At 41.9% G+C, this 57671-nt stretch carries 54 protein-coding genes and 1 pseudogene (1 of these 55 running past the window's edge); 36 read left to right on the top strand and 19 right to left on the bottom strand.

Annotated features, from left to right (window positions below):
• The 3 genes from V7K62_RS11075 to brxC all read left to right on the top strand — a co-directional run.
• On the top strand, nucleotides 1–176 hold the final stretch of the coding sequence (locus V7K62_RS11075; protein WP_334863970.1) for a hypothetical protein. 679 nt of this gene lie to the left of the window's left edge; only the last 176 of its 855 coding nucleotides appear in the window; its start codon lies beyond the left edge, outside the window; its stop codon occupies nucleotides 174–176.
• Nucleotides 173–805 carry a BREX protein BrxB domain-containing protein gene (locus V7K62_RS11070; protein ID WP_334863969.1) on the top strand — a complete coding sequence of 211 codons (633 nt, stop codon included), beginning with the start codon at nucleotides 173–175 and terminating at the stop codon, nucleotides 803–805. The genes V7K62_RS11075 and V7K62_RS11070 overlap by 4 nt, the downstream gene beginning before the upstream one ends.
• 124 nt (nucleotides 806–929) lie before the next feature.
• A complete protein-coding gene (brxC, locus tag V7K62_RS11065; protein ID WP_334863968.1) occupies nucleotides 930–4550 on the top strand; it encodes a BREX system P-loop protein BrxC in 3621 nt (1206 codons plus the stop codon).
• A gap of 165 nt (nucleotides 4551–4715) precedes the next feature.
• On the opposite strand, the gene V7K62_RS11060 is transcribed toward brxC, so the two are convergent.
• The gene (locus tag V7K62_RS11060; protein WP_334863967.1) at nucleotides 4716–4895 is read right to left on the bottom strand and encodes a hypothetical protein; all 180 of its coding nucleotides are present in this window, start codon (nucleotides 4893–4895) and stop codon (nucleotides 4716–4718) included.
• A gap of 13 nt (nucleotides 4896–4908) precedes the next feature.
• On the opposite strand from V7K62_RS11060, the gene pglX reads away from it, so the two are divergent.
• From pglX to V7K62_RS11010, 10 genes are all read left to right on the top strand, one after another.
• Nucleotides 4909–8880: a BREX-6 system adenine-specific DNA-methyltransferase PglX gene (gene pglX, locus V7K62_RS11055; protein WP_334863966.1), complete on the top strand. Its 3972-nt coding sequence runs from the start codon at nucleotides 4909–4911 to the stop codon at nucleotides 8878–8880.
• Nucleotides 8877–11732 (top strand): BREX-6 system phosphatase PglZ, encoded by a 2856-nt coding sequence (pglZ, locus tag V7K62_RS11050; protein ID WP_334863965.1) that lies wholly within the window; start codon nucleotides 8877–8879, stop codon nucleotides 11730–11732. Before pglX ends, pglZ begins: the two co-directional genes overlap by 4 nt.
• A gap of 107 nt (nucleotides 11733–11839) precedes the next feature.
• A complete protein-coding gene (locus V7K62_RS11045; protein ID WP_334863964.1) occupies nucleotides 11840–12199 on the top strand; it encodes a four helix bundle protein in 360 nt (119 codons plus the stop codon).
• Nucleotides 12200–12320: 121 nt separating this feature from the next.
• The gene (gene brxD, locus V7K62_RS11040) at nucleotides 12321–13640 is read left to right on the top strand and encodes a BREX system ATP-binding protein BrxD (RefSeq protein ID WP_334863963.1); all 1320 of its coding nucleotides are present in this window, start codon (nucleotides 12321–12323) and stop codon (nucleotides 13638–13640) included.
• Between the two features lie 2 nt (nucleotides 13641–13642).
• Entirely contained in the window at nucleotides 13643–15760 is a 2118-nt protein-coding gene (locus V7K62_RS11035; RefSeq protein WP_334863962.1) for a DEAD/DEAH box helicase, read from the top strand.
• A gap of 411 nt (nucleotides 15761–16171) precedes the next feature.
• Nucleotides 16172–16432, top strand: coding sequence for a hypothetical protein (locus V7K62_RS11030; protein WP_094352000.1), 261 nt, complete (start codon nucleotides 16172–16174; stop codon nucleotides 16430–16432).
• 160 nt (nucleotides 16433–16592) lie between these two features.
• Nucleotides 16593–17072 (top strand): GNAT family N-acetyltransferase, encoded by a 480-nt coding sequence (locus tag V7K62_RS11025; protein WP_109013305.1) that lies wholly within the window; start codon nucleotides 16593–16595, stop codon nucleotides 17070–17072.
• A 98-nt stretch (nucleotides 17073–17170) separates the two neighbouring features.
• Nucleotides 17171–17569: a cupin domain-containing protein gene (locus tag V7K62_RS11020; protein ID WP_334863961.1), complete on the top strand. Its 399-nt coding sequence runs from the start codon at nucleotides 17171–17173 to the stop codon at nucleotides 17567–17569.
• A 9-nt stretch (nucleotides 17570–17578) separates the two neighbouring features.
• Nucleotides 17579–18145 carry a GNAT family N-acetyltransferase gene (locus tag V7K62_RS11015; RefSeq protein ID WP_334863960.1) on the top strand — a complete coding sequence of 189 codons (567 nt, stop codon included), beginning with the start codon at nucleotides 17579–17581 and terminating at the stop codon, nucleotides 18143–18145.
• 42 nt (nucleotides 18146–18187) lie between these two features.
• Nucleotides 18188–18379, top strand: a complete 192-nt coding sequence (locus tag V7K62_RS11010; RefSeq protein ID WP_334863959.1) for a serine hydrolase domain-containing protein — start codon at nucleotides 18188–18190, stop codon at nucleotides 18377–18379.
• A 369-nt stretch (nucleotides 18380–18748) separates the two neighbouring features.
• Here V7K62_RS11010 and V7K62_RS11005 read toward each other — a convergent pair whose 3' ends face one another.
• Nucleotides 18749–19381 (bottom strand): glutathione S-transferase family protein, encoded by a 633-nt coding sequence (locus tag V7K62_RS11005; RefSeq protein ID WP_334863958.1) that lies wholly within the window; start codon nucleotides 19379–19381, stop codon nucleotides 18749–18751.
• A 194-nt stretch (nucleotides 19382–19575) separates the two neighbouring features.
• Between V7K62_RS11005 and V7K62_RS11000 the strand changes: the two genes are divergently transcribed.
• Nucleotides 19576–20763: an RNA-guided endonuclease InsQ/TnpB family protein gene (locus tag V7K62_RS11000; protein ID WP_334863957.1), complete on the top strand. Its 1188-nt coding sequence runs from the start codon at nucleotides 19576–19578 to the stop codon at nucleotides 20761–20763.
• Between the two features lie 160 nt (nucleotides 20764–20923).
• Here the strand turns inward: V7K62_RS11000 and V7K62_RS10995 are convergent, their stop codons facing one another.
• The 5 genes from V7K62_RS10995 to V7K62_RS10975 all read right to left on the bottom strand — a co-directional run bounded on the left by V7K62_RS10995 (nucleotide 20924) and on the right by V7K62_RS10975 (nucleotide 23863).
• Nucleotides 20924–21358: a VOC family protein gene (locus V7K62_RS10995; RefSeq protein WP_334863956.1), complete on the bottom strand. Its 435-nt coding sequence runs from the start codon at nucleotides 21356–21358 to the stop codon at nucleotides 20924–20926.
• Nucleotides 21359–21604: 246 nt separating this feature from the next.
• Nucleotides 21605–22015 carry a VOC family protein gene (locus tag V7K62_RS10990; protein ID WP_094352008.1) on the bottom strand — a complete coding sequence of 137 codons (411 nt, stop codon included), beginning with the start codon at nucleotides 22013–22015 and terminating at the stop codon, nucleotides 21605–21607.
• Between the two features lie 298 nt (nucleotides 22016–22313).
• On the bottom strand, nucleotides 22314–22745 hold the full coding sequence (locus V7K62_RS10985; RefSeq protein WP_334863955.1) for a YciI family protein: 432 nt from the start codon (nucleotides 22743–22745) through the stop codon (nucleotides 22314–22316).
• Nucleotides 22746–22970: 225 nt separating this feature from the next.
• Nucleotides 22971–23468, bottom strand: a complete 498-nt coding sequence (locus V7K62_RS10980; protein WP_334863954.1) for a VOC family protein — start codon at nucleotides 23466–23468, stop codon at nucleotides 22971–22973.
• A 35-nt stretch (nucleotides 23469–23503) separates the two neighbouring features.
• A complete protein-coding gene (locus V7K62_RS10975; RefSeq protein WP_334863953.1) occupies nucleotides 23504–23863 on the bottom strand; it encodes a YciI family protein in 360 nt (119 codons plus the stop codon).
• A 169-nt stretch (nucleotides 23864–24032) separates the two neighbouring features.
• Here V7K62_RS10975 and V7K62_RS10970 point away from each other — a divergent pair, with 169 nt between their 5' ends.
• The 6 genes from V7K62_RS10970 (at nucleotide 24033) to V7K62_RS10945 (ending at nucleotide 28159) form a co-directional block, all read left to right on the top strand.
• Nucleotides 24033–25292 carry an RNA polymerase sigma factor gene (locus V7K62_RS10970; RefSeq protein ID WP_334863952.1) on the top strand — a complete coding sequence of 420 codons (1260 nt, stop codon included), beginning with the start codon at nucleotides 24033–24035 and terminating at the stop codon, nucleotides 25290–25292.
• A 161-nt stretch (nucleotides 25293–25453) separates the two neighbouring features.
• Nucleotides 25454–25879 (top strand): VOC family protein, encoded by a 426-nt coding sequence (locus V7K62_RS10965; RefSeq protein WP_334863951.1) that lies wholly within the window; start codon nucleotides 25454–25456, stop codon nucleotides 25877–25879.
• 37 nt (nucleotides 25880–25916) lie between these two features.
• Nucleotides 25917–26048 carry a VOC family protein gene (locus V7K62_RS10960; protein ID WP_334863950.1) on the top strand — a complete coding sequence of 44 codons (132 nt, stop codon included), beginning with the start codon at nucleotides 25917–25919 and terminating at the stop codon, nucleotides 26046–26048.
• A gap of 47 nt (nucleotides 26049–26095) precedes the next feature.
• Nucleotides 26096–26581 (top strand): hypothetical protein, encoded by a 486-nt coding sequence (locus V7K62_RS10955; protein WP_334863949.1) that lies wholly within the window; start codon nucleotides 26096–26098, stop codon nucleotides 26579–26581.
• A 263-nt stretch (nucleotides 26582–26844) separates the two neighbouring features.
• Nucleotides 26845–27048, top strand: a complete 204-nt coding sequence (locus V7K62_RS10950; RefSeq protein ID WP_334863948.1) for a hypothetical protein — start codon at nucleotides 26845–26847, stop codon at nucleotides 27046–27048.
• Between the two features lie 178 nt (nucleotides 27049–27226).
• A complete protein-coding gene (locus tag V7K62_RS10945) occupies nucleotides 27227–28159 on the top strand; it encodes a GIY-YIG nuclease family protein (RefSeq protein ID WP_334863999.1) in 933 nt (310 codons plus the stop codon).
• Nucleotides 28160–28353: 194 nt separating this feature from the next.
• Here the strand turns inward: V7K62_RS10945 and V7K62_RS10940 are convergent, their stop codons facing one another.
• From V7K62_RS10940 to V7K62_RS10930, 3 genes are all read right to left on the bottom strand, one after another.
• Nucleotides 28354–28689 carry a hypothetical protein gene (locus V7K62_RS10940; RefSeq protein ID WP_104906680.1) on the bottom strand — a complete coding sequence of 112 codons (336 nt, stop codon included), beginning with the start codon at nucleotides 28687–28689 and terminating at the stop codon, nucleotides 28354–28356.
• Nucleotides 28689–29024 carry a DUF5674 family protein gene (locus V7K62_RS10935; RefSeq protein ID WP_334863947.1) on the bottom strand — a complete coding sequence of 112 codons (336 nt, stop codon included), beginning with the start codon at nucleotides 29022–29024 and terminating at the stop codon, nucleotides 28689–28691. Before V7K62_RS10935 ends, V7K62_RS10940 begins: the two co-directional genes overlap by 1 nt.
• Nucleotides 29025–29161: 137 nt before the next feature.
• The gene (locus V7K62_RS10930; protein WP_334863946.1) at nucleotides 29162–29962 is read right to left on the bottom strand and encodes a peroxiredoxin-like family protein; all 801 of its coding nucleotides are present in this window, start codon (nucleotides 29960–29962) and stop codon (nucleotides 29162–29164) included.
• Between the two features lie 85 nt (nucleotides 29963–30047).
• On the opposite strand from V7K62_RS10930, the gene V7K62_RS10925 reads away from it, so the two are divergent.
• The 13 genes from V7K62_RS10925 (at nucleotide 30048) to V7K62_RS10865 (ending at nucleotide 39184) form a co-directional block, all read left to right on the top strand.
• The gene (locus V7K62_RS10925; protein WP_334863945.1) at nucleotides 30048–31292 is read left to right on the top strand and encodes an AAA family ATPase; all 1245 of its coding nucleotides are present in this window, start codon (nucleotides 30048–30050) and stop codon (nucleotides 31290–31292) included.
• Between the two features lie 5 nt (nucleotides 31293–31297).
• Entirely contained in the window at nucleotides 31298–31885 is a 588-nt protein-coding gene (locus V7K62_RS10920) for a hypothetical protein (protein WP_334863944.1), read from the top strand.
• A 765-nt stretch (nucleotides 31886–32650) separates the two neighbouring features.
• The gene (locus tag V7K62_RS10915; RefSeq protein WP_012408893.1) at nucleotides 32651–33049 is read left to right on the top strand and encodes a hypothetical protein; all 399 of its coding nucleotides are present in this window, start codon (nucleotides 32651–32653) and stop codon (nucleotides 33047–33049) included.
• A gap of 22 nt (nucleotides 33050–33071) precedes the next feature.
• Complete coding sequence (locus V7K62_RS10910; protein ID WP_334863998.1) at nucleotides 33072–33623, top strand: hypothetical protein; 552 nt, start codon at nucleotides 33072–33074, stop codon at nucleotides 33621–33623.
• Between the two features lie 8 nt (nucleotides 33624–33631).
• Nucleotides 33632–33892, top strand: coding sequence for a hypothetical protein (locus V7K62_RS10905; protein WP_334863943.1), 261 nt, complete (start codon nucleotides 33632–33634; stop codon nucleotides 33890–33892).
• A 60-nt stretch (nucleotides 33893–33952) separates the two neighbouring features.
• Nucleotides 33953–34171, top strand: coding sequence for a hypothetical protein (locus V7K62_RS10900; protein ID WP_011316696.1), 219 nt, complete (start codon nucleotides 33953–33955; stop codon nucleotides 34169–34171).
• 10 nt (nucleotides 34172–34181) lie between these two features.
• Nucleotides 34182–35024 (top strand): phage terminase large subunit family protein, encoded by an 843-nt coding sequence (locus V7K62_RS10895; protein ID WP_334863997.1) that lies wholly within the window; start codon nucleotides 34182–34184, stop codon nucleotides 35022–35024.
• A gap of 4 nt (nucleotides 35025–35028) precedes the next feature.
• Nucleotides 35029–35598, top strand: a complete 570-nt coding sequence (locus tag V7K62_RS10890; protein WP_334863942.1) for a hypothetical protein — start codon at nucleotides 35029–35031, stop codon at nucleotides 35596–35598.
• 22 nt (nucleotides 35599–35620) lie between these two features.
• Nucleotides 35621–36112 carry a hypothetical protein gene (locus V7K62_RS10885; protein ID WP_334863941.1) on the top strand — a complete coding sequence of 164 codons (492 nt, stop codon included), beginning with the start codon at nucleotides 35621–35623 and terminating at the stop codon, nucleotides 36110–36112.
• Nucleotides 36112–36453 carry a hypothetical protein gene (locus V7K62_RS10880; protein WP_334863940.1) on the top strand — a complete coding sequence of 114 codons (342 nt, stop codon included), beginning with the start codon at nucleotides 36112–36114 and terminating at the stop codon, nucleotides 36451–36453. Before V7K62_RS10885 ends, V7K62_RS10880 begins: the two co-directional genes overlap by 1 nt.
• A gap of 4 nt (nucleotides 36454–36457) precedes the next feature.
• Entirely contained in the window at nucleotides 36458–37108 is a 651-nt protein-coding gene (locus V7K62_RS10875; RefSeq protein ID WP_334863939.1) for a M23 family metallopeptidase, read from the top strand.
• 108 nt (nucleotides 37109–37216) lie between these two features.
• Nucleotides 37217–38443, top strand: a complete 1227-nt coding sequence (locus V7K62_RS10870; RefSeq protein ID WP_334863938.1) for an RNA-guided endonuclease InsQ/TnpB family protein — start codon at nucleotides 37217–37219, stop codon at nucleotides 38441–38443.
• Nucleotides 38444–38497: 54 nt separating this feature from the next.
• Complete coding sequence (locus V7K62_RS10865) at nucleotides 38498–39184, top strand: glycoside hydrolase family 24 protein (RefSeq protein WP_334863937.1); 687 nt, start codon at nucleotides 38498–38500, stop codon at nucleotides 39182–39184.
• Here the strand turns inward: V7K62_RS10865 and V7K62_RS10860 are convergent.
• Nucleotides 39177–40304: a hypothetical protein gene (locus V7K62_RS10860; protein ID WP_334863936.1), complete on the bottom strand. Its 1128-nt coding sequence runs from the start codon at nucleotides 40302–40304 to the stop codon at nucleotides 39177–39179. The genes V7K62_RS10865 and V7K62_RS10860 overlap by 8 nt on opposite strands.
• A 54-nt stretch (nucleotides 40305–40358) precedes the next feature.
• On the opposite strand from V7K62_RS10860, the gene V7K62_RS10855 reads away from it, so the two are divergent.
• Complete coding sequence (locus tag V7K62_RS10855; RefSeq protein WP_334863934.1) at nucleotides 40359–42347, top strand: DNA translocase FtsK; 1989 nt, start codon at nucleotides 40359–40361, stop codon at nucleotides 42345–42347.
• Here V7K62_RS10855 and V7K62_RS10850 read toward each other — a convergent pair.
• A pseudogene (locus tag V7K62_RS10850) lies at nucleotides 42297–42503 on the bottom strand (RNA-guided endonuclease TnpB family protein); the annotation flags it as partial. The gene V7K62_RS10855 and the pseudogene V7K62_RS10850 sit on opposite strands and share 51 nt — an antisense overlap.
• A gap of 39 nt (nucleotides 42504–42542) precedes the next feature.
• On the opposite strand from V7K62_RS10850, the gene V7K62_RS10845 reads away from it, so the two are divergent.
• The gene (locus V7K62_RS10845; RefSeq protein WP_334863933.1) at nucleotides 42543–42734 is read left to right on the top strand and encodes a ribbon-helix-helix protein, CopG family; all 192 of its coding nucleotides are present in this window, start codon (nucleotides 42543–42545) and stop codon (nucleotides 42732–42734) included.
• Nucleotides 42735–42767: 33 nt separating this feature from the next.
• On the opposite strand, the gene V7K62_RS10840 is transcribed toward V7K62_RS10845, so the two are convergent.
• The gene (locus tag V7K62_RS10840) at nucleotides 42768–43169 is read right to left on the bottom strand and encodes a helix-turn-helix domain-containing protein (RefSeq protein ID WP_334863996.1); all 402 of its coding nucleotides are present in this window, start codon (nucleotides 43167–43169) and stop codon (nucleotides 42768–42770) included.
• 158 nt (nucleotides 43170–43327) lie between these two features.
• On the opposite strand from V7K62_RS10840, the gene V7K62_RS10835 reads away from it, so the two are divergent.
• Complete coding sequence (locus V7K62_RS10835; protein WP_334863932.1) at nucleotides 43328–43537, top strand: hypothetical protein; 210 nt, start codon at nucleotides 43328–43330, stop codon at nucleotides 43535–43537.
• 312 nt (nucleotides 43538–43849) lie between these two features.
• Here V7K62_RS10835 and V7K62_RS10830 read toward each other — a convergent pair whose 3' ends face one another.
• The 6 genes from V7K62_RS10830 to V7K62_RS10805 form a co-directional block, all read right to left on the bottom strand.
• Nucleotides 43850–46786, bottom strand: a complete 2937-nt coding sequence (locus tag V7K62_RS10830; RefSeq protein ID WP_334863931.1) for a CHAT domain-containing protein — start codon at nucleotides 46784–46786, stop codon at nucleotides 43850–43852.
• 140 nt (nucleotides 46787–46926) lie between these two features.
• Complete coding sequence (locus V7K62_RS10825; RefSeq protein ID WP_334863930.1) at nucleotides 46927–50454, bottom strand: hypothetical protein; 3528 nt, start codon at nucleotides 50452–50454, stop codon at nucleotides 46927–46929.
• 19 nt (nucleotides 50455–50473) lie between these two features.
• Nucleotides 50474–52378: a tetratricopeptide repeat protein gene (locus V7K62_RS10820; protein WP_334863929.1), complete on the bottom strand. Its 1905-nt coding sequence runs from the start codon at nucleotides 52376–52378 to the stop codon at nucleotides 50474–50476.
• Between the two features lie 254 nt (nucleotides 52379–52632).
• A complete protein-coding gene (locus V7K62_RS10815) occupies nucleotides 52633–54969 on the bottom strand; it encodes a caspase family protein (RefSeq protein WP_334863928.1) in 2337 nt (778 codons plus the stop codon).
• Between the two features lie 104 nt (nucleotides 54970–55073).
• Complete coding sequence (locus tag V7K62_RS10810) at nucleotides 55074–56060, bottom strand: DUF1822 family protein (protein WP_334863927.1); 987 nt, start codon at nucleotides 56058–56060, stop codon at nucleotides 55074–55076.
• A 48-nt stretch (nucleotides 56061–56108) separates the two neighbouring features.
• Nucleotides 56109–56888 (bottom strand): hypothetical protein, encoded by a 780-nt coding sequence (locus V7K62_RS10805; RefSeq protein WP_334863926.1) that lies wholly within the window; start codon nucleotides 56886–56888, stop codon nucleotides 56109–56111.
• Nucleotides 56889–57671: the final 783 nt, after the last annotated feature.

The following is a 57671-nucleotide window of genomic DNA, read 5'->3' as shown; positions in this document are numbered from 1 at the left end:
GCCTATTTGACAGCTTTTTAGAACAGAGGTTGAGCCGTCTACCAGGGTTATCATTTACCCGCATGGGTGATCTTTATGATTTTGGCTGGCATTATGTTGACCTGAAATCTTGGGCGATGCAAATCCTCTCTGCGAGAGACTACGCCAATGAAGCGAAGTGGGAGGAACAAGCATGATTGGATCTTTGCTTGACCTTCAAATGTCTGCGGTGCAGGCACTACGCAGCGACTTGCTCGATGAAGGTGGCCCCAAAATTAGCACAATGCGGAACTACCGATTTGCCATTCTACTTTACGATCCCCGTGAAGAATTTAAACTTCGCGCTCAAATTCGGGTACTAACAGATGACCTGAAGGGACAAGGTTGGAATGTTCTAGCAATCTCTCTTCAGTGCTTGTTTTTAGACAGACTCAAGCGAGAAGAACCAAGGGTTTTAGAAAGTATTATTCGCACAGAGCATCGTCTCTATGCCAAAGACCCAAACCGGGCGCTGAATCATTTAAAAGACAAAATTGCACTTTACATTGAAGGGGCTGAGGGGATTGCCAAAGATGTTATTGCCTTAATCGATGATTTTTCAGATAAACACCCAGGTGAAACCAACCGCACGTTGATTTTTTTGGGACGTGCTGGAGGGCTGTATCCATTTTTTCGCTCATCAGCACTTCTTAAGCATATCGATGGTAAGACAAGCAACTTGCCTGTTGTTCTCCTTTATCCAGGGGAGCGAAGGGATTTGAACGCTCTGTCTTTTATGGACGAACTGCCCTCTGACCGGGACTATCGACCTCGAATTTATTCATAGCCCTTTCGGGGTGGGAATGGGGAATGGGGAATGGGGAATGGGGAATGGGGAATTGGGAATGGGGAATTGGGAATTGAGAATTGGGAATGGGGAATATTACTGGAAGTATTAGAGAGGTGATGGGATGTTAATTAAGGAAATTTTTGCTGCTGATGTCACCCGTAATATTGCTCCAGTCATTTATTTTCATGAGCAAAAGCCTGCCAAGGTCTTAGAAGAAGTCTCTGAATACATCATTACAGGCGGTTATCCCGAAACTGACCCCCGCCACAAGCGTGTACAGTCGGGAATTCACGAGCAGTTTGTGAAGCTGCTCAATTCTATGGCAGAAGAATTACAAAAACCGGGTGGGGCTGAACTTCCAGCATCCTGGATATCAGGTTTTTATGGATCTGGGAAGTCGAGTTTTGCCAAGCTTTTAGGGCTGGCTCTCAATGATATGGTTTTACCCGATAATCGGACGGTGGCAAGTGCCTTGCTAGCGCGGGATGATTCTCCCAAAACCCAAGAGTTTCAAGATGCTTGGAATCGAGTTCGTAGTCAGATTGATCCCTTAGCCGTGGTCTTTGATATTGGTGCAGTAGCACGAGATGACGAGCATATCCATTCAGCAGTCAAGCGGGAAGTACAAGCACATTTGGGCTACTGCACTATTAGTAATTATGTTGCCGAGCTAGAACTGAAGCTAGAACTGGATGGGAAATGGCAAGAGTTTTTAATCTGTGTAGAGCAGACTTTGGGACAACCTTGGTCAAAAGCGAAGAGCGATCAGTTGGCTGAGGAAGCTTTCTCTGAAGTTATGCACGCTATGTATCCTAGCCGTTATACTGACCCAATGAGTTGGTTTGATAGTCGTGCTGGTGCCCAAACGGGAATGGGAACCTCGCCCTCGGAAACGACTAAAGCCATCATTAATATGCTCAATCACCGCGCCTCTGGTAAAACCTTGTTCGTTGTAGTAGATGAGGTAAGCCAGTATATACACCAGAATACGGAGCGGATGCTCAAGCTTCAGTCGTTTGTTTCTGATTTGGGGCAGAAACTCAAAGGACAAGTATGGTTATTGGCCACAGGGCAGCAAAAGCTGGAAGACAGTGAGGATGAAAGCAACATTGGTAAGCTCAAGGATCGTTTTCCACCCAAGCTGAGGGTTCACCTTGCACCTACCAACATTCGAGATGTTGTGCATAAGCGGCTTTTGAAAAAAGCTTCCTCGAAAGAAGCGCAGTTGCGATCGCTTTTTGCCCAGCACCGTAGCGACCTCAAACTCTACGGCTATAAGTGCGATTCCATCACTGAAGAGGATTTTATTGAAGTTTATCCTATGCTGCCCGGTTACGTAGATTTACTGATGCAAATCACATCAAATCTGCGTACCCGTTCCAGCCGCGCTAAGGGAGATGACCATGCCATTCGAGGGCTACTACAACTGTTGGGGGAATTGTTCCGTGAACAGAAACTAGGAGAACAGGAACTAGGCGCGTTAGTTACTATCGATAGCATTTATGAAGTGCAACAGTCGGCTTTAGACGCTGATGTGCAAACTACGCTAGCACGTTTGTTCAGCCATGAAGAAGTGATTAAAGACGAGATGGCGATAAAAGTTGCAAAAGCCGTGGCACTTTTGGAGTTGATTCAAGAACAAGAACCAACAACTGTTACTTTGGTTAGCCAATGTCTTTATTCTCAGTTGGGAATGGGCAACAATGAGCCATCAAGTACAGCAGCCTTAGAGAAGTTGCGGGGATTAGGGCTACTTTCTTATTCTGATAAACTTGGCTATAAAATTCAAAGTTCTGCTGGGCAAGAATGGCAGCGAGAGCGAGATAATCACAGCGTGATTACTGATGCTATTAGTTTGATTGTGTCAGACAAGTTGAAGTCATTGTTAGGCACTGTAGAACGCCCTCGCTACAAAAACAAGTCGTTTCCTTGGTTAGCTATTTATAGTGATGGTCGTCAACGACAGGATGAGCGTATTCAAGGTTCAAACGACCCAGCTGTGCTGACTATTGATTTTCGCTATCTCACTAATAAAGAAGAGCGAAACCCTACAACTTGGATACAAACTAGCGATCGCTCAAATTTCCGCGATCGCCTAATTTGGGTAGTAGGTACTTGCGATAATGTTGCAGCCCAAGTACGAGAACTTGCTAAATCCCAGCACATCATCAGTAAGTATGAAAGTCGCAAGCAATCTCTTACCAAAGATAAGAGAAACTTACTTGGAGAAGAAGAAAGTCGCCGTGACGTGTTAGAGAAAGAAGTGCAAAAAGCGATCGCTCAATCCTTTATGGATGGTGAAATCTTCTTCCGAGGGCGACAAATCGACAAGCAGCAACACGGTACAACTTTTACTACTGTGCTTGGACGCATAGGGGAAAACATTCTGCCGGAGCTTTACAGCCATTATGTAGATGTGGCAGTTACTCCACTTGAATTAGCGCAACTTTTAGAGCCGAACTTATCTGGCCCATCCCACAAGTTTATGAAAGATGGGCTGGGCATACTCGAACTAGATGCAGGTAAATATATGCCCACCTGTAGCGGTGAAGTTCCTTCCCGAATTGGTCAGTACATTCAAGACCAAAACGGAGTTTCTGGCAATGTGCTGCTAACTCACTTTGGTGGGCCGCCCTACGGCTATCCCGCAGATGTGGTTAAGGCTTGCTTGGTAGGTTTACTTCGGGCTACTAAGGTGCGGATTCGACCCGAAACTGGCCCAGAAATTACATCGGTGCGTGACCCTGGCGCTAAAGATATGTTCACTAAAGACCGGGACATCAAACGTGCCGATTTGCTACCTCCCAATGAAACCAGTATTACCCCGCGTGACAAAATTGCCATTTGTAAGTTCTTCAAAGACTCATTAGATGTTGAACTGGATCGGGAAAATGATGCGATCGCTGATGCAGTTTTCCAACAGTTCCCCGGTCAGGTCAAACGATTACAAGAATTAGAACGACGGTACAATCGACTACCAAACCGACCAAATTTACCCCCAGCTTTAGTCAAGTTACGCGAGTCCCTGGAAAAGTGTACCCGTTCTCGCCAAGTTGAAGACACTGTGATTGCAGTTAAGAAAAATCTCGATGCACTGCGAGATGGGATTCAAGAACTTGGTATTTCCTTGACAGATTTGACCGATAGTGCTGTGGATGCAGTAACTAAGGCAATTAATATTCGGGATAACCAAGTAGTTCAACTCAAGCAGATTGAGCGTTGGACAGAAATTACTGAAGCGATCGCAGCTTTAGAAGAACAGCTAAATAGCGATCGCTCTTGGCGGGATATTAGCAGCTTGGAACCTCACCTACAAGCAATTGAACAGCACTACAAAGCTGTGCGGTTGAACTTGATTGAGAGTCAAGAAAAGCAAGCCAAAGCAATTCAAGGACGACTCAAACAGCGCCAAAACTTTATCAAATTAAACGAAAAGCAAGGAGAATATGTGTTCCGTTCCGTTCAAGAAGCGACCTATGACACAACTCAGGATGCACTCTATCCCAGTTTGTTAGAACTCAAAGATTCAGCACTAATTAAGCTCCAGAAGGCTGAGACTACTGCTAATAACAGGCTTGATGATGTGTTGTCCGAAGTCACTGAAGATCAAGTGGTGCAGCTACCGCTAAATCTTAGTGGTCGTGAAGTCAGCACAGAAGCAGAAATTGATGCACTAGTTAACCAGTTAAAAGAGCGGCTATTAGCTCAACTCAAACCCAATACTCGCATTCGCTTATCTTAAATGGGGAATTGGGAATGGGGAATTGGGAATTGGGGAATGGGGAATGGGGAATTGGGAATAAGAAGCATAAATACTCAACCCCTAACTCCTAACTCCCAATCCCTAACTCCCAATCCCTAACTCCCAACCCCTAACTCCCAACCTTTAACCCCCAACTCCCAACCCCTAACCCCTAACCCCTAACTCCCAATCTCTAACCCCCAACTCCCAATCCCTAACTTCCAACTCCCAACTGCCAACCTCTAACCCCCAACTCCCAATTCCCAATTCCCAATTCCCAATTCCCAATTCCCAATTCCCAATTCCCAATTCCCAATTCCCAATTCCCAATTCCCAATTCCCCATTCCCTATTCCCCAATGTCCTATCTCACCCCTGAAGCTAAATCCAAATTATCAAATACAATTCGTGCTTTAAGAGAACGTTTGCTCACTGATTTGCAAAACGCCATAGAAAGCACCTATCGATTATCAATTAAAACCTTAAATAAGGCGGGATTAGCAGAAGAGCAACAGGTGAAACGACAGCGCTTAGAACAATGGCTAGATGAGCAATCCCGTAGTCAGGGTAAAAGTAAGAAACAAGAGTCGGAGATACGCGATCGCTATTTGAAAACGGCTGTCAAACTCGCAGCTGCAACCTTGCTCAATCGGCTGATAGTAATTAAGCAGATGGAAGCACACGGATTAATTAAACCTGCTGTATTAACCGGAGGTTGGCAGAGTCGGGGTTATCGGGAGTTTCGAGATTTTGCACCGGATTTGTGCAAGGATGAAACCGAGGGATACGGAACACTACTGCAATTACTCTACGATGAACTGGCTCAGGAATTGCCAGGTTTGTTTGGTAATGTCGGAGTTACAGCATTATTCCCAATTCCAGCCAGTACCTTGAGAGCAGCAATTGAGGCTTTGGATACTGCTGAATTAAAGGATGTTTGGCTGGACGATACAACTTTGGGGTGGGTTTATCAATACTGGAACGATCCAGAACGAGAAGCCCTAGATGCCAAATTAAATGGGGGCGGGAAGGTAGAGCCCCATGAAATTGCTAGCAAAACCCAAATGTTTACAGAGCGTTACATGGTGGAGTGGTTACTCCATAACAGTTTGGGGCAGATGTGGCTGGCGATGTGCAAAAAGCACGGTTGGACGGCTGAGGTTGAGGCAGATGGAACTTTAGCTCGTTTGGAAGCAAGGCGTAAAGAGTGGCGAGAAAAGCGCGAACGAACAGAGGTGACTTTAGACGCATTAATGCCAATTGAACCGGGAATTGAAGAAAATTGGAAATATTGGGTTCCCCAACCATTAACCGCAGATGCAGTCACTCATGCACCAGAGAGTGTGCGATCGCTAAAAATTTTAGATCCTGCCACTGGCTCGGCTCATTTCCTGGTAATTGCCTTTGGATTGTTATTTACACTTTATCAGGAAGAGGCAAGGCATCGGGGAGAAAATTGGAGCGATCGCCAAATTGTTGAGTCGATTTTAGAGAACAATTTATATGGTGTTGATATTGACCCCAGAGCAATACAAATTGCGGCGGCGGCGTTGATACTGAAGGCGCGGCTGCTTTCTCGTGAAGCAAGTCCTAAACATCTGAATTTAGTTGCATCTAATCTCCAGTTGGCTTCCTTACCAGCAGATGATCCGGCGTTGGTGGAGTTGCGGCGAGAGGTGACAGATGCGACGGGGATTCCTGAAAAGTTGACAAATCAGATTGTATATGCTTTACAGGGAGCAGATTATTTAGGAACCCTGTTGAAGGTAGATACGGCAGTGGATGCAGCAATTAGTGAGTATGAAAGTCAGTTTCAGCAGGTGATTCAAGGGGATATTTTTGCAGGCTTTGGTGAGCAAAAACCAGATTTCAACTTTCAGGAGACGAAAGCTTCTTTACTTGATAAGCTTGAGCAATTTCTTTCTCGGTGTACCAGTGGCGATGATTTGGGCTTGCGGTTGCGGGGTGAGCAGTTGGCAGCAGGTATCAGATTTATCCGCATTGTGCGTGAAAATAGTTATGATTTGGTGATTGGTAATCCGCCGTATCAGGGGACGAGTAAGATGGCGGATGCTGGGTATATTACGAAGAATTACCCAAAAGGAAAGGCGGATTTGTATGCAGCGTTTTTGGAACGGGGTTTGCAATTAGCAAAAGTTGGGGGTGTGTCTGCGTTGTTGACAATGCGGAATTGGATGTTTATTCAGCAATTTACACAGATTCGTGAATATTTAATCAGCAATTTTGATTTGAGATTATTAGGAGATGTAGATCGGGGTGCATTTGAGGAAGTAGTTGATGAAGTAGTTGCAACAGTTATGAGTCTGTTTCAAAAAGCAACACCAAACAAAGGATTTAGTATAGCAATCCAGCCAACTCCATTAGATGATAATTCACGAGATAGCGGACGAACAAAGCGAAAGCGTGCAGCAGTTTTGGCGCAAGTGGGGCGATTTGAATTTTGGAGCGATCGCTTTGAGGTTATCAAAGAAAAACCTCTCGTTTATTGGTGGGATAAAGATTTTCTCAAAATATATGCTGAAACACCAAAAGTGAGAGATAAAACTGATGTTCGGCAAGGAATGGTTACAGCAAATAATACTCGTTTCCTGCGGCAATTTTGGGAAATACAGCTTTATCATCTATTTATATGTTCAATCAATCAGCCTCTTATTAATTTACCAAATAACAAGTGGGTTCCATATATTAAGGGTGCTGCTGGAAAAGTTTGGTTTGAACCTCTTACAGATGTTTTATGTTGGGAGCCAAATGGATTAGCTGTTAAGTTAATGGAGCGTGACGGTAAACAAACTTCACGACCTCAAAATGAGCGATATTATTTTCAACTAGGTGTTGCTTTTTCAATGATAGGAGCAGCCTTCACAGCACGGGTACATAGATTCAGAAGTGTTATAGGGGATAAAGGCTCATCACTTTTTCCAGAGAATTTAGCTGACATTACTTGCCTATTGAACAGTCACGTAAGCCGCCTTGTTATGGCTTCTCTCAATCCCTCAGTTAGCTTTCAAGTTGGTGATGTTAACCGTCTTCCCCTATTCCCTATAGAATCATCTGAAGAAATCTTCACACAACTAGATGCAGCCTTCACCGAACATGAAGCCGCCCGTGAAACATCTGTAGAATTCAAAAAACCAGTTGCATCTGTTTGGAACTATGCCCAAGAATGGGCACAAACAGCAGTAGACCGTAAACCCGGCACACCACTACCAAAGTACGAACCCGTCTACGAAAATCCACCCCCAACCAATTTTGTATCCTATGCCATCGGCGTAGCATTAGGACGATTTAGTGCAAATGGCGAAGGTATCCTCAATCAAGCTCCCGCTACTGCACTCCCCCACGGTATTCTTTATCTCTCCGCCTACTCTGAAAAAGACAGCTTAGAACACCCAAACTGTAAACTCATTCAAGAAACTTGGCACGAATACGGCTCAATTATTGCCAAAGGAACCCAACTTCGCAAATGGTTGCGATTATCCTTCTTTAAAGAAGTTCACTTGGGGATGTACGAAAGCCGTCCAATTTACTTTCCCCTTTCATCCCCGCGTAAAAACTTCGTTGCCTTTGTCAGCATTCATCGTTGGGCTGACAACACATTGCAAACTTTATTAGCAGACTACCTCATCCCCGAACTCAGTCAACTAGAAGGCGAACTCAACGACCTGACCACAGCAAGACATCAAAGCGATAAAAAAACTCAAGCAAAAGCCGAAGAACGTTACAGCGAAGTACAAAAACTCCACGAAGAACTTAAAGCATTTATAGACCTAGTGAGACAGTGCGCTGAACAAGGGCCACCCCCAGCCAATACCAGAGATATTTCCCGCGAAGTTGATGCCCGTTTCAAAATGGATTTGGACGACGGTGTGATGGTCAATAGTGCAGCCCTCTGGCCCTTACTCGAACCCCAGTGGAACCAACCCAAAAAATGGTGGTCAGAACTCTGCAACGCCGAAGGTAAAAAAGATTATGACTGGTCACATTTAGCCGCCCGTTATTTTCCCAAACGAGTTGATGGTAAATGCAAACAAGATCCTTCCCTCGCCGTAGCCCACGGCTGCTTTTGGAAATATCACCCAGCTAAAGCTTACGAATGGGAACTGCGCTTGCAAGATGAAATTTCCGAAGATTTTACTATTGAGGAAACAAATTCTGATACTTTGCGCCTAGCCTTTGCTAGAGAAAATCCCCACCTAGTGCAGGAAATTATAGAGAAAGAAGAGAAGCGACGGGAACGCAAACGCAAAAAAGAAGAAACCCAAGAGGAAGATTACGGCCCTCTGTTTGAGCAAGAAGAGGAGGCTGCATGAGTCAATTAAGTCCAATTACCGCAGTTTTGGAAGCAGAACTGAAGCGAGAACTGCGTCAACGCGGTATCGTTATTTGGCTAGATAAAGACGGGTACTACAACAGTTATGTTGATGAGTTAATCGCCCGCTATAACCGTGGTGACTTTTTTGCCCCAGTCGTTGGCTTTCGCGGCAGTTACTTAGAGATGGTACTTGCCCTGGAAACTTATGGCAATGGACTTGACCCGGAACCGTTGTTAATTCACATGCCCGGTCATACGGAAGAAACCATCCGCAAAACTCCTATTCTGGAACTTTACCGCGCCGGCTACCGTTTCCGCAAAGCCTTTGACACATTAATTCGGGAAGCAGTCACAGGGCGCATTAACCCTGCTAGTATCGAAAACTACCTTAACAATGGCATCACTGACTTACCATCTGCCGAGGTGTGGCTGCAAAATAACCTTTCCCAACCCCAGGACGGACTAGGGGCTTATTTAACAAGTCTCAGTTTGGAGTGGATTGTAGACGGTATCCTGGGCGAAGACAAAGTACTACAATCGAGAATCAGCGACCAAACAGCCCTCAACACCTTAACAGAACATCTCTACCGTCACACAGGGATGAACACAGCCTTTGTGTGCTTCTTTCACGGCGACACACCCCTATCTTTCCTCGACCTGGGCGAAACATTTGCCGCTTGGCTGATGTGCGTTGAATATGTCCATGACCTCACTCGCCCTCCTCATCTTGAAGCACTGCAACCCCTGACCCAACTTTCTCTACCCTTGCGAAAGACCTGCAAGCAACTCGTCGAATATCTGCGAAAACGCCATCCAGATATTTATGCAGCCAAAGCAGCAATTGTAGAATCCCATCTAGAACAAGAACTTAATCAAATTAGCCCCGAAGACTTGGGACAATTTGAAACCTTCCAGTGGGAAGAAACCGCCATTTTACAGGGTGCTGTACAAGCGCTGCTGACTGGGGAATTTCAGAAAGCCTTACAATGGTCACAATCTCACACCGAGTCTGCTTCATTTTGGCTAGAACGCGATCGCACTCGTAGATTAGAATGGTCATTAATCAAAGATGCAGCCACTTTGGGTTACATTATTCAAGGTTCAGGGCAGCTTAAGGGCAAACAAACCCTCAGAGAAGCTTTAGAATACTATACACAAACTGGCTCTGAAGTAGACAAAGCACATCGTCGCTTTGAGCAGCAGAGGTTAAAACTCCTAGAACCCACCTTACCCCACTTCGCCCAACTCCTAGAAGCTGCCGATAAACTTCGTTTTCAGTACCGCAATTGGGCTGATACGCTGGCACAAGATTTTGCTGGTATCTGCACCACAGAAAGCTTTTTACCCGATGATGGCCTCCAGCAACGCACTCTCTACGAGCAAGTAGTACATCCCCTCACTCAAGGTAATAAAAAAGTTGCTTACTTTCTGATTGATGCCTTCCGCTACGAAATGGCAACAGAACTTATCCAAGAATTTGAAGGGGCTGGTACTACCGTAACGTTGAAAGGGAGATATGCCGAATTACCCAGCATCACTGCTGTCGGGATGAACATCCTTGCCCCCGTTAACCAAAATGGTCGGGTAGTATTAGCGGGTAGTGATGGTTTCAAAGGTTTTAAAACAGGTGAGTATACTGTGCGAAAGCCTGATGAGCGAATCCGGGCAATGAGTGAGAAAAGTGTTGATAATATCAGTGCAGGTCGTAGACGAGTTCGGGGTCTGACTCTGGCAGAGGTCTGCAATTGGTCAACCACCAGCCTCAAACAAAGCTGTGCTAATACCAATCTTGTTGTTGTTCACAGTAGGGAAATTGACGATGCAGGCGAAGCTAATGTGGGTTTAGCAACCTTTGAAACCTGGCTTCAACAAATCAAGTCAGCCTGGAACCACCTCAAAAGTATTGGTATAAATGAGTTTGTATTCACTGCTGACCACGGATTTCTCCTCCAAGACCAAACCACCCAAGAAAAACCTTATCGTGACTCCAATCGCCGTTATATTCTTGCCAAAGAACCTCGCTCCGAAGAAGAAATGGTAACAGTTTCTTTAAATGCTCTCAAATATGAAGGACAAGAAGGTTACTTACTATTCCGTAAAGATACTGCTGTTTTTGCTACTGGCAATCCTGGTGCTACCTTTGTACATGGTGGGAATAGTCTTCAAGAGCGAGTTATTCCTGTACTAACAGTATCCCATCGTCATCAGTCTCATTTGGCAATGGTGAAATATCTCATCGAAGCCAAACCAGAGCCAAGTATTCTAGACTGTAGCCGGATTCGGGTTAGGGTTAAGCCCGCACCTGTTGCCCAAGGCGTTCTCAGTTTTGTAGGAGCCAGGGAAATTAATGTCGCTTTGCGCGTGCCAGAGCGACCTGATATCCAAGTTACGATTAAGGATGCTCCTGGCGCAGAAGTAAAAAATCAGCAACTCCAAATTGCCGTCGAAGGAGACTGGATTGAGGTGCTTTTTGACCTCAAGGGACAGCGAGATGAACGTGTCCGTCTGGAAATTTATCACCCAGATAATGTTGAAGATGTAGAGCCAATAGTTCCTCAAACTTATTTCAATGTCTCTGGATCATTGATCCAGGGTGAGGTTTCTGCGGCTACCGAATTACCCAAAAATACTGACTGGCAAGATAGTTTCGAGGATGAAACCGTTCGGCGTGTGTTCTTCCACCTCCAGCAACACGGTTCAATCACAGAACCGGAACTAAACCAAATCCTTGGTTCAGCTAGACTGGTGCGGCGTTTCTCCTTAGATTTTGAGGAACATCTGAAGAAGGTTCCTTTCTCAGTCAGGATTGAAACAACCAGCAACGGGAAACGCTATGTCAAGCAAAATTAGGGTGGGGAATTGGGAATGGGGAATGGGGAATGGGGAATGGGGAATGGGGAGTTGGGAGTTGGGAGTTAGGGATTGGGAGTTAGGGATTGGGAATTGGGGTGGTGAGGATGGGGCGACCAGATTTTGAAGAGTTGGAGGTTTACAAGTTATCAGAGAAACTAGCAAATGAAATTTGGCATATTGTCAAACAATGGGATAAATTTGCTCAAGACACTATTGGTAAACAAATTGTACGTTCAGCAGATAGTATTTGTGCGAATATTGCCGAAGGCAGAGGACGTTATAACTATCAAGATAATAAACGGTTTATCAAAATAGCCAGAGGTTCATTATATGAAACAATTAGTTGGCTGAGATTAGCTTATACCCGTCAACTTTTAAGTAAAGAACAAGTAGAAAAACTCAAACCAATAATCAATGAATTACCACCAAAACTTAACGCCTATTTAAAATCACGCCACAATTAATAAATCTTACCCCCCATTCCCCATTCCCAATTCCCAATTCCCAATTCCCAATTCCCCATTCCCAATTCCCAATTCCCCATTCCCAATTCCCCATTCCCAATTCCCAATTCCCAATTCCCCTATGGCAATCAGTGAACGAGATATTGAGCATATTTTTGAACGTCTTCGCTCCGGCGTTGTTCCAGAACGAGGGTTAGAAGCCTTTGCTGTCGGTATTGACAAACAGCGAACAGAAATTCATCGTCAATTTCAACTAGCAGCTAATAGCGAAGGTGTCTTCAAGTTCTTACGCGGTGGTTACGGCTGTGGTAAAACTTTTATGTCCCGTCTAGCCATCCTTGATGCCCAAGCTCAAGGCTTTGCTACCAGCTTTGTTGTCGTTTCTGATAACGATTTGCACTTTTACAAATTCGATGATGTTTATCGCAAAGTCGTTCAGGAATTGGGAACTAGTTCTTGTCCTAGAGGTGCTTTAAGCGATATTATCGATCGCTGGATTGCGCGTGTAGAAGATGCACTGATTGCTGGTGGGGCAGATGAAAACAGCAACGAGTTCGATACTTTAGTACAGCAACGCATAGAAGAAGAACTTGCTTCTCTTACAGGCGGTAAAGCTCCAGAAGATATGGCACGAGTTCTCCGTGCTATTTTTACTTTTAAGCAGAAAGGTGAAATTGCTGAAGCCAGCGCCTTGCTTTCTTGGCTTTCTGGTAGTGAAAATGTAGCTGCTACCGCTAAAAAAGCCGCAGGCATTAAGGGAGATATTGCTAGCCGAGATGCCCTAGACTACCTGCACGGTATTCTCGAAATTGTCAAAGCCGCAGGCTACAAGGGACTGGTTATTGTCATTGATGAAGTAGAAACAGTACTGCGAATGCGGCATGATAGCCGAGGTAAATCTTTAAATGGAATTCGCCAAATCTGTGATGCCGCCGACCGTTACAGAGGATTATTATGGATTTATACGGGTACGCCTGAATTTTTTGATACCAAGCGTGGTGTAGCTGGACTAGAACCTCTGCATGACCGTATCCAATTTCTGACTCTTGCTGGCTTTGCTAACCCCCGCCAACCCCAGTTAGAACTCAAACCCTTTGATGCACGCCGTCTAAAAGAGGTGGCACTCAAATTGCGAGAAATTTACCCCACAGCCAATCGGACTGGAATTGTCAATAAAGTCACTTCAGAATTTATTGAACGGCTAGTTACCAAAGTTACTGCTGGCTTTAAGGGAGACGTGGGAGTGGTTCCTCGACAATTTCTGCGCCAGTTTGTCAACATCCTTGATTTAGCAGCAGAAAACGATGAATTTGACCCGATGAGCGCAGAAGGTTTTGAACCCACAGATTTAAATGAAGTAGAATTGCTCATCCGTGAAGGTCGTACTTATTTTGACGAAGAACCTGCGGATATTCAAGGTTACGCAGCCGTGGAGTTCTAGCCATGACTTCAGCCTTTGCTCGTTTTCCTCCCCGTTTGCAAGCCGCTATTGTCTCCAATTTAGGGTGGTCTTCTCTGCGTCCTGTCCAAGAACTGGCAGGACATACACTGCTCGACGGTAATAATGCAATTGTTCTAGCCCCTACAGCTGGTGGCAAAACGGAAGCTTCTATATTTCCATTATTAGCAACGTTAATGGAACGCGAGCCTGAAGGAGTTGGACTCATATACATTGCACCGATTAAAGCTTTGTTGAATAATCAAGCCGAACGTTTGGGGCATTACACCGAAATGGTAGGTCTAAGGCGCTTTCTTTGGCATGGGGATATTAAAGATAAGGAAAAGCGTGCCTTTATTAAAGAGCCGACAGCACTATTGATGACCACTCCTGAGTCATTAGAGGTGATGCTGCTATCCGCCAAAGTCCCTCACACAAAAATCTTTGGCGATATGCGTGCTTTAGTAATTGATGAAGTTCATGCCCTAGCTGGTACAGACCGAGGGGCCCATCTCATGTCCGTTGTGGAACGGCTAGTTCGTTACACCAATAACGACGTGCAGCGCGTTGGACTTAGTGCCACTGTTGGTAATCCGGTAGATATTTTGCATTGGCTCCAAGGTACATCAAAACGTCCAGGTTGCGTTGTCGATCCGCCCAAAGTTCCCTCGAAAAAGGATTTGCGCGTTTATCTGCGTGATACACTAGGCGCGATCGCTCAAGATGCCAGTCAGATAACGCAGAGCAAGAAAAGCCTGTTTTTTTGCCAAAGTCGCTCTTTGGCTGAAGAAATTGCCGAACGGATGCGTAACCGAGGTACAGATGTCTTTGTCCACCATAGTTCTGTCTCCCTCGAAGAACGAACAGCCGCAGAAGAGCGTTTTCATAGAGGGACAAATGCCAGCATTATTTGTACCTCCACTCTAGAGTTGGGCATCGATGTTGGCGACCTCGATTTAGTATTACAAGCTAATGCTCCTTCTACTGTCTCATCCTTCCTTCAAAGGTTGGGGCGTACTGGCCGAAGGACGGGGCAACAAGCTAATACTACATTTTTTTGTGAAAATATAGAGACAGTTTTGCAAGCGATCGCCATCATTGAACTAGCTAGGAAAGGCTGGGTCGAATCTATACCGAATCAGACACGCGCATGGCCCGTACTTGTACATCAGCTACTAGCACTTACTCTCCAATTTGGTGGCATTAGCCCAGAACTCTGCTGGGGGCAACTTTCAGTAGTTCCTGATTTTTCAGGCATAACCCACTCAGAATTTGAAATACTGATCAAACACATGATTCAGGAAGATTACCTGTTTCTAGCTGGTGGACTACTATCAATGGGAGAAAAAGCAGAACGAGTATTTGGGCGCAAAAACTTTATGGAACTCTACGCCGTCTTCAGCAGCCCAGTAATGTATAAAGTACAAACACCTGTAGGTTACACTGTAGGCTCCCTAGAGCAATCGTTCGTTGATAAATTAGTCGCAGACATGAGTTCATTCCTGCTCAGTGGTCGAGCTTGGACAGTTATGCACATTAACCATGAGGAACGCACAGTTCGAGTTGTTCCTGCTCCTCGTGGTAAAAAACCAAGCTGGGGTGGCTTTGCCCCACAGCTACTAGGCTTTGAACTCTGTCAGCAAATTGCGGAAATATTGCAATCAGAAAGTACTATTCCTTACATTGATGCTAAGACACAAGCTGTGTTAGATGAGTACCGTTCTGATCTCAGGCCATTAATAACAGAAGTTCAATCAAGCATACAATTAGAACCAGATCGGGCGCTGTGGTGGACTTTCGCAGGTGGACAAATTAATCACACCCTTAAATACGGTCTGCAATTTCACCATGATTGGAAGATTACCTCTGACAACTTCAAGTTAAAAATTGAAGGCGATAGTGTTGGTTATGCAACTTTAAGTTTAGCGATCGCTCAGATGAGTACTTCTGCCTTTTGGAAAGCTCCAGCTACCCAGCGCTTTATCCTTTCGCAATTACCAGAATATCGCCTGAGTAAGTTTCAGAGGGCGTTGCCAGAAGTGTATTCTCTAGAGATGGTTAGCAATTATTTGCTAGATATGCCAGGAGTAATTAAATTTTTGAATTTAAATAAACTTGAATAATTTTATCTCAGTAACAAAGCCACTTTGAGCGAGATACCTTAGATTGAACTAAAATCAAGTCAAAGTTTAAAAGACTGTGGGTTGCGCTCATCATCACCTACGCTTGTTATCAAAATTCCCTGTCTGCAAAAAATCCTTTCCAGTTTGATTTTGGGAATCAATGGTTCCTATAAGGCTAAAGAGTGCCCAAAACATCTGTGTAAAATATTGTGGCATCTGCGCGAAAAAGAAATTTGTATCTATATCTAATTGATAAATTCCTCAGCAAGGGACTCGTATTTTCTATAGATTTGCTGTATCTTGTTTATTCTGTGCAATTATTAACACCCAATTTCTCACAACTTTGCTGTCATCCAGATTTTCAGCCAATGCCTTTGGGGAGCAGTGAATGAAAACTTTTAATAGATAGATATGAAGATCATCAAAAAATCCGACAAGCTGACTCTGAAGAAAATGATGGAAATCCAACACGCTGAAGACCAAAATCTTCTCTTCTGTACCGTCAATTCTTCAGCCCCTGTAGTTGATGAGCAACCAGCAGCAATTCTTCTTCCAAGAGAACCTGACTATATTCCATTCCTTGACAATCCTCCAGTACAGTCTGTTGGCAACTCTGGCTGGCAGATTTCTGACATTTGGCGGGATATCCGGGTGGATGATTTTTGTGGGTGATACTCCTGATAAACATAGGTAAAAATAATACGTTGGTCTTGTGGTGTACGTACTGTCACAAACAGGAGTTGCTCTTTGGTAAAGAAGCCTACCAAATAATCAACGGTAGCATTAAAGTTGAGTGCGTAGACATTTAGGCGGCAAGGCGATAGACATTGCAATGGCTCAATGGGTAAACGAAAGAGAAAACATTACAATACATCCTTCCCGAAGCAAAGAGTTCCATTTCCTCTGGGCTTTTCCTCCACTCAACGAGCAGGAGTGCAAAAACTATATCAATCGTTGCCAAAATGAGGACTTTGAAGGCTTACTAATTTGTCACGCAGATAGCGCTGAAATTATTGGAGTCGCAAATTTCAGTCAAATCTTCTACCGAGCGTTTCAAAATGCTTATCTCGGTTATTACGTTGACGTAAATTTTTCAGGTCAGGGGTTGATGTCAGAGGGTGTGCGTTTAGCGATTGATTACGCTTTTTGTACACTCGGTTTGCATCGTATTCAGCCCCAAAACAGGGCATCCATTCATTTGGTAGAGCGACTCGGTTTCACGAAGGAGGGCTTCTCTCGACGATACCTCAAAATCAATGGAGAATGGCGTGACCATGAACGCTGGGCTTTAACGGTTGAAGATTGGGTATAGGTATGCCAGCAGCCCAACTTCGTAGCAGACGGACGAAAGGCGTTAGTTGGTTTCCGAGGTTAATCGTTATTCATTCTTACAGCAGGAGTCATCGAATCATGAGTGAAGTCACTCCCCAAAATATCAACTCAACTTTTGTTGTCCTGGATGATGCTAACAATGCAATTCCGATCGCTGTTAGCGATCGCTTCTACGAAAAGCTAGAGCAGCAATTTGGAGACTTTAAGGGAAAACGGTTGATTTCCCACTACACATTCGAGCAAGACTGGGATAGTTGGGAAAGACACCCTGCCGGAGAGGAATTTGTCTGCCTTTTATCTGGACAGATTGATTTCGTGCTGGAGCAGAACGAAGGTGAAAAAATCGTGTCTCTCAACACCCCCGGTCAGTACATTTTGGTGCCACGCGGAGTCTGGCATACAGCAAAGGTTCGTACTCCCAGTTCAGTGTTATTTATCACGCCTGGTGAAGGAACCCAGAGTCGATCGCTTTCCTAAAACATGGCTATGGACATTACCACCAAACGATTTCTTCTCCGTGACTTTGTTCAGGAGGATGAGCCTGCATTCCTTGCTTATCACGCTGATCCTCGTTATGCCGAGTTCTGTTCACCGGAAGAAGTGACCCCGGACTTTACTTATCAACTGTTTCAACGGTTCATACAATGGGAAACCGAAGTTCCTCGATGCAATTACCAGTTGGCGATCGTCGATCGCCGCAATCTGGAGTTAATTGGCTGTGGTGGATTGCGGCAGGATGGCTATGCTGCCGGGCAGGCAGAACTTGGAATTGAGCTAGCACCCCAGCACTGGGGGCGTTATGCCTATGCAATCGAAGTTGGGAAAGCTCTGATTGATTTTGGGTTCCGCGATTTGGGACTAAAGGAAATTATTGGTCTTTCTGTGAGTGCTAACCTGAGAGTATCCCGGCTAGCAGAACGTTACGGATTCCAGGCGATCGGTACACAACCTGGTTCCGGCTGGATGAGTATGCAAGGGTGGAGCCAGATTAAGTGGCAGCTTACCAGAGAATCATGGGAGCATTTATTTCCTTTGACCAGTTCGGTTAATTGAGCTTTTTGGAAGAAGGAGCAACGTAATTCAAGGAGTGTCGCGATGTCAATCCATTCCAAAGGCTATGGCAAAGCGGACGCTCAGCAACCTATCACCCCACAAACTCAATTTCCGCTCGCTTCACTGAGTAAATCTTTTACAGCGATCGCAGCGCTGCAATTGGTAGAAGCTGGAAAAATTAACCTGGATGTCTGTGCTTTGAATCATAATTTGGTTCTTGTCAGATTTTGGTGATGATGAAAGGTTACGCACTTTAAGGCAGAAGGCAGGAGGCAGATGGCAGAAGGTTTTAAAACGTTTTCTTAACCGGGCGTGGGATTTGTGACTTCAAGGGGCGATCGCTTACGGCTTTCTTGTGATGCAGATGTTCTATAATCCTTGCATTGCTTTAATTGTGGAAATTTTTCCTTCGTCTTGCTTCTGCCCTCTGCCATCTGCCCTCTGCCTTCCCCCAACCAGGATCACCAAAAGTTGCCAAGAACCCATATCTTGAGCTAAAAGTTCATTTTATGATTCAAATCACAATGTCCTGGATGTCTCTGTAAAACAATATCTACCAGACTTCACTCTGGCTGATACCCAAACGGCTGATCAGATCACGAATCATTGTGAGGTCTGATTGAGACTTGCAAGTGCAGCTGCGATTCGCCCAGATGCCTTTGGTCGTTTGTACATTCGTTCCATGTAGTCCACCAGCGTGGGGAAAGTGGCGAGTAGCTGAACTTCGTTCGCCCAATCCAGTGTGTAAGCAAGCACAAAATCAGCCACTGTGACGTGTTCACCCACTAAAAACTGCCGATCCAACAGATGGTTCTCTAAAACGACAGCCATACTGGTGAAGTCTTGCCGAGCGAGAGGTATTTCAGCAGGCAATCTCAACTCTTCTGGGTATATAAACGTGTGGCGAGCGATACGCCATAGCGGCTGTTCCAATTCGGTGGCAGTAAAGAGGAGCCAACGATAAAGCTGTGCTCGCAGAAGCAAGTCTGTCGGTACTAAGTTAGATTCTGGGTACTTCTCACCGAGGTACAAAGCAATGGCTACGGATTCAGTGATGATATGTTCGCCATCGATGAGCACAGGGAGCTTGCCAGTGGGATTAATGGTGAGAAAATCGGGTGTACGGTGTTCACCTGCCCGCATGTTGATGGAGATTGCTTCAAATTCCACCCCAAGTTCCTGGAGAACCCAGCGAACCCGAATTGATCGTGTGGGAGCAAATTCATAGAGTTTCATCTAACACCCCCAGGAGACTCCCGCCACAACGCAGTTTGGCGGTGAGAGGAATGGGGACGAGCGAGAAGCCTCACCCCTGAGTCGAGTTGTGGAGTGCGAACGACAGACGACGGGGTGAGCGACGAGTGAGTAAATGAACTTTGGTGCATGGGGGGTTGTACGTATTTCACAAATTTAATGGTAAAATGTGAGGTATGGAAAAAGCCTACCGCTACCGTTTTTACCCAACCACCGAGCAAGAACAGATATTGCGCCGGACAATTGGTTGTGTGCGGTTGGTTTTCAACAAAGCTTTGGCTTCCCGAACCGAGGCTTGGTACGAGAGACAACAGAAGGTTGATTACATTCAGTCTTCTGCTATGTTGACGCAGTGGAAAAAACTTGATGACCTCCAGTTTTTGAATGAGGTTAGCTGCGTACCACTGCAACAAGGTTTGAGACATCTGCAAACTGCTTTCACTAACTTCTTTGCTGGTAGAGCAAGATACCCCAACTTCAAAAAGAAGCAAAGTGGTGGCAGCGCGGAATTTACCAAGTCTGCTTTCCGGTGGAAAGATGGACAGGTTTACTTGGCTAAATGCTCTCAAAGTTTGCCAATTAAATGGTCTAGGCAGCTTCCCGAAGGATGTGAACCTAGCACCATCACAGTTAGACTTGAACCTTCTGGACGCTGGTTTGTTAGTTTGCGGATTGACGATCTGACCGACCAAGCCATGCAACCAGTTGATAGTGCTGTAGGCTTGGATGTTGGCATTAGTAGCCTTGTCACCCTGAGTACGGGTGAAAAGATTGCGAATCCAAAAGCGTTTGACAAGCACTATCAAAAGTTGAGGAAAGTCCAAAAGTCTTTGAGTCGCAAACAAAAAACTTCTCGCAATCGTGATAAAGCTAGACTCAAAGTTGCTCGGATTCAAGCTAAAATTTCTGACGGACGTAAAGACCATCTGCATAAACTGACAATCCGACTGATTCGTGAAAACCAAACGATAGTAGTTGAGGATTTGGCAGTTAAAAACATGGTCAAAAATCCCAAACTTGCCCGTGTTATTAGTGATGCTGCATGGGGCGAGATGGTGAGGCAACTGGAATATAAAGCCAAGTGGTACGGTCGAACCTTGGTGAAGATTGACCGATGGTTTCCCAGTTCTAAACGCTGTGGTAACTGCGGACATATCGTTGATAAATTGCCGTTGAGTATCAGAGAGTGGGATTGTCCAAACTGCGGAACACACCACGACCGTGATATCAACGCCAGCCGGAATATCTTGGCGGTGGGACACACCGTTGCAGTCTGTGGAGCGAACATAAGACCTGATAGGCATAAGTCTAAAGGGCAGTTGCGAAAATCCAGTAATGGAAAGAAACAGAAACCCAAATCGTGAGTTTTGGGAATCTCCCGCTACACCGCAAGGTTAGCGGGAGAGGATGTCAAGAATCAACCTCAGTGATGTGCAAATATCTTTCATCTTCTTGTATGAATGTGTGTGCTCATATTTCGATGAGTTCGCTTTCTTTGTGTTCCACTGGTTGTTCTGTTATGGTTTACACTCCTGCTCCTTCCCTTTCAGCCTCAACTGGATGGGTTGCTTCGGGTTCCATGTAAATCAGTTCCCAAATGTGACCATCTAAATCCTGAAATCCATGCGCGTACATAAATCCGTGGTCTTGAGGTTCGTTGTAGGTTGTGCCACCAGCAGCAACGGCTTCACGAACCAGCTGATCCACTTTTTCTCGGCTCTCAACTGATAAGCACGTCAACACTTCGGTACTTTTTGTGGCATCGCAAATCGGGTTCGGCGTGAATGTTTTGAATTTCTCATGCGTCAAAAGCATCACAAAGATGGTTTCGGACACAATCATGCAGGTGGCCGTTTCATCGGTAAATTGGGGGTTGAACTGAAAGCCAAGTTTTGTGAAAAACTCGATGGATTGCTGGAGATATTTGACGGGTAGGTTGACGAAAATTTGAGTACTCATGGTTTCTCCTAGTGTAGTTAGTTGTTGGTCAGTGGTCAGTGGCTATTTACAAAGGACAAAGGACGAATGGCACGCTTGATTAAGCTGAAGGGTAGGCAGCGTAAGGATGCTCCAGGGGCAGGGGTGCAGGGGTGCGGAGGGAATTTTTAAATATCCGAACGTAATGCCTTAAACTTCTTCTTTCTCCCCTGCACAAGAGCTCAAGAGCTGCCTCAACGATTTTCCCTTTTCAAGCGTGCCATTCGCTCAGATGGTTTGTTCGCAGTTGATCATCCACGGTGTCCCAAACTGATCGGTCAACATACCAAAGCGCGATGACCAGAACGTTTGCGCGATCGCCATCTTCACCTTGCCGTTTTCTGCTAGAGCGTGAAAAAGCCGTTCTGCCTCAGCGATTTCAGGAACGCTAATTTGTACGTAGAAACCTTGCGGGGTTTCAAAGTATCCTGGTGGGCAGTCAGATCCCATCAGGAGGCGATCGTCTAGTTCAAGGCAAGCGTGCATGATTTTGTCCTGCCATTCCGGTGAGACATTTTCGGCAGAAGGTGCTTCCTTGTGTGTCATCATCATAGTCATCTTGCCACCCAGACATTGTTCATAGAACTTGAACGCTGCCTCACAGTTGCCGTTGAACATCAGGTAAGAATTGAGTTTCATTGATTTCTCCTTTTGTAATCGATTCTGCGTTTTGATGAGCGGATGGTTCGCACATGAACATCATTTGCGCGGTTGCTGATGACCAAAGAGGCAGGGGAGCAGGGAGCAGGGAGCAAGGGAGAAAGATACTGGAGTTCCCCTGCCACAAGGGTTTCAGAGCAACTAAATTTATTTATGGGGTTCTCCCCCCTGCCCCCTGCCCCCTGCCCCCTGCCCCCTGCCCCCTGCCCCCTGCCCCCTGCCCCCCGCCCCCTGCCCCCTGCCCCCCGCCCCCTGCCCCTTGTCCTCTTCGATGACGTTACTCTTGCTGCTGCGTTTCAAGTTGAGCGCGAATGCGGTCTTCCTGCTCCCTTAAGGCGGGTGTCAGGACTTCATCAAAATCCTCTGCCTCGAATACGGGACGAATCTCAATCTCGGAGTCTCCTGGCATAGGGTTAGGGCAGCGCTTTACCCAAGCAACTGCCTCTTCCATTGAGTTCACCTGCCACAGCCAGTACCCTGCCACTAGCTCCGGCGCTGGAGTGAAAGGTCCCTGGGTGACGGTGCGATCGCTTCCTGAAAAGTGAACTCGCACCCCTTTTGAGCTAGGATGAAACCCCTCAGCGGCGAGCAAGATACCTGCCCTAGCTAATTCTTCGTTGTACTGCCCCATTTCAGTTAAAAGCTGTTCGCTCGGCATGACCCCAGTTTCAGAGTCTTGGGTTGCTTTGACAAAGACCATGACTTTCATTGTGAAATCTCCTGTTGAATGGTTTTGAGTTAGATTGCGAGGGGTTGGGTATCAATACTGCACGCTTTGTGCATTTTCAACTCGGCATTGGGTTTGGGGTAAAGGTTAAAGGGTAAAGGTTTTTTCTTTCCCCTTCCCCCCTTCCCCCTTCCCCTTTTCCCCAAAACCCGACAAGTATTGGGTTGGGTGTGCTGATTAGCGCAAAGCGCAAGTCCGAAGGAACCGCTAATCAGCAGCGACACGTTTGAGTTCATCAATTTCGATCTTCTTCATTTGCAGCATGGTAGTGGTTACTTTTTGAGAGGTTGCCGCGTCGGGGTGGTTGAGTAACTCAATCAGAATGCGAGGAATAATTTGCCAGGAGACGCCGTATTTGTCTTTGAGCCAGCCGCATTGCTGTGCGGTTTCATCCCCATCGGCAGACAATTTTTGCCAGTAATCGTCCACGTCCGCCTGGGTATCACAAAAGATTTGGAAGGAAATCGCCTCGTTAAATTTGAAGGTCGGACCACCGTTGAGTGCTGTGAACGGCTGACCATCAAGTTCAAAGCTGACAGTCATGACGGCTCCGGCTGGTTTTCCGTGAATTTCCTGTCCAGCGTCTCCATATCGACTGACGTGGACAATTCTGGAATTGCGAAAAATCGATGTATAAAACTGAGCGGCGGCTTCGGCTTGATCATCAAACCATAAACAGGGAGTGATTTTGGAATTGTTTTGCATGAGGGTTCTCCTTGAGTTCAATTGGTTAAGGAGGGTCAGGGCTGTGCTGGTAGTCCCGCAACTTCGATGACAGGACGGATTTCGACGGTGCCGACTTTTGCACCTGGGATGCGGGTGGCGATCGCAATGGCTTCATCCAAATCCTGAGCATTAACGAGGAAAAATCCACCCAATTGTTCGCGGGTTTCGGCAAATGGCCCATCGGTCACGAGTGATTTGCCATCACGGACTTGGACACTGGTTGCGGTTGCAACAGGATGAAGTGGAGCCGTCGCCAGAAATTGTCCTTGAGTATGCAAGTCCTGGGCGAGTTGGGCAGATTCCCCATAGCAATGCTCCCGCTCAGTTTCACTCATGGCGTTTTCGTCCATATAAATCAGCAGCAAATATTTCATTCGGTTGCCTCCTTTGTGATTAAGTCGAACGGGAATTGTCCAAATCGACACCTGAGTGCAAAAATTTTGTCTAGTACAATTGAACTTATCTCCCTTTATCAGTTAGTCGAACGGGAATTGCTCAAATCGACACCTTGCCCAAAATTCTTTATGTATTTTTGTCAAAGGTATGGCTTTAATCCCAAAAACAGATGTGGCTCAAGCAATTGCTGCCCTTTATCGAACTGAATGGGGGCGCATTGTCGCTATTCTGATTCGGCTGGTCGGAGATTTTGATGTAGCTGAAGAAGCTGCACAGGCAGCATTTACAGCGGCAGTGAATCAGTGGGAAAGCGACGGTATTCCCGATCGTCCCCGTGCCTGGATTATCCGAACTGCCCGGTACAAGGCGATCGATCGCCTCCGACGACGCACGAAACTGACCGAAAAACTGGAGTGGTATGCGGCATCTGGCTTAATTCCATCCACTGAAGAACCAACCTATGACAGTGATGAAATTGAAGACGATCGCCTGCGATTAATCTTTACCTGCTGTCACCCGGCACTGGCAACGGAAACTCAAGTAGCGTTGACCCTCCGAATGTTGGGTGGACTGGAAACCGACGAAATTGCCCGCGCCTTTCTTATACCGACTGCAACAATGGCACAGCGGTTAGTTCGTGCTAAACGCAAAATTCGAGACGCAGGCATTCCTTACAAAGTACCTGAGACGACTGATCTCGCTCCCCGGATAGAGGCAGTCCTGACAGTCATCTATCTCATCTTCAACGAAGGCTATGCCGCAACCAAAGGAGATGCGCTCGTGCGGGCTGACCTCTGCATCAAAGCGATTCGCTTGGGGCAACTGGTGCGGCAATTGCTGGCACCCCAACCCCCATCTGAAGTCACAGCAATGGTGGCGCTGATGTTATTGCACGATTCGCGGCGCAATGCGCGTCTAGATGAGGCAGGCGATTTGATTTTGCTAGAAGATCAGGATCGCAGTCGTTGGAACCATCTACAGATTGCTGAGGCGTTACCTCTGGTAGAGGAAGTGTTGCTCTTTGGAACCGGAGTGTATGCCCTGCAAGCGGCGATCGCCGCCCTCCATTGTCAGGCAACCCGCGCCGAAGAAACAGACTGGGCGCAGATCGTGCGGCTCTATGAGGTGTTGGAACGCTTGCAGCCCTCACCCATTGTGACCTTGAACCGAGCAGTGGCGATCGCAATGGCAGACAGTCCTCAAGCCGCATTTGGACTGATTGATCGCCTTGCTCCAGAACTGGACAGCTATCATTTGTTTCATGCCACCCGTGCAGATTTATTCCGGCGTGTTGGAGCATTAGATGAAGCGACCCAGAGCTATACACGGGCACTAGAATTAGTGACAAATGACAGTGAGCGTCGTTTTCTGGAACGTCGATTGCGCGAAGTTCAACCTAACATTTAGTCCGGCTAAGGGTTTACAACTCGGTTAAAGGGGAAAGGGAAAAGGGAAAGAAAAAACCCTTAACCTTTACCCTTTAACCTTTTCCCCAAACCCGATTCCGAGTTAAAAATGCTTTACCCGAGCAGTATTGACATCCACCTCAACTGATAGAGGATTCCGACATGGATAACAATCCCAGCATTCTCTCGCATGTTTCGATTGGTACTAATGATTTTGAACGAGCGATCGCCTTCTATGATGCTGTGTTGCCAACATTGGGCTGTAAGCGATTTATGGAGCATCCAGGGGCGATCGCCTATGGCAAACAGTATCCCGAATTTTGGGTGGGAACTCCCTTCGACGGGCAACCTGCAACGGTTGGTAATGGAACTCACATTGGTTTTATTGCTCCTACAAAAGAAGCAGTCCACGCCTTCTATGAGGCAGCATTAGCCGCAGGAGGTAAAGGCGATGGTGCCCCCGGTGGCAGACCCGACTGTAGTGAGCCGTATTACGGCTGCTTTGTGCGCGATCCAGATGGACACAAAATAGAAGCCGCCTTCTGGGATGAGCAGCTTGAGCAGCAACTTAACCAGAACAATGGTTGACCAGAGAATGACTCATTTTTAGAGGCAAGATAACACTATGGAATTTCATCGAGGTTGCCTGATTGACCATGTTCATTTACGGGTTGCTGATGTTGCTGCCAGCAAACGGTTTTACCGGGCAGTGTTGCGAAATAAATGTACTCCTGGCTCCTGCTCATCGCCCCACTAATTCTGTTAAAATCGCGTCTTCCAGCACGTAAATTTTGAGGCAGTGCCATGTGTGCAAAGGGATTTGGGCAATCTCAACCTACTAAAATCGATAAACTTATTGAATCTGCGGTGCGTTATTGCCACAAGCGACACCCAGAAGCCTTAGACAGCATCTTTGATTATTTACCTGTCAACTTCAACCAACGAGTAGTAACGGGTATTTTGGCAGCATTGCAGAAAGATATTGACACTTTGAGTTGGTTTTGCGGTTACATGGCATCAGAAATCAACCGCAGTGAGGACAACCAAAAGCCTCATCATCCCATCGCGGAACTTAGCAAAACTCTGATTGAATCGGGGATGGAACCCTTTACTGATTTTATGCCTTACCCAGGTTGCCGCATCGTTATACTCAATTCGGAAAAATTTGAATCATTGCCAGAGTCAGTTCAAGCTGTGGTGCAGCAGGCTTTTGACATCAAGGAAAGTACTGGAAAAGAGGCACAAAGGATAAATGATGCCTTACTGCAAGAGTTGGTGGTTCAGGAATAAAAAATTGAATCACAGGAATTGTGGTAAGCGCCAGCCATGTCGCTCTTGCTTATCGCTCTTCATTCAAGCGCTCGCGTTCAGCGTCTTGTAGAGAGGAAAAAAGAGCGAAAAGAGCGATGCCTGCGGCGGGCTATTCGGTGTCGCCCCCATATTTTTAGTTTTGTAGTCAGGCGATCGCACCTACAAATGATTAACTGTGATGCATAAGTTGTTAGATTATTTCAGTTAAATATATATATTCAATAACCAACACAGAATCACCTATGAAACTCGCTAATTCACTCAATTTGGCAAATTTTGTTGGTTCTATTTTACTACCTAGAATCGCTAACAATCAAACAGCTACTTCTAACAAGAGTGAAAGATCAATTACTTTACCCAGTAATTCCATAAATATCAATTCTCTGCAACCCTTTGATACTGCTGTTATTGCTTATCACATGATGGGTATTGGCAACTTTGAATAAAGCATAGTTTCAGTACAGCCTTTGAAAAGCTACTTTATCTCTCCAACCTTGGAGGGGTTTTTAACTGGTGCATTAATTCTTAAAATCAACATTATATTACTCCAGAAGATAGAGACATATTAGAAAAGTTAAAGCACACTAGTAAGAGCAGTTTTAACTATTCAGTAATAGTGTGGCAATGTGGCTAAAATATGGTGTAGATGAAAAAGGTTTATTGATATGTATTGAAGATATCAACAGAGGTAAGACTTCACTTAAGTGTCCTTACTGTAATAGCAGTCTAACTGCTAAAAAAGGCAAGGTGAAAGAGCATCATTTTGCTCATAATGAAGAAACCTGCCGCCCCATAGCTAACCGAGAATTCCCTACTCTCCCACTCTATGACAATTTCAATGTTCAATTATCTGGCAAAGATTTGGCACAGTTAAAACTACTTTGGCAAGAGTACGGAGCCAAAAATTACCCTATTAGTTCCTACTTAATTACTTCTGGTTTACTCAAAGCAGGAGTGTTAAGAAAAAACCTATACTTAACCCCACCTGAGTATGAATTTAGTGATTTGGGTAAAATTCCCGTTGGAACGCTAGAGTTTGCGCGATTCAATGATGTACAGGAGCCACTATTACTTAGAAAACTGCTGAAACTTGAGCTAGCTTTTAAACACGCCGAATACAAAAATGCTCCAGATTTAGCATATCGATTTACTGATTTGAAGCTGTATCGCGCTCAACTTCAACGTATTCTATCCTCTAGCCTATATTTTTTAGAGATTGAAACGAATATTGGCATTTTGTACAAGATAGGAGTAACTCAAAGACCCGTTGTCAAGCGAGTAGCAGAAGTAAAAATTGATTTGCTTGCTCATTATTCCAGTGTTGTTATTAGAGTATTAGGAACTTGGGAGCATAGAGGTAATGTTGAACTGTATTTCAAACACCGCTATCAGGGCTTTAATTATCCTATCGGCAGTTTAACTGAGTATTATAAGTTTAATGCTGAGGATACCGAAATGGTACTGCGTGACCTACAACAAATGCAACCTAAAATACTATCTCAAGATGAAATATATATTTTTGAGGATAATTATAGCTGGGAGCAAATTGCTGTGTAGTATTCTCATAATCCCGTAGGAAAATATAATTAATTACCAAGCAAAAATAATTATTTTATTCCTATACCTCTAAATACTTTACTACTGATGATAAGGCAACTGCTAACTCTTGATACAGCAGTATTTACCGAGGAGCGATGGCGTAACTGATCGCAGTGGTCAAGTGCATTACTTGAGACTATGCACTCAACGATTTAAGAAGCCAGCAAACCCGACATCTCCAATACTCGCTGTGACCAAGTAGACGCAACAGATGCAATATCTGTAATTTCCATTGATTTGTCCCAAACATTGATCCAGTTTTGTAATAAGTCTTGGAGTTGATTTAATTCAACATTATTTATTTCACTTTTTTGTTGTATTAAAGACACGTACAACAAACTTTCTGACAACAATATTGGAACTAATTCACGAATTGCACTCTTTTGTGACCAAGAGTTAAGGCGTGCCAAACTAGCTGCCAATTCTCCTAATTGTTGCGCGTGGGATTGACGTAAAAAACTCGCTTCAATTGCACTCCAGTTAGGCATTACAATCCTCCTAGCAATTGCTTGGTAATTTGGCTAACTTGTTCTCGAATTTGGTTAGACTGTATTATCATACTACGGTTATTCTGGCTTGGGCGAATGTTGATGATTGACTCAAACACGATTTCCTGAGTCAAAGGAGACCAATCCACACCCCAAATATCTTGTTGTCTGCTACCGTTTTTGAGTAACTCTTGTTCGCATTCATAATGGCGAACGCCACCACCTGCAAGAATTTTGCGTTCGATGTCTACTGCTATTTTAATGAATACATCCCAAGTTTTCGCCATTTCGTCTATTTCTTCACGGCTAGCAGGCTCACGGATTATTAAAATCAATTGAATTTAGTCCCAAGTAGCAATCAACAAGATCATTCCATAGATTAGTGAATCACGGCAAACAATTGAACACTGATGAATAAATTCAGGAAAGTTCGCTTATATCCCCCGAATTTAGCAAAGCGCATTCGGGGGCTTTACGCATCACCCATCGTCAAGCTATTTACTTCGATCAAGGATAAAAATGATAGAGGCTGACTCATATTAGCAGCAAAGCCCAGAATTCCTGGATCTCGATGAGAGTAAAGTAACTGGCCTTTGCTATCAAACAAAAAAGTTCCACCACGCTGAGTTAAGTAGGCAGAATTTGGTACATAAGTGTGCCAATTTCTCAGAACTTCCACCATATTACGTACCCGTAGAGTAGCTAATTCAAAGGGACGTTGAAAACCATTTGGGCCAGCTAATCGGAAAAATGAGCCTTTAAAAGCAGGTAGAGGAGTACCTTGAATAATTTCATCATCATCAATGAGTTGAGGGGCTTGACGATCTCCCCTGTATCCCCGAAAAACTTCTCTTAGCGTTCCTGGACTTCCAAACCCTGCACACATTAACATTAGATTTAGCCAAGCTTGATGAGACACAGAAAGTCCAGGTAGAGTCAGATTCAGACCTGAATAAAGTTTAAGTTGGTGATGTAATTCTGCATTGGGTTCAACAAATAAATTTTCCGGTGAAAATCCTGTATATTGACAGAATCTTGTTCCAGAGGTGCGTGAGCCAATTCCCACTGCACGAATAGCGACTTTTTCAGGAGGCAATTTGTTAGCTTTGCGCTGTAACCACCATGCATATTCAATACTATCAAAATCCCCAAGTTGTGGCCAGACTAAAATCAGGATATGTGAGGCAGTCTCGCAATTTTCTAGTAGGGGTCGGGTCATGCCATCACTAACACGCTGAAGTTCAGTCTGATTAAGGATGTTGTAGGGATTCATTAAAAATGATTAACTACTATTGAGCTATCCAATTTTAATTTATCAGAAGTAAGTTGATCAATATAAATTTGTGTATGAGAGCCAAATGTTAAAAGAACTTCACCTCCAGCAAGTTGGTCCTGCTGCCCATTTTGATGTGGCATTTGCCGATAGGCTCAATATATTTACGGGTGATAATGGTTTAGGTAAAAGTTTTTTACTCGATATCGCTTGGTGGGTGATGACTACAAATTGGGCGGAGCAACCAGCGTACCCACAGCGAGTCAGAGGTGAAAATCCACAAATTACAGCCGTAGTTAGCAATAAAAAAAATATAAGAGAGTATCAGAGCCAGTTTGATTTTTCTGAACAGCAATGGCGTAATTTACAAATGCCTCCTTTATTAAAAGAGGTAGTTATTTATGTGCGGGTTGATGGTAGTTTTTCCATTTTTGACCCAGCTCGCCAACGCGATATTCCTTTTGACTTTAATCCAAATACACTTTGGAATGGATTAAAGTCAAAAGATAAAGTTATTTGTAATGGTCTAATTCAAGATTGGGTTACATGGCAGAATCAACCCAATAAATATCCATTTGAACTCTTTTCTAATGTCATTAAAAAACTTGCACCTCACCCTTCCGAATGGATAGAAGTGGGAGAAACAACGCGAGTTTCTATTGAAGACGTGCGCGATATTCCTACAGTTAACCTACCTTACGGGAATGTTCCTGTTACTCAAACATCAGCCGGAATGAAGCGTATTTTGGGACTGGCTTATTTACTAGTGTGGACTTGGTACGAACATAAAAAAGCTTCGGAATTGCGACAACAAAAGCCAGTAAATCAGATAGTTTTACTAATTGATGAAATTGAATCTCATTTGCATCCTCGTTGGCAGAGGGTGATTTTACCAGCTATTTTATCTGTGGTTACAGAATTACAACCCAGGATGAAGATACAGGCTTTAGTAACTACTCATTCCCCACTTATTCTTGCTTCCTTAGAGCCAAATTTTCATGAGCAAGAAGATAAACTATTTTTATTCAAATTACAAGATAGAGAGGTTAGCCTTGACGAAGTACCTTGGTCAAAACAAGGGGACATAGTTGGATGGTTAACCTCAGACATTTTTGGACTCAAACAAGCCCGTTCCAAAGAAGCAGAAATCGCAATTGAAGCAGCAGAGGCTTGGATGCGTGATGATGAGATGAATACGTTTCCAGAAAATCTGAGAATACCAACACAAATTCATCAGGAACTTCAAAGAGTTTTACCAGGACATGACCCATTTTGGCCCCGTTGGATAGTTACAACAGAGAAAAGAAATTCTGGGTTATCAGGGGTATAACACAGATGATGCCATTTAATCCTCCTCCAGAACCGCCTGATTTTGATAAAAAAGTGCGACAACCAGGAAATGCTTGGTTGGCAAAAAATCCAAACCCTAAAAAAGGAACCAGAGATTATTGGTCGCCTTTCAAAAGTGATTTAGCTGATGGATTTAATAATCTGTGTGGCTATAGCGTTATGTATGAACCAGTTGGTACAGTAGATCATTATCGCAGCCGGGAAAATTATCGTAATTTAGCTTATGACTGGAGCAATTTACGCTTTGCTTCTGCTTGGATAAATAGTAGTAAAGGTACGCTTGATGACCAGGTACTTGACCCTTTTGATTTGGGAGAAGATTGGTTTGAAATTTTGCTTCCTTCTCTACAATTAGTATTAACAAATAAAGTTCCTCCGCAACAACGTCAAAAGGCAGAATTTACTTTGAAACGGTTGCGATTACGGGATGATGAAAGAGTCTTGCGCCAGCGTCAACAATGGTATCAACTTTATTTGGATGGGGATTTGACTCTACAAGGATTAGAAAAAAAAGCTCCTCTGATAGCGCGTGCGATAAAGAAACAGCAGCAGGCTATTTCTCAACAAGAATAAGCTTTGCAATCATCAGATTGTGAAGGCACTTGAGCCACTCTCCGCACTATAAGTGGGGAGAATCGGGCAGAGGTCAAATTAGCTTTTCGCCCTTATTGGCTATCTGGCTAATAGATTTGTCCTCGACAGAGATCCGCTCTGAGGGTGAATAACTGGGTTATCTGCCTCGATTTTTGCGTTTAGTTTGAGTTTTCCCCAAACCAGTTGATTGTTTACCCATCGAATTCCTTGCTTGTTGGTTTTACCTTCTATACTTCTGAATCTGGAAGATACTTTAAAACGTACCTTCTTGGATTTACCTAGCAAAATTTGTTCGCTTGCATTAAATGCTCTTGTCACTAATTTCTGGACTGCTTGAGCATCTATTTTCTCGGCTATCCATTTTGAATTTTTAGCTATTTGTGCAGCGTAAGTGTGTAAATCATAACACGATACGGCAAGATAGTTCGATCAACTTGTCACAGGCTATTAAGGCGCATATCGCGTTATGTATTTCTGTTAGAGTAATTTCTTACCAAAAGAGTAATTTCTCTATTTTTTTACTCATATATAGGAACGTGCTTGCATTCTCAACAAGCAGTATGTAACTTGGCAAGTGTGCAGTTTATTTGGAGATAGGTTGAAATATAGGTGTATTTGAGTTGAGCTATACCTGTACTAAACTGGCATAATGTGTAAATTATTTTCTAATTTACAAACAGGTTAGTAATGTGCTAGTTTAATTCATTTTCAATTGATGTTGTCTTTCACTTGGAATTGAGTTTGATGATATGTGAAAACGTTATCTATACCCAAAAAACACTTGCCGAAAGATACGGGATTTCAATCTCCGCTTTACAAAAGTGGTATCCCTATGCCGGTATAGTAAAACCGCGAAAGCGGGGAGGATATTTTGATGCAGCAACAGTTGAGATTGCTGATGTTTTCTACGTTGCTACCAAAATTCGGCGGTTGACGTATAAGGAATATTTACAGCAAGTAATTCCTGCTGGTGGCTTAGATGCTTATTTACAAAAAGTCAATGGTTTAACCCTTTATAACTTTTTGACTAAGCATATATCTAATGAAGAAAAAAACAACCCGATTGTGCAGGCAGTAATTAGGAGAATTGAGCGCAATGAAGCATATCAACAAAGTGGCAGAGACTTTGCAGGTGTCGCCTGATGTAGTACGTACCTGCTGTCGGTTGTTAGATTTAGCTTTGCAGTCAAATGATACGCTTGACGAAACTGTTGAGCAGCAATTAGTTCAACTTAAAGAGACAGCCTCTCGTGAAGGTATGTCCCTTGAAGAAGCAGCCCAACACTTGATTGCAATGCGCGATCGCAAATCAGAAGTAGGCGAACATAAGTTCGATAAACGCGAGTACATCAAACAGCGATTTGGAGTAGATCCAGAGCAAGCTTCGCCCGACAGCTTTGTAGGAATACTTTACCGAGATGCAGATAGGGGTATTCAGTTAGGAGAATTACGCCATAAAGTGGTGCTTGAATCTTCCACACTTGCTCTAGAAGAATTTGTTTTTCATGGCAGCAGTTTACTTGGTGAAGGTAATACTTCCGTTCCGCCTGGTTACGATGAAGCGCAAGAGCGAATTAACTCGCGCATTGATAACGATTTTTTCGGCAAGGTGAACTGGGGGGAAGAGATTCATCCACTGTTGGTCGGTACATCGACACCGCAGCCGAGACAGTTGAAGTCCTCGCAGCCGAAAACCGGGCAATCTCCGAAGAAATAGTAGCTCAAATGCTACCCATCTGCTATCAAATACGGGATGAGAGTTTACTCAACTTGAGAAAAACATCTACTCAGGCAGTTGGTATAAATTTACTTTCAGTAGTAGCTGGTACTGTTATTGGGACATGGGTAGCAGTTCCCCCAACTCAAGAGAGACAGGAAATTCCGAGTATTCAACCAATTTTGATTGGTGTGGGTATAGGCGAATTAGTTGGTTTAATTTCGGCACTAGTAATAATTTGGTTTACCAGGGACGAACAAAAAACCTAATTAACTTTTCAAAATCAAGGGAATTACTCATTTTAGTCGCATTATTGCTAGGGAGCAGGTATGAGCGCAGCATTTGACTTTTTGGTTAACACAGCTGGTGGTTTGTTGATGAACCTGGGTGTTTCCGGGATGGTGGGACAGCTATTGGGAGTGGGGGCGACCCTTGCCTTGCATCCTCTGTTACTACTTACTGGGATAGTTGTGGGTGGTGCGGGAATTGCGATCGCCCGCGAGTTAAACAAGCGCCCTCAGTTGCAGTTGGTTGTTGATAATACGTGAGGAGTAGATGATGTTTACTCCTACACCTGTGCGAAATAAACAACCGAGTCAAAGAAGGAAAAAGGTAAATGTTACCTTGTGGACGGTCTGTTCGACCGTTAGTGCGCTGTCTGTTATTGGGGCGGTTGCATTGATGGTCGGGTGGAAGCAACAAGTTCCGAGTAATCAGATATCGGAGGTACAACAGGTAAAGGCGCAAGTTGCCCAAATTCGGGAGGTGTACTTAGAGAAGCTGTCCCGTACTGACTACAATATAGACTATCTTTCCAGTTACTCCTCAGTAGAAGGTGCGCCTACTCTTACGGGCTGGCGACAGTTGGCGGCGGCATTGTGGGGACAGCAATTGCGAGGTGAAATATCCAGAATGCAAGCTAATGAGAAATCTGGGTTTTACCGCCTTCATTATATGCCGGCACTGGAGATAGTTAAGTTCAACTCGCTGGATGTTTTACTAGAAGCGGCTTCTGGAAATAATACTTTTTACTGGGGGTATCGCAAAACCGATGGTACGAAAGTTGAAGAGAAGATACCAACTGGGGCGGCCGCTGTTTTGATTTTGGGTAAATTAGAGGCGATTGATTACGCTCAAAATTTGGAATCTCAACCATCGGTTGATCTGAATCAAATGCTAATTCAGATTAAGAATGCTCAAGAACCATACTCTCTTGCACAGGCGCAACTATTACGGGCGCGGGGGTATTTAGACCCAGTAGAGCAGATGGCACAGGTGGCAGACATCCGCGAGAGAATACACCAGAAGGAGGAGCAAAGGCGAATATATCTCCAACAAATGAAGAAGCAATTACCTAAGCCAATTCCTAATAGACAGCCTGTTAATAAATCAGGGGGGTGATGTCATGTATGCCAAGTTTGCTGCTGCGATAGTTTGCATAGCTTTGTGTTCGCTCAATGTTGTAGCGGCAGTCAAACGTACCCCTATTCGTACTACCCTTGAAAGTTCAACTCGCACGACAGTTGAGATGATGCCATCTCCCAATTCAGGAGTGCATTGGATGAGTGCAGTTATATTTATGGCTGGGTTTGCTTGTTTTTTGGGTTGGGGAATTTCTGACTATAACAATGCAGTTGAAGAAAGAGATGAAGTTTCTGATAACTTGCCTAATCCCGGCAATCAACAACTTCATGTTGGTGTTTCTGGTAATGATATTCAGCCTTCTTTAGTGCCTCCGGTTTCACCTTCTCCTGGGATGAGATTCAATAGCGAATTCTCTGCTAAAAATGTAGTTCAATTTTCTCCTCGTTCTACTGTTTCTGGATTAGGGCGAGTACATAGTAGTCAGTTTGTTGAAGATGGAGTGCAAAACCAACCTGGAATATTATCTCCAGAAGAGTTTTATGCCCAACTTCAGGATGAAGATTTCTGGGAAGATACTAACTCCCAGGTAAATGATAAACCTGCCAGCTAGTTACTTAATTTGAGGTCATATTATGAGCAGAAATCAGCGCCGCAACTTTGATGTTGATTATTCTGAAGGTGGAGCAATTGTGCCTGTAAACCGGTTGCAAAATATGTTGCAGCAGGTACAGCAACAAGGAGGGATCGTAAATCAGCAACCTAACATTTCTCCTATGACCACTTATGATCCTCAACCCGTAGAAGTTAGGTATATTAATGCACCTACTTCCTATAAGCCAAGGGTTCCTCAGATAGAGATTCCCTATATCGAGACTTGGAAAGCACATCGGCTGCACCCACAAAATCCCTGGAGATTTGGTTGGTATCCAGTATATTTTTTATCGGATGTAATTAAATCTCCTGTGGGTGTAGCTGGCGTGGGAATTTGGTTGTTAATAATGCTGTTGAATTTTTTCCTAAATGGCAGTTATACCGGGCCGGGGTATGCGTCTGGGAAGAAGATTGAAGTTGTACCCAAGGAAATTCCCTCTTTTGCCCTGCCTGTGGTTAAGCAATTGGAATAATGTCGGTAAAGGCAATTTTTTGGTTCGTATTGCTGGTATGGATTGCAGATATTTTGCAACCGGGATATTTGCAGTTTTATAACTGGCGTAATGCCGTGGCGTTGGCACAAAAGCTTCAATTTCTATCGCCATCTGTTGTTTCTACTGCTGCACCTGGCGTGAATATGTCTTCTACTCGTGTCTCTACGCGCTATTCCCCTAAAGTTAGGGAATCTGCAACATCTGAGGATGGACTAAATTCTCCTGATTGTCGTGTAGCTAGGAATGATTTTGAGGAAGTATTGAGTACTGCAAAGATTGGTTGTTGGCAGGTTTCTCCTGCTAATGCAAAAAGGCGTTGAGACAATGCGAATAATCTTTGAAACTGACGGTGACAAGGAGGTTAGGAATTCAACTGTAACTAGTTTGGATGAGACAGTCGATACTAATTCGAGTGCAAATTGGAGATATGCGATCGCAACCTCAGTTGTAATTGCAGCTATGGTCATTCCCCAGGTTTCTGGATGGGTTGAATCTCAGCTGTTAGTTAAATCTCTTCAGGGTCTAGTACTACCTAGAACTATCGGTAGCAATAAGGTTTTAAATAACGGTCGAATTGCCTTTCCAACTGCGCCTGGTACTCCTATTACCTCAGAGTTTGGTTGGCGGATACACCCCATTACAGGCGATCGCAAGTTTCATACGGGGATTGATTTTGGTGCAGCGAAGGGTACGCCAATTTATGCGGTTGATGCTGGTCGAGTAGCTTTTGCTGGCGACAAGGGTGGTTATGGTAAAGCAGTTGTTATTCAGCATCAAAAAAGTTTGTCTACTCTCTACGGTCATGCCAGTCAGCTGTATGTACAGCAGGGACAACAAGTTGTGCGTGGGCAGATGATTGCAGCAGTAGGTAGTACGGGCTTTTCAACGGGGCCGCATTTGCATTTTGAAGTTCACGTTAATGGTGTACCGCAGAACCCCCGTCCTTATTTACACGAATATTTAGCAACCCGTTGAAAGTTATGAGTCGTGATACCTAAAATCCTGAATAAATCCGGTGCATATAAGCATATAGCCAAATTTATTTGGTTTTCTTAAATCAGTCGAGATAAATCAGGTTGAGCCATGATAATCTATGAGTTCAAAGTCAAAGGAAAAGACAAGCAGTATCGTGCTATTGACGAAGCCATTCGCACCAGTCAATTCATCCAAAACAAATGTTTACGTTACTGGATGGATAATAAAAATGTAGGCAAGTATGACCTCAGCAAATACTGTGCGATACTAGCTGCTGAATTTCCCTTTGCTGCTCAACTAAATTCAATGGCTCGGCAGTCGGCGGCGGAACGTTCTTGGAGCGCAATTAGCCGATTTTACGATAACTGCAAGAAAAAGATTAATGGTAAAAAGGGTTTCCCAAAGTTTAAGAAAAATTGCCGCTCAGTGGAGTACAAAACCTCTGGGTGGAAGCTTTCTAAAACTCGTAAAGCCATTAGTTTTTCAGATAAGAAAGGCATAGGAACACTCAATTTGAAGGGAACTTATGATCTTAATTACTACGACATTAAACAAATTAAGCGTGTCCGTTTAGTACGTCGCGCTGACGGTTACTACGCTCAGTTCGTACTTGATGTTGATGTTAAGGTTAAAACGCAGCCAACAAATCAAGTAGTTGGTATCGACTTAGGATTAAAGTATTTCATTGCTGATAGTAGAGGTAATGTAGAACCCTCGCCCCAGTTTTACCGCAAGTCGGAAAAGCAGTTGAATCGAGCTAATCGCAAAAAATCTAAGAAATTCAATCAAGCTAAAAATAAAGCCAAGCTTCGTCAGTCTAATAATTACTACAAAGCTAGAAATAGGTATGCGCGTAAGCATTTAAGAGTAAGTAGGCAGCGAAAAGAGTATTGCAAGAGATTGGCGTACTCCGTCATCCAATCTAATGATTTGGTAGCCTATGAAGATTTAAATGTGAAAGGCATGGTCAAGAACCAACATCTAGCTAAATCAATCAGTGATGCTGGTTGGTCAACTTTTCGCAGTTGGGTTGAGTATTTTGGTCATAAATATGGGAAGGTAACGGTTGCTGTCTCTCCTCACAACACAAGCCAAAATTGCTCTAACTGCGGCAAGAAAGTGAATAAATCTCTATCTACTAGAACCCATATTTGCACACATTGCGGATATGTAGAAGACAGAGATGTCAATGCCAGTATAAATATCCTGAACCTAGGATTAAGTACCGTGGGGCACACGGGAAATTACGCTTGGGGAGATTTGCCCTCTTGGGGAATTGGTGTAAACCAATTGTCTAACGGCGAGTCACTGAACCAAGAATCCCTTTCTCTTTAGAGCAGGGAGTGTCAAGGAGTAGCTTCACTGCCATGTCAGTTGCCATCATGTTATGTGCATAGTTTTGGTAAGGCAATTGATAGTTGGCAATTTGGGTTTATTGTTGATAGTTTAGTTGAGTTAATGCAGAATACTCGCCGTCAATTTATATTACGTTTTCAACCCATTCATTTGTCCACTGCTTCCTTAATTACTTTGGGCATTTATTTTTCAATTTCTCAAAGCACTAGTGTTGCTCCAACATCATCCAGTAGTTTAAAAGGAAGAGTTAGAACAAGTGATTACTCACCACGGTTGAGTGCTTTTTTAGCAACAATTCGTTGGGCAGAAACAGGAACCAGTGAGGTAGAAAGTTATCGCAAGTTAGTATTTAATGGAACTTTTAATAATTTTTCTACACACCCGTTAAAGAAACAGTGCGCTCCTATTAATGGTAAAAATATTTGTTCAACTGCGGCTGGTGCTTATCAAATGTTGGATAAAAGCTGGTATGACATTCAGCCCAAGTTAAACTTGAAGGATTTTAGTCCAGCTTCTCAGGACAAGATGGCAATTGAATATATTCGTCGTAATAATGCCTTAAGTGATATTGAAGCAGGAAGGTTTGATACTGCTGTGTGTAAAGTAGGTAGAATTTGGGCTTCGTTTCCTTGTAATAATTACGCACAGCCACAAAAATCACTTGCAGAACTTAGAAGTGTTTATCAGAAAAATTTAGAGAAATATAGGAGCATTAACTAAAATATGGTATTGGTTTATCCCATTTACGTTTTAATTTCGGTACTTTTACTTGATAAAGCATTTTCCATAGTTTAATACCTCGACTTCCAGCAACATGATATCTATATGCTTTTGAATTAGTTCTCTTAGTATTGGCACATTTATAGTGTGTATTTGGAACCCAAATATCAAACCAGTATTTTACCCAATCCAGTATTTCTTTTGTTCCTGTGAGGTCAATTTCTATGCTATTAACTTCTCCTTTCACTTTAAATAAATTTACTCCACCATCGCCATCTATCAATCCGATAATGAATGCTTTGATTAATTGCTCATCTTCTAGCGGTGGTGGACATAGTGTTAGTGATTTTTTAGGTGTAATATTGAATATACTGATTAAATCTTCACATATATCTTTGCTGTTAAATCTGAGTTTAAAAGTGTTTCCACAAATATATTTATTACCAGATGGAAATTTTTTTAATTTTCCTGAGTTAGACATTTTACATATCTTATGGCTACATTCTAGGTCTACACGAAGCGTTTCCAAGTGTTCTACATCTACTTCATTTAGAGCAATTTCTATAATATACCCATGATTTGAATATTTTATGCATCCATCCGCTGCTAAAAATCCAGCCCAATAGCAACTTTTTAAATTAGGACTGTTAAAATATTTGTGATTAACTGTATATGATTCAAGCTTTCTGAGTTTCATTTGTTGAGCTTTCGCTCTTACTGCGGGTTCATCTTTTCCAAGTTTTTGTCCTATTTTTTCATAGGTTTGAGTTAAGTAATTATCCTTGAGGTATCTTTCTTCTTCTCGTGTCCATATATGGCGTTGTTTTAGGTTAAGTCTTTGTGCTTTAGCGTGAATTGCAGGAAGACTTCTATGAGGCATAAACTGAGATTGTATCAACTTTGGTGATAGCTCAGAGTAAAGTTGGTGTAATATTTCTTCTTCCTCGACAGTCCATTGTGGTTCAAGTGTTAATCCTAGTAAGCCCAGCTTTCCTTTTACTGATTTTCTACTTCTATATGGAAAATATTCCTGATGTATTTCATCAATATTTGAGCATTTTATAACTGCTTTGGCAAGAATTTCTTCTTCTTCTGCATTCCATCTATTCCAACTTTTCATAGTCAATTTTTTATTTACTAACTCAATTTTATCATTCTAATAATTGAAAAAATAATGCTAGATTTATATAATATTGGCAAGAATATTGAATTTCAAAAACAACAGCTTTGGACTGCAATTGTACAGGCCAAACAAGATAGTTTGAGCAATGAAGAGATTATAGAGAATGTACGAGAAGCTTTACCTGACGCAATGGTTTCTTATGCTGAAACTGTTTTAAAGCAGATTGATTTTAGAGCAAAATTATCACGTCAGGTTATAGAATTTAACTTAGAATTTTTATTTCAGGTAATATACGAATCAGTAATTGCAGGTACAAATGATGAAGAAATATTATCAATATGTGCAGAACACTGTACTTTAAACCAGTACGAGTTTGTACGTTATGCACTTGAGTATATTCATCTCAATCGAATGCCATCACAGTGGGAGCAAAATAACGTATATCAAAAAATGATTGAGATAGTTAATATATCACCTATTGAATCTTTATTTGAATATATTGAGTCAATCAAAAATATTTATCTTAAGCAGATTGGATATGAAGTAGTTCAAGAGAAACTTTATAATTTATTTTTAAACAATAAACCAATTAGTTACTTTACTGATTTAGCTAATAAATCTAGAGATAACTGCATTAAAAACTATTGCTGTCGAACGGCAGTGCTTGTTGCGCGTGCCACGGATAAGCCGATAGCTTTAAAGCAGGCGGTAGATGGTTCAATTATTTTAAGAGAACCTAAATATTTAGATAGTGATATTGCTACTAATGAGATTGTTGGTTCAAGTATTTTAACTATGGGGCAAGCAGGAAAACTATTAGTTGATACCTTAGAGGATTTTAATATTAATGCTAAGTATGTTGATGCCAAAAATGGCCCTACTTTTAACCGTATTAGGGTAAAATTAGGACGGGGTGTTAGTTACAAGAAAGTAGAAGACATCGGTAATGACTTAGTACAGCAGCTTGGTGAAGAGTTAAGCTTGAAAGTTGCGCCAATGGTGAGTGTAGTACCTGGGGGAGTTGTATTTGACATACCCCGGTTAGACAGACAATTTGCTTATTTCCGCCATTATTTTACTTTTGAGGGCGAACCTGACATTCATTCGGTATCCATCCCCGGTGGTGTTGATGTTGATGGCACTTATGTCGAAATTCCTCTTTATAGCGATAACGTAACCCATATCCTGGGTGGTGGGCGGACGCGGGGTGGAAAGTCGCAGTTTGAGAAAGCAGCAATCTTGTATTTAGTGCGGCGATATCCCCCTTCTGTTGTTCGGTTGGCGCTTTCGGATGTTAAGCGCGTGACTTTTGGTAAATTTGACGGGCTACCTCATCTTGTTGCCCCAGTTGCACGTGATGCAGAGTCTACCGCTAACTTGCTTGATTACTTGGTTGAAGAAATGGAATTGCGCTACCAGGAATTTGAGCGCCACAGCAGTATTGAAACGATCGCACAGTACAATCTGCGGTTTGCACCTGATTTTGTCATGCCGCGAGTGATTTGTCTGATTGACGAGTGTTTTGATCTACTTTCCGATGATAACTACTGCGATCGCATTGAGACTGCGCTGATGAAGTTGCTTGCAAAAGCGGGTGGTGCAGGGATTCATGTACTGTTGTACACGCAACGGCCTGATAAAAACGTGATTGATCCGTTGATTCGCTCAAACTTTCCAGCCAAGACAGCCTTTGTTACGACTCGCCCTGAAGACAGTTGTATCATCCTTGGAGACGATAAAGACAAACGCGCAGTTTATTTACTGGGATACGGAGATTTCTTGTACAAAACGACTGAAGTGCTGCGACTCCAGGCGCTTTATGTAGCTGACGATGAAGACCCTGAATACTTCCAGCAGTTACTCCTAGAAGCTAAAAATCAAAACGACCCCTACACAGCTTGGCAGTCTGGGTTAGACTTTGATGAATTTGTCGCTAGTTTGTACGGCGAGCGCAATAGTAAGGACATAGGTAAATCTAAAACTACTGCAGCCTACTGTTTGCCAAAACGGATTACGCTTCCGCAATTTGGCAATATGTGACTGAAGTTTTGCACAATTTAAATGCTTACCCCACATCCGGTAGTACCGACGATGAAGTGCAATGCAATGGTTATAAATCACCCCGGCAGCGTTAATTGTGCGCTTAAGGTGTCTATTCCGTTTGTGCTGATATAACTTAAACTTCAGTGTTTTCATGCTACTATCATACAAAAAAAACGACGGCATTATGACGGCATGAAAAAATTAACTGTACGATGCTCTGATGAGGAATACAAGATACTTGTAGAACACTGCGAAGATGCAGATCGTACCCAAAATGATGTACTCAGAGAACTGATTAGGAAGTTAAAGAAAAGCCGCTCCTTTAGGAGCGGCTTTAAACCCATCTTTTCGGTAAAAACTGGGATTTCAAAACTACTTTCTTGATATAGGATGGTACTTGCTTGATAATTACTTCTATTAAGTTTGGGCTTCTAAGATGCGTCCTATACTTCTTGGCGATAATGTCGGTAATCCCCTCCGAGTGGCTTCCTCAGCTACCTGCGTATGGTAATGATGCTTTGAACGACTGGGTTTTCGGTTTTTGCTCCATTGGCTGATTTCGACAATTTTGCTTGCCTCTGTACTTTTGCACTTCTTAGGTCTACCTACGTTGACACCTAGCACCTCATTAGCTTTTGCGATCGCCGCCTCCTGGGTTTCTGACAAGATGGTACTTGATGTCCATCTTTTTTTCCACTTTGCTATTGAGTTTTCGGTTACGCCAATCTCTTGGGCTAAAGCTACATATTTTTTGCCTTCGTTTAGACCTAGCAAAATTTTCGCTCTTTTGCTAACTTCATCGCTGCTGCTTCCTGCTATGTGTTCTAGTGCTTGACTTTAATCTCCACCGGCAAGGTGGGAAGACTCATTACCAGAAATTTCACAAGGGGCAGTACTGGGAGAGCGTACTTCGTCCCCAAGCGAAAGAAAGACAGAGGGAAAGCGCTCGTCGTTTGAATGAATCGAATGATTCAAATTTGAATAATTCGATAAATGAGAGTAATTATCAATTAGATAAGGGTAAGCGAGTGATTCAGGAGGTCTCGGAGAATCTAAATATAAGTGTTGGCAGTTATCACAAGGGTAAGAAAGTTTTTGAATTAATTTCTCAATTACGAGAACTGGAAAAATTTAAGGCAGTTGTTGCACTGGAGATGGAATTTAAGCGGAGTATTGATGCAGCGTAAAAGTTTGTTTGCAATCAAGATATCTGTTACCAGGTAATAGACCTGATTGAAGCAGATGAGATAGGTAGTATAGGCGATGGTATTGCTTGGATACGGAGTGGCGATCGCAACCCATTTAGGCGTTTCCAGCTTAACCAAGTATATCAATACTCATCTTTTGGAAGCTTTGTAGGGGCTTCCAGCTCTTGGTGCGCCATCGTGTCGCACCCAAAACGGTTTTTTTGTACGTTAACCCTCAAATTAAGATGGGGTAAACTTTTCAGTAATGAAATAACCATAAAATTGGTAAAAAATTATTGGCATTAATCTTCGTCAATTTAAAGCTGTGTAGTCGCCATAAAGATTAAATCCTGCCCATAAGAAAAGGCTATCAGTATTTACATTGCAGTTAGGCAGACAGTTATTTAGGCAATCTAACTGAGTCCGATGCAAAGCTTCATCTCGTGGGAATTTATCTAAATAGTTGTAAAAACGGGTCATAAAAGATACTGCGATTTTATCGTCTACCTTCCAAAGACAACCAAGAATGCTTTGAGTTCCAGACCGCCAGAGTGTTTCCGGTAAGCTGATAATCCAGCGACCAGGGAGGATAAAGTGATCTGCTGACCAACAGGAAGAGAGGGTTGCATGGCGCAAATTCGTTAAGTTCATTTCTGATAATTCTCTGAGGCTGAGAATCTCTTGTTCTTTAGAATCAGAGATAAATACCAGTCCTGACTGGTCTGGTTGATTTAACTCAAAAGTGCCATGACAAGCAATATGAAGTAAGGTTACTTGAGATAAATTTTCAACAACAGTAGTTTTGGAACTATTTACAAAAGAAAAGCGATGAATGTGATTGCGGTCTAGCCAGTCTTCTACCTGTTTTAGTTCGGGTTTAACCCCTTTGAGGAATGAAAACTGCTTGTTACCGTTAGATACGCCTACTACTAACGCTTTTTGTTTGGAAATAATTGAAGTAGGAGGTGATCGCCTACCTTTGGACTCGTAAGCTATAGAAATGGCATAATGCTCAATTAAATACTTTTCTTTGTAGCGTATGGCGGCAAAAGGAAAGCCATGCAAAATATCATCAGGTACAATTGTCAATGCCCGAATGTCTTTGGGTAAACCTTCTAGTAGCTTGGGAATTGCTAACATTTCTGCAAGAGTTTTAGCTACTTCCTGCCCCACATTTGCTACCTCTGCCATCTCTTCTTCATATTCGCCCTGCCAATTCACATTTATATCTCGATGATAATTAATATCACCGTTGCTATCGATACTGTTGATTGGTTTGTCATCGATATCTCGACCATCGTTAATATTCTTGATAAGTTTATACCAGTGTTGTACCTGATTACGCACTTCCAAACGATTGGTAAGAATAACATGAAAATCAAATAAAAATCGCCCTGTTTTCACAACTAAAACACGATCTGGCAGAATCAAAAATGAAAGAGTAATTCTGTCTTTTGGGTGAGTCAACAGCCGTAGCCACAATGATGCAGGAGGTAAAAATGGAACTTTTATTCTGTCGCCTTTAATTGTGCGTTTGACTAATACATCCTTGTATCTGTCGATATGTTCTACTAAAGCATTCAGTCGTTGTATTAGCTGCAAGCGTTGCCAAAGAAAGAGCCAAAAAGCTCCCGTACTAACTTTTAGTTGCAAACGTTGCAACTGATTAATTTGTGCAGCAATGTATTCCTCATCTGCTGTCCATTTATTCAACAGATAAAATACCTGGTCTTCTGGCGCAAGGGATGAGGTAATTTGTTCTAGTAAATAATTTGTTGATGCTGTTAAAGCTTCTATTTCCGGGAGTGGATAATTTAATCTAGTGCGACACCAAACTAATATCCTCTGTACCTGCCAGAGTTCTGGTCTTAAACCTATGTTCTCTAATTGAGGATGAATTTCCTCCAAAATCTGATGTGCTTGATAAATTTTGGTCAAGTCACTGTTCTCTGTGCCTTCATAGTAAGCAAAAGTTCCTTCCAATATCCGTATTTGTATTTTGATCAGGACCGAATCAGTACAATTGAATACCTTTTTTATGTGCTGGAGTAAATCGCCCGCAGTTTTCAGATTGAGGTTGCTCAACTGCCATTGAAAGGCTAATGCGCGGTCTTCAAACCAAGTTAGATAATTGGAAGATTGAGTTGATAAGTCTAGTCTTGCCTGTACTTCTGCTACAGCTTTTTTATTATTTATTTTTTTATTCATTCCAAATACTGAGAGTTCCACAGGACTATTAACCACAAGGGAACGACTACGGGCATAGCATAGTTGCAATAATAAGTCTGCCCTTGCTGCTAAAGCTGCATCATCAATAGTAGAGGCATCGCTTTGGGTGTCTATTAAATAACTCTGAGCGGCACTGGTTTGGTTGAGAGAAATTAAGATATGGGCAAGACTGAGGTTGGAACGCAACACCGCGCGTTGTGAACGAAGTTGACGGCATCTTTCTTGAACTTGTCGAAATTGTTTTAAACCAGTACCTAAATTTCCCAAAAGCAGATTGAGTTTGCCAGATAGCTCTAACCAACGGATAAAATGTTCTGGATGCTGGGGTTGATTGAGTTGGCTTTCTAAATCGGAAAGATAAGTCTGTGCATCCTCAAAATGTCCCTTTTCCTGGAGTGCAGAGGCGATCGCCAACTTTAGTGGTAGTATCGTTTGCTGTGCTAAAGAAGATACTTTCTCTCCCTCAGCATGAAACAAACCCCGTTGCAAAGCAACAAGAGCCTCTCCGTATTGTCCCAAAGCAGCTAGCAATCGCCCCATCGCTAGGTATAATTCAGTAAATAAAACAGTTCGATCTTCTAAGTCGGTATCATGCCAAAAACAACCCGCCTCCCACTGCAATAATCCTGGTAACACAAATTGAATATTATTAATGTCCCCAATGCGTGGAGCCATTTCTTGCAGTAAGTCTTGTGCTTGATCTAAAGTTCCTCTGTCTATGCACAGTTGAATACGTCTTAAACAAGTATAATCAGCTAAACATTCATTCTTTGACTCCTTATATAAACCAACAGCTCCACAAAGCAAGTCATCAGCCGCTTGGAATTCACCCAATAAACCAGCTAAGTCTGCCAAGGACTGAATAACTTTCAAATCTGCATCAACCAACCGGGAATATAAAAGGCGATGAGTAAAAATTTTGCATAAATCATCGTAAGCCCCTAGTAAATTGCCTTGAAGCCATTTTGTTTGGGCTAATTCAAAAGCCGTGTTTAGTTCAACAAAAGTATCGTATGGCAAACTACGACCCCCCTTAGATTTGAAATTTTAGATGAAAAATTTAACATTCTGTGAGACACTGACATATAACGTTTATACCAAAATTTGGTTAGACAAGAGGTGAATGGAAAATCAAAATATTCACCAAATTAAACAGTTACTCAATTTTTTTCTGATGTGGTCACAACATAAACAGGTTTTTCTAGAGGACATTTGTTTGTATTCTGATTTTTATCTGATTCATCATTTTCCTGGCATTCATTGTTAGTAACAAAGCGTTGGGGAGAATTTTGAAATTGGAATCTTAAGGAATCTCCAACGTTAGAACCTGTAGTTTTAGTGGAAGGATTACTAGATACGCTCACATCTCCCAACCCACTCTGACGGATTTTAACTCTGCCTATTTCTCCAGATTGGAGTTTATAGAATCTAGCTCCTGAACCAAAAGGAACACTTTGTGAAATTGACTGTTTAAATTGTAAATTGTTTAAGCCAGGAGAATCTTGCACATAAATAAATTCTGTGTTGTTCTCTATGACTTTGAAGTTGCGGTTATTAATTTCATCAAAGAAATTTTGCTTAAACGGTTTCACTCCTTCAGGAGTAATTCTTTCTACTTTCAGTCTACCTTCATGCACATTCACTGCTGCTTTACGCAACATCAGGTTCGATTCTGAACCATGCAATTTGATTGATTCGTTAATTGATTTGGCAGCTTTGGTATAATCCCCAGCTTTCAGCGACGCATCAATATTTTGAATTCGCAATTTTAAGTCTAGTTTCTGTTTTAGAAGATACTGAACTGGCTCTGCGGCAAGTTTTTGGGCTTCTTTGCGGTAATTATACGAACTTTTATAATTTGCTCTTTTACCAGAAAATTGTTTAAAACCCTGTGTTTGTTGTGAAACCTGCGCTTCATTTAAAGATTCAAAATTAAAATTACGCGCACCCTCCTCTGGTTCACCTACTGACATTATCCGTTTTGAAGGTGGTTTTGCACCACCTCCACTACCATCTGCTAAAGGCTGTTCACTAAATTTTAGCCATTTATTATTGGACTTAGAAAGTTGAACAAAATAATCGTTAGGTTGGGACGGAGAATACTTGATAAGCACAACATCATCCATTTGCCTCAAAGCATCAAGAACACTCACTTTTTTCAGATTGAGGCGTGAAGTTTCTGTGCTAAGACGCGAAGCTAGGGAATATCCAGTATCTATATCACGACTCTCAAAACCTACCTTAAAACCATTTGCAGTTTTGGTGATGTTCAGATTAGCAAATTCAGTATCGCCGATGGCATTTTCTAGCTTTAGTCCATCGGGTATCTGCGTTACTTTGCTGCTAAATGGCTGATTTGTTAGTTCAGCATTTGGACTGCGAAGTTTAGCTTCTGGTTTGGCTTCTACTATGGTTTCGCTAACAGTTTTGCTTAAAGCTTTTACTCTGTATTTAGTACCATCTAAGGTTTTAAATTCGAGTTTACCTTTTTGGGATCTTACCGACTTAGGGTCAATATTAGACCTATGAATATTGCCTATTTTACTATCTTTAGGTAAAGAAATACGACGTTCAAAAGTTTTTCCTCCAGCTAAAGAAACTCCTCCATAAATATACGCATAAGGTTTACCATAGCGATTATTAATTTCTTCTGACCGTAAAAAACTCAATTTTTCTGTTTTTCTACCTTTGTAGTTGTAGCCTTGAGGGAAAAATGTAATTGCGCCCCATTTTTTAAATTTCAAGCGTTCCCCTTGAGTTATAACCCAATCTGGGAACCAGTTGTCTCGTTTAACTTTGACTGCTTGTAAAAAGCTTAAAGGATTACTTTGTTCATACTGAAGGGAGAGTTCGTTTGGTTGGTGCTGATTGAGCCAATTAATCACCAAACTCCACTTCATAATTTGATTGAGCCGTTCATATTGTGGCTCATGGCGAGCAACTTCTTCATAATGGTTGTTCCACCAGTTCAGAAAGGCAGTGGTGTCTGGAGGTGCATTTGTTTCTTTGTCTGATTGAGGGCGGTCAGAAGAAGCTGCTTTAATCTGTGTAGCATTAGGAGCAAAAATAATATCCTTATTTTCATTTGCTATTTGAAATCCCTTATCGTTTGGTTCAAGCCAGAGACGGGTAAAGTTGACTTTTTGTAAGTCTGATTTATAAATTGATGAGATAGCGATTCTGGTTTCTGGGTGGAAATCTTCAATCCCAGTTTCCAATGTAGCGTTTTTAAAGTTGAACCAGAATATTTTCATCAGCAGGTCTGTATAGAACAGAGTCATTCCGACTTCAGTTCCTTGTAAACCCGCTTTTTTCTCTTGCAAATTACCCTCATATCTAGCGATCTGGAAACCTTTTTCTTGTTGTGCAGCTAATAAATTATTAATTACTTGTTTTTTACTTAAAATTATTTCCTCTTTTTTTCGGGATATCTCTTGTTTTAGATACTTTTCCCATTCGGTCTCCAACTTTTTTTGAACATTGTCTATCGCAAGAATTTTTGCATTTATTTCTTCTGAAGATAAGTTAGATTCAAATAATAGCTGTATTTCTTTTTGAGATTGTTCTTGTGACTGCTTAATGCTCTGTTGACTTGCTTTATACTCTTTATCTCTAGAAATCTTTAATTCTTTTTCAACTTCTGCTGCAAGTTTCCCTTCGTTAAATACTTGATTTACAAGTTTTTTGGAATTCCAAAAGGCTTCTAATTTAACAATTAAATTGAAATAAGGTTTTTTGTCTTGGCGTGATAAACCCTGCTTTGCTTCTTGAATATCTTGGTCACTAATTATGGGGTAACCATCTAATTTAAGTTTTTGAAGTAAAGGTTTCGCTTTATCTAAAGTTTGGGCAAGACGAGGATAGTCAAATTCCCAATCTAGAGAAAAGAGACTACCATTGATATTATTAAAGTCTGATTGCCAAAGTGCTGCGATATCTTCTACATGCAGGCTTTGATCTTTACGGTTATCTTTGTCTTTATAAATCTTACGACCGCCCACAGTCAAATTGGAACCATTAACTTGGGCAAAGGTAATATCGTCTACTTGATTGAGAAAACTTTGAAGTTCATTCTGGTTATTTATGGTAATTTCAGAGTAGCCATAAGCACTACTAAAGAGTTGTTCACCGTTTATCGTCTCTTTTCTGGTAATAAAAGATGACTGCTTGTCGGGAGCAATTTCGTACTCAAACACCTCAATGATTTTAGGCTTTTCTCCTTGGTCTTTGCGGTGACGGTCAGCAATATGGGCAAGGTCGTCCATGCGCTGTTCTTTGGAAGTAGTGTTAGGCACTAGGACAACTATTTTCCCATCGCCAACATAGCGAGAGCGAGTGCTACCATACTCAAAATTGGCGACGGGACTTATAAAGTCATAGCGCACTGCTGGGAGGTCATAGACACCCTGGCTGATTTGTTCACTGGAAAGCCCCTTACCTGAAAGAGCAGTCATTAGTAACCAATCTCTTAATTGATCATCCTTTTGGCGTTTAGTCAACTTATCAAAGCCCTCATTCGGCTCAAAATTGACCGCCTGAGGTCGATTCAGGGGAAAGTTTTTGTCGGTTATAACTTCTATTGGTTGTACTACAGCTTGAGAAGCGCTGGTTTGGGCGTACACCATCCCCAAAGCTACAGGAGATGCAACAAGAACAGTGATACTCAACAAATCAATAATTTTTCTCATGACTGATTCCTCTTTGCGTTTATGGTTTTTGTAATTGGCGATAGAGTTCTAAATAGTCCTCGTTGTCTTTTTTGAGTTGCTCCCCTGGTTGTCCAGCAACATATCGCACCAAGGATTCTTCATAGAGTTCCATCACTCGTGACATCCGTTCATCTTTGCCAAGAATAGGTGCGTTATTAAAAAATTCTTTAGATGCTTTTAGCACTGCTTCATCATTCTGAACTTGCTTCGCCATCAGAATCATGTCATAAGCCTTTTGTCGTACTGCAAGCGCCGTCTGTTCTCGTATGACAATATAACCAGTCACAACTATCAATACACTAGCAACTATCGCTTGTAGCTTGATGCGCTTGTCTTGAGCACTGAAAAGCCACGGTAACAAAGGTTCTGTGCTGAGTCGAGGTTTTATAGATGCAGGTGTGAGGATAGGAGATGATTCTGAGTGTCCTGTAGGGGGTGTTACCAAGACGCGATGTCTGGTGACAAACCCTTCCCCTCTAGTTTCATCTTCAAACAAACTATTTTCTAGATAGCCGCAGATAGGTGCAAAATCTAGTTCTGCCAAGTCTGGACTACTATCAACTACTACTTTCCAAACACTTGGTACATCTGCTTTTGTCTTAGGTGGATGTTGTAATACACTGTTAACTGCCTCCCATAACTGGACTGCGATTTTGGTCGATTTGCTGGTAGATTTGATTGGCTTTGTTTTACTATTAGGGGACTCCATCCAACCTTCACGAGGTTCTGATAGCCCAATGCTGTACCAAAGTTGAATTGCTTCTGCAATATAAAACGCCCTTGTTATTTCCTTGGCTTCATCTGAATCAATGTATCCATTCATCCATGCAAAACCTTTGTTAGCTCCTATAAGCAGGGGATATCCATCCCAAGCAGATGGTACACCAGATTCCATCTCATCTTGCAATCTGTTTTTCAAGTCCAGCAGTTCATTACGTGCTTTATAGGCTTTTGCCAGATTGGGATTATAAGTAATTGCTTTTTGGACAGAGATGAAAGCATTAAACAATTGATGGCTACGTACCAAACTCACTGAATGCAAATGATATAAACTACCCAAAAGGTTAAAAATTGTTAAGTTATAAGGATACTTTTTTAAAAATTTCCTTAACTCCCTAATTCCAGGTTGCAAATTCTTGGCGTTTTGGGCATACTGGTCTTTGGTTTCTGCATCCCAACACTTTGACAAAGTTTTTAAGTAGTAAATCTCTACTAGTTCACCTTGAAACTCAATATTATTTGGTAACCATTTCAGCCGTTGCTGACAGCAATTAATCGCTTTGTGCCATTTTTTAGCTTCTTTATACACAGTAATTCGTGTCTGCCAAGCTTCTCCTAATAAATTTTTTACTTCCTGAGCAGATACAGGAGATAATTTCAATAGCTGCTGAATATAGTCGATGTGAACAAATGCACGCTCTTTCCAAGACAGTTTTATAGACTTTAATATCAATCCGTTGTAGAAAGCACAGTGAGTGTTAATAAATAATTCATTCATTAAGTGCTGACGCAGTTTTATAGGATCGTTCATTATCTTAACACCAGGCTTATTGGCTACAATTAACGCAATTTTCTGCCAATTTTCTGGGTGTCTTAATAAAGCCTTTAATTCAATTTGCATCTGATTCCAGAAAAAATCAGCCCTTTGCCACTTTGCAGCAAGTTCTGCTTCTATTGCTAGTTTATGCTGAACTAATAAATGGCCTAATTGACCTTTTATATTTAACCCCCATCCAGTCAAATTCTGCCAAGTAGAGAAATCTTGGTTTGCAAGCTGCAACAGATTTTTCCCAGCTTGTTGGTCAGCAGTTAATTCTGTTTCCTCGGAACTCAGGTTATAAATATTTGCTGAGATAACAGGGAATACTCGCTCTTGAGTACGACATAAAAGTGCTATCATCATAAAAAACTCTGGTAGATAATTATGTGTTTGCTATCAAAAATCTAAATTTGAAAGAATAATTTTTTACCAATCGACTTTGTAAGTCAATACATTAGCTAATACCAAAAATAAATTATTAGTGCAATACAGTAAAGTGCAATTTTACAAGTGGCACAATGTTAAGTAAAGTTATTACAGTGCATTTCAAGTTGATGGAGTACAGAATTTAGGTCTACTAGCCAGACATAAAAGCTGTTTAACTCCTGAATTTTCCTCTATGTAAGATCATTATCATATGTAACTGGATTTAAATTTTTATTAAGATCGGTTTTAGATTTTTCTAACAAGGCAGAAAAATTATAATAGGATGTTTTTTGTTTTTGTAATTCATATCGCTGCAATTTTTGCCAGACTATCCAGCTTAAAAATATCGCCACCAAAGTAAATATAAAAATTACTAATTTTTCATTCTTATATACTGCATTAGATTCTAAATTGAGAACTGGCTTTGTAATTGGCTGTCCTATCTCAGGCTTTTGTAATTTTATTTTCTTAGGAATTACAGTCATAATTAGAATTTCACTAGTCATCCAGTCATCCCATATTTTAGGTTCTTCAGAATCTGGAGGATAGGGAACTATGGCGCGAGATAATAGTTTTTCTATCAACCGATCAGAAATAGAGTTTTGTCCATTAATATCATTGGGGGAGCGAGTATTAGACATTTCAATATTGCCTTGTTCCAACAAACTACCATCAAATTCACTTGTACTAACAATCAATTTAAGAATATCCTTATATTCTGTCACTCCTTTATTCCAAAGATTTTGGGGAATAAGGATAGAAATATCTCTTCCTTCTAAAGCCCAAATTTCTTGCCCTGGTTGCAACAATATTCCAGTCCTAACTCCTGCAAAAGAAATTACTGTGACTGCAAAGAGTTCGGTTAAATTCAGTAAAACGCAGTAGAGAGCCTTTTCACTTTTATTGGTCAGTTTTATCCTGACTACTGGAGGTTGTAACTTTCCATTATTGGTTTGATATTCCAAATAAATCTGATAATCGTGAATTTCTGATTCCTGTTGATAAACTTGCATTTGTACCGCATCAGTTGTAATGAAACTGTTTGCAGGACTCGTAATGGTAGCTATATTTATCCATCGGGCAATATGTTCTAAAGCATGAATTGCTTGTAATGCACTTTCTGGAGCAAACCCCGCAATTGATGATCTTAATTGGCGCTTATCGCTAATGCGTATAATGAAATATTCATCATCTAAAGCTTGCAAGCAAACATCTGCTTCGTTGAAATTATCTACTTCACCAATATAAAGTGAATGGCTTTCACCAAAGCTAGCTGTTTTAATAGCTTGACGTGCATAGTTAACTCCAGACTCTTCTCCTTTCAGATAAACTTTCAAAAAAGATGCAGGTAAACTGGTAATGACAGCTTTGTAAATTAACTCTGGATCTAATATTTCTCTTTCTCCAGAGATATTAATTCGGCTCAATTGTGGTAAAACTTCTGTAATTTCTGCTACAGCGATCGCCTTTTGTAGTTGGCTAATATCTTCTACATTTATGGGAAAGATAGCTAACCTTGTTTTTTCATTTTTATTACTACTATAAATAATACCATGAACTGCTCCTGCATCAATATTCCAACCATTGAGTCCATCATAAATAACGGTAAAGTATATTTGTCGTTGACCAACTATACCTCCTAAAAAAGGCTGGTCTAAGTAATCGGTATTTGTCGCTTCAATTTGCGGCGATTGGTTGGGGTATAAACTGCGAACTAAGGCATTAGTACGCTTAAATAAATCACGATAATTTAAACTGCCATTTCGTTGTAGACTGTCAATCAAAAAGTAGGAAAATACTCCTCTTCTTTGGCTACGATGTTCTTTTGCCTCTTCATTATCTCGACAAGCGGCTAAAAGTATATATTCCCCCTGTGGTAGAAAAAAGCTATTTGATTGGTTGTCATTCAAATCAGATTTAGAAAAGAAACTATTGATTTCTTTATCTGACAATATGAAGCTAGAAAGTGGTCTTTCTCTCGATTCAGTATCGACTGAACGTATACCTGTATATTCTAATTGTTGCAAATTAGAGTCAGATAAAGGCACATTATTCTTTTGGGTTCGCGTACCTCCACCAGAATGACAACAATCCAGAATTATAACAATATGTGGGTGATTTTGAGAAACCTCTGCAATTAATTTCGCAATTTCTTTATCAGCTAAATCCCAAATATCATCTGTGCGACTATCCCAACAAACCAAAGTTTCATTCAAAAGGTCTGGTTTTAAATGCCCAAATTCCTGTGCAGCGCATTCTTGAGAGCCATGACCGCTGAAGTAAAATAGCGCAACATCATTACTTTTAGCCTGACATAGATGTTCCCGAAAACCGTCAATAATCGCTTGACGAGTCGCTTCATGATTTATTAGTTTCTTGATATATAATTTATCCTCATTATTCGTTAAGCGTTTTCTTAAAAATTCATCAATCACTCTGATATCGTTAACGCATCCTTTTAAAGGAGGAATCGTAGGGGATTTATAATTATTAATCCCAACAATTAAAGCATAAACACTGCGATTCATCGTTTTATCCCTTATTAGTATTTGTCAAAGTTTCAGAAAACCAGCATCCTCTACATTTATATGCAATACTTCAATATTAAGAAGCACAACACTCGATAATTTAACTAAATAATAAATTTTGTAATGACGCTATCTTCTCTGAAACTAATTCTTAAACTAAATTCATCTCCAACATTTCCTTTAAATCTAAGTTGCAACCAGTTACTTCCCTTTGCCTGCTTTTCAAGCTGACGAATAGGGTTATCTTTATCATCTAGTAATGTCATCTTTATTCCATCTAATAAGAATATTGATTCACTAGCTGGATAAAGACGTAAGATAATTTCAATCTCATCTGGACTTAATCGTGTCTGGCGGAGAATTAAAAGCACTGGTTCAGAAAGATGCATGAGATGAATAATTCTTGCACCACCTACTTCTTCTTTGTCAGTAACATTAACAGGAGAAATATCTTTGGCAACAGGTAATAAATTAGGAATATCTCTGGCAATAGCTAATTCAGATTGCCATCCACTGTCTAATAATCCTTCAAACCATTTGCTTAGTTTAACTATGCTTTCGTTAATGGGATTCGCAGTAATTTTAGGAATGTTTGCTGTAGAATTTGCATCATTTGCAAGTTTTTGTAATTTTTGTAGATAAACTAAAAAATCTTGAAGAGAGCTTAATTTTGTTAAAGGCAATTTTTCATTTGTAACCAATTCTACGAAGCCTAATATTCTTGCTTGTCTGTCAATCTCATCAATTTCTACTACCATATAACCAATACGATCTGATAAAATTTCTGGTGGAATCTCACAAAAATCTTCTCTAGGAAGTACAGGACGACACTCCAATAAACCTTTATCTTTGATAAATATGCTGGCAGTATTCATTAAAGATAGTACAACACTATCCAAACCATAACTTTTGCTAAATTCTGTTTCAATTTCCATACATTGACAGAAAAATTCAACTACCAATAAAGCCAAAGTATTGAGGTAAACCTCACGAGTTTTTTGTTCGTTGTGCTGTTGCTGGCTCAATGTCTCAGCAATTTGACTCATTTTTCCATCGATAGGTATTGTAAAAGCCAATTGATTAGAATTCATTGCTTTTTCTCCTGATAAGCTCTTATACATTTAATTCACACATACAATTTAGTCAGATGAATCTGAAGGATAACTGTTCTTCTTTTTTAGATTGACTTCTAAATTTAGATATTTTCTAAAATAAGGAGCAAATTTTTCACAACATCTTCTATAAAATGTGAAAACAGGCCCGTGGGTTTTCCCTAATTTTAATTCTTCAACTATCTCTTTCCACGACTTACCCTCTTCACCTCTTTTAAGTAAGATAATTTGAAAGCTGGCTTTCGGGTTTTTATTGAACAGTGTATTTGCGAATAATCCTTCTGGATCTTCTTTAATAAAAGCTATTAGTTTTTCAGATGGAAGAGGATTATTAACTTCTGGAGGGCAATAAACGTCGAGAATATTTATCTCAGATTCATCACTATCTTTATATATAGATGTAATTTTCCCTTTCCAGTTTATCCAATTAAAATTATTTATTTTTCTCTTGAAGAATAGAAAAATAAACCATCTCATGAAAGGATTTTTTTTTGGTTCATCCTTATCTATTTTTTTTACATTAATCCTTTCCGGGTCAAATTTTTCTATATTTTTACAAACATACAACAAGGTATTTTGGAGCGTTTCTTCATAAAGATATGATAAATCGATGCTTTTTGGTTTGGGTAACTCAATTTTTATCTGCTCCATTAATACACTCATTAGTTCTGTGAGTAAAATCTGTTTTTCTAATAATGCTTGCTGTCTCACTTCACAACTGTGCGAGTCATCTTTAGCTCGTATTGCTGCTGTTTTAGCTCTCACAGCTAGTTCTTCTAAAGAAGGCTGTGGTCGATTTTGAACCATCGCAAGATACCCCTTATTTGTGCATTTGCTATTTATTTTTAGTTATTCATTTAACTTTGATTGACAAAACTTTAACTATAAGTGTCTTCAAGACAATGACTATCCAAGCTGATTACTCCTCGCTTTTTTAGATTCCTATATCAGTCTCCAAAGATAGAGTGTAGTTTTATGCATATTGGAAAAAAAATCTGAATATTTTTTCAGGTGGGAAAGACACTTACCTTCTCATACCGCATCCAAGCCACTTTTTCATTCAAAGTGGAAAGCTTAAGGAAGCAGTTGGCGAGGCTATTTGCTGATATCTAACTTTTCCCGTTACTTTTGAGAGGATGCGATCGCTCCTGGAAGGGCTATCTCAAAGTCCTATTCTCTCGTCGTTTATTGTCATTAACTCTCATGTATTGATAATATATGAGAGCTTAAAATCCTTACTATCTCAACCTTTTACGACTTAACGGGAAAAGTCAGTTGCTGATATGGCGGTTTTCAATAGGCGCAATACACTTTTTTTTACATCACCCCAGCCTTAGCAAGTAAGGTTACTGCTGGCGAATGGTAGCTTTAACCATTTATCCAAAAGATTTATATGCTTTTTGACACAACGCCAAGGGCGAGTAGGCCTAGCCTGTTGTAGACATCGCGTCCTGGAATAGCCTTAAAAAAGTTAATTTATCATCAACGATGGGTATAACCAGTAAACCAAAAAGTTTTTTCCCAAGAGCGATCGCTAATCAAGTTTACGTACTTCAAAGTACTATATACTACTAAATATATAATTAATGC

This window comes from Nostoc sp. (assembly GCF_036917935.1).
Taxonomy (GTDB): Bacteria; Cyanobacteriota; Cyanobacteriia; order Cyanobacteriales; family Nostocaceae; genus Nostoc.
The sequence above is the reverse complement of the archived record's forward strand: the minus strand, read 5'-3'. Positions and strand labels throughout refer to the sequence as shown.

Excerpts from the sequence above, each read along its gene's own strand:
- V7K62_RS10890 (WP_334863942.1), top strand. The coding sequence starts at position 35,029 with ATGTATGCCAAGTTTGCTGCTGCGATAGTTTGCATAGCTTTGTGTTCG.
- V7K62_RS11015 (WP_334863960.1), top strand. The coding sequence starts at position 17,579 with ATGGACATTACCACCAAACGATTTCTTCTCCGTGACTTTGTTCAGGAG.
- V7K62_RS10825 (WP_334863930.1), bottom strand. The coding sequence starts at position 50,454 with ATGAGAAAAATTATTGATTTGTTGAGTATCACTGTTCTTGTTGCATCT.
- V7K62_RS11020 (WP_334863961.1), top strand. The coding sequence starts at position 17,171 with ATGAGTGAAGTCACTCCCCAAAATATCAACTCAACTTTTGTTGTCCTG.
- pglZ (WP_334863965.1), top strand. The coding sequence starts at position 8,877 with ATGAGTCAATTAAGTCCAATTACCGCAGTTTTGGAAGCAGAACTGAAG.
- V7K62_RS11045 (WP_334863964.1), top strand. The coding sequence starts at position 11,840 with ATGGGGCGACCAGATTTTGAAGAGTTGGAGGTTTACAAGTTATCAGAG.
- brxC (WP_334863968.1), top strand. The coding sequence starts at position 930 with ATGTTAATTAAGGAAATTTTTGCTGCTGATGTCACCCGTAATATTGCT.
- V7K62_RS10930 (WP_334863946.1), bottom strand. The coding sequence starts at position 29,962 with ATGAATCCCTACAACATCCTTAATCAGACTGAACTTCAGCGTGTTAGT.
- V7K62_RS10885 (WP_334863941.1), top strand. The coding sequence starts at position 35,621 with ATGAGCAGAAATCAGCGCCGCAACTTTGATGTTGATTATTCTGAAGGT.
- V7K62_RS10905 (WP_334863943.1), top strand. The coding sequence starts at position 33,632 with ATGCTACCCATCTGCTATCAAATACGGGATGAGAGTTTACTCAACTTG.
- pglX (WP_334863966.1), top strand. The coding sequence starts at position 4,909 with ATGTCCTATCTCACCCCTGAAGCTAAATCCAAATTATCAAATACAATT.
- V7K62_RS10950 (WP_334863948.1), top strand. The coding sequence starts at position 26,845 with ATGAAACTCGCTAATTCACTCAATTTGGCAAATTTTGTTGGTTCTATT.
- V7K62_RS10960 (WP_334863950.1), top strand. The coding sequence starts at position 25,917 with ATGGAATTTCATCGAGGTTGCCTGATTGACCATGTTCATTTACGGGTT.
- V7K62_RS10915 (WP_012408893.1), top strand. The coding sequence starts at position 32,651 with ATGATATGTGAAAACGTTATCTATACCCAAAAAACACTTGCCGAAAGA.
- V7K62_RS10855 (WP_334863934.1), top strand. The coding sequence starts at position 40,359 with ATGCTAGATTTATATAATATTGGCAAGAATATTGAATTTCAAAAACAA.
- V7K62_RS10995 (WP_334863956.1), bottom strand. The coding sequence starts at position 21,358 with ATGAGTACTCAAATTTTCGTCAACCTACCCGTCAAATATCTCCAGCAA.
- V7K62_RS10945 (WP_334863999.1), top strand. The coding sequence starts at position 27,227 with ATGTGGCTAAAATATGGTGTAGATGAAAAAGGTTTATTGATATGTATT.
- V7K62_RS10845 (WP_334863933.1), top strand. The coding sequence starts at position 42,543 with ATGAAAAAATTAACTGTACGATGCTCTGATGAGGAATACAAGATACTT.
- V7K62_RS11035 (WP_334863962.1), top strand. The coding sequence starts at position 13,643 with ATGACTTCAGCCTTTGCTCGTTTTCCTCCCCGTTTGCAAGCCGCTATT.
- V7K62_RS10875 (WP_334863939.1), top strand. The coding sequence starts at position 36,458 with ATGCGAATAATCTTTGAAACTGACGGTGACAAGGAGGTTAGGAATTCA.
- V7K62_RS11010 (WP_334863959.1), top strand. The coding sequence starts at position 18,188 with ATGTCAATCCATTCCAAAGGCTATGGCAAAGCGGACGCTCAGCAACCT.
- V7K62_RS10940 (WP_104906680.1), bottom strand. The coding sequence starts at position 28,689 with ATGCCTAACTGGAGTGCAATTGAAGCGAGTTTTTTACGTCAATCCCAC.
- V7K62_RS11005 (WP_334863958.1), bottom strand. The coding sequence starts at position 19,381 with ATGAAACTCTATGAATTTGCTCCCACACGATCAATTCGGGTTCGCTGG.
- V7K62_RS10955 (WP_334863949.1), top strand. The coding sequence starts at position 26,096 with ATGTGTGCAAAGGGATTTGGGCAATCTCAACCTACTAAAATCGATAAA.
- V7K62_RS10860 (WP_334863936.1), bottom strand. The coding sequence starts at position 40,304 with ATGAAAAGTTGGAATAGATGGAATGCAGAAGAAGAAGAAATTCTTGCC.
- V7K62_RS10920 (WP_334863944.1), top strand. The coding sequence starts at position 31,298 with ATGATGCCATTTAATCCTCCTCCAGAACCGCCTGATTTTGATAAAAAA.
- V7K62_RS10970 (WP_334863952.1), top strand. The coding sequence starts at position 24,033 with ATGGCTTTAATCCCAAAAACAGATGTGGCTCAAGCAATTGCTGCCCTT.
- V7K62_RS11030 (WP_094352000.1), top strand. The coding sequence starts at position 16,172 with ATGAAGATCATCAAAAAATCCGACAAGCTGACTCTGAAGAAAATGATG.
- V7K62_RS10880 (WP_334863940.1), top strand. The coding sequence starts at position 36,112 with ATGTCGGTAAAGGCAATTTTTTGGTTCGTATTGCTGGTATGGATTGCA.
- V7K62_RS10815 (WP_334863928.1), bottom strand. The coding sequence starts at position 54,969 with ATGAATCGCAGTGTTTATGCTTTAATTGTTGGGATTAATAATTATAAA.
- V7K62_RS10975 (WP_334863953.1), bottom strand. The coding sequence starts at position 23,863 with ATGAAATATTTGCTGCTGATTTATATGGACGAAAACGCCATGAGTGAA.
- V7K62_RS10820 (WP_334863929.1), bottom strand. The coding sequence starts at position 52,378 with ATGATGATAGCACTTTTATGTCGTACTCAAGAGCGAGTATTCCCTGTT.
- V7K62_RS10870 (WP_334863938.1), top strand. The coding sequence starts at position 37,217 with ATGATAATCTATGAGTTCAAAGTCAAAGGAAAAGACAAGCAGTATCGT.
- V7K62_RS10900 (WP_011316696.1), top strand. The coding sequence starts at position 33,953 with ATGAGCGCAGCATTTGACTTTTTGGTTAACACAGCTGGTGGTTTGTTG.
- V7K62_RS10805 (WP_334863926.1), bottom strand. The coding sequence starts at position 56,888 with ATGGTTCAAAATCGACCACAGCCTTCTTTAGAAGAACTAGCTGTGAGA.
- brxD (WP_334863963.1), top strand. The coding sequence starts at position 12,321 with ATGGCAATCAGTGAACGAGATATTGAGCATATTTTTGAACGTCTTCGC.
- V7K62_RS10810 (WP_334863927.1), bottom strand. The coding sequence starts at position 56,060 with ATGAATTCTAATCAATTGGCTTTTACAATACCTATCGATGGAAAAATG.
- V7K62_RS11070 (WP_334863969.1), top strand. The coding sequence starts at position 173 with ATGATTGGATCTTTGCTTGACCTTCAAATGTCTGCGGTGCAGGCACTA.
- V7K62_RS10925 (WP_334863945.1), top strand. The coding sequence starts at position 30,048 with ATGTTAAAAGAACTTCACCTCCAGCAAGTTGGTCCTGCTGCCCATTTT.
- V7K62_RS11025 (WP_109013305.1), top strand. The coding sequence starts at position 16,593 with ATGGCTCAATGGGTAAACGAAAGAGAAAACATTACAATACATCCTTCC.
- V7K62_RS11060 (WP_334863967.1), bottom strand. The coding sequence starts at position 4,895 with ATGGGGAATTGGGAATTGGGAATTGGGAATTGGGAATTGGGAATTGGG.
- V7K62_RS11000 (WP_334863957.1), top strand. The coding sequence starts at position 19,576 with ATGGAAAAAGCCTACCGCTACCGTTTTTACCCAACCACCGAGCAAGAA.
- V7K62_RS10985 (WP_334863955.1), bottom strand. The coding sequence starts at position 22,745 with ATGAAAGTCATGGTCTTTGTCAAAGCAACCCAAGACTCTGAAACTGGG.
- V7K62_RS10965 (WP_334863951.1), top strand. The coding sequence starts at position 25,454 with ATGGATAACAATCCCAGCATTCTCTCGCATGTTTCGATTGGTACTAAT.
- V7K62_RS10895 (WP_334863997.1), top strand. The coding sequence starts at position 34,182 with ATGTTTACTCCTACACCTGTGCGAAATAAACAACCGAGTCAAAGAAGG.
- V7K62_RS10980 (WP_334863954.1), bottom strand. The coding sequence starts at position 23,468 with ATGCAAAACAATTCCAAAATCACTCCCTGTTTATGGTTTGATGATCAA.
- V7K62_RS10990 (WP_094352008.1), bottom strand. The coding sequence starts at position 22,015 with ATGAAACTCAATTCTTACCTGATGTTCAACGGCAACTGTGAGGCAGCG.